Genomic DNA, 57,353 nt, shown 5'->3' on the forward strand with positions numbered 1-57,353 from the left:
CTGTTTAGAGTCAAACTGAGTGAAGTTAAGACTATTGAAGTAAAGTTTTAATGACTTTGATTCAATCAAGTTTGGTGAAGAGGCTGGCAGTGTAATTCTGCCAATAGCAACTTGCGGGATAGCATGAGCGTTTAACCATGAAATTTCAAAAACATGCCACCAATCTTTACCTTGCGTAATACCTTCAATATGCGAGTAGGCTTCACGAGACTGAGCACGAGCAATTGGAAATAAAACATCAGGTTGATAGTTAGTTGGATATTGAGTTTCTTTACCCAATAAAGACTGTTCGACACTCATTCACGCATTCCTGAACCACGAGCAAGTAAATAGTAAGCAATTCCGTAAAGTACAGCACAGCATAATGTTACAATGATTAAAGAGAACGTAACGTTCACGTCACTATGACCTAAAATGCCGAAACGGAAAGCATTAACCATATACACAATAGGATTAATTAAAGAAAGTTTTTGCCAAAAAGGGCCAAGTGCACTAATGGCATAGAACACTCCACCTAAATAGGTTAAAGGTGTAAGGACAAAGGTTGGAATAATAGAAATATCATCAAATGATTTTGCATAAACTGCATTAATAAAACCACCTAATGAGAAAAGAACCGAGGTAATTAAGACTGTATATATAGTCACGAACCAGTTATGTATAAAAAGGTCTGTAAAGAACATACTCATTGTCGTCACAATTGCTCCGACCAATACACCACGGCAAATACCACCAATGACATAGCCCCACAAAATAATATGTAGTGGTACGGGACTCATAATCAGTTCTTCAATGCTCTTTTGGAATTTCACACTAAAGAAACTTGAAGATACGTTAGCATAGCTGTTGGTAATAACAGCCATCATGATAAGGCCAGGCACGATAAACTGCATATAGCTCACGCCACCCATTTGTCCAATGCGCGAACCAACCAAATTACCAAAAATGACAAAGTACAAACTCATCGTAATCGCAGGTGGTAATAGGGTTTGTGGCCAAATACGCAAAAATCGGCGTACTTCTTTACGAACTAGAGTCCAGAGGGCAATTTGCAGTTGGCTAAAATTCATTTTGCCTCTCCTTCAAGATTTTTCTCGACCATTTTGACGAATAGCTCTTCTAGACGGTTCGATTTGTTACGCATACTACGAACACGAATGCCTTGTGACTCTAAAAGTTGGAATAAGTCATTTAATGTATGAGCTTTATCCATTGTTACTTCTAAAGTGCTGCTATCAATTAAGTTGAACTTCACACCAATAATATTTAACTGGAGTGGGGCAATCGGTTCTGCCAAATCGAAAATAAAAGATTCTTCACTCAACTGGTTTAAGAAACTTTTCATGCTGGTATCTTCTTTAATGACACCGCGGTCAATGATGGCAATTTGACGACATAACATTTCTGCTTCTTCGAGATAATGTGTAGTCAAAATAATAGAAGTTCCGCTTTCGTTCATTTCGGTCAGAAAATCCCACATAGAACGGCGTAACTCAATGTCTACACCTGCGGTAGGCTCATCTAAAATAAGAAGTTTAGGCTCATGCATCATGGCACGTGCAATCATGAGGCGGCGTTTCATACCACCAGATAACATGCGTGCTTGTATATTACGCTTTTCCCATAAACCTAGTTTTTCTAAATAATGTTCGGCACGTTTTTCTGCAATCTTTTTATGAATGCCGTAATAGCCAGCTTGGGTGACTAAAATATCGAATGCTTTTTCAAACTGACCAAAGTTAAATTCTTGAGGGACAACACCAAGTTGTTGTTTTGCCAAGGATGGATGAGTGTCGAGATTATGTCCAAAAATCTCAACTGTTCCTTCGGTTTTTTTCGTGAGGGAACTGATAATACCAATGGTTGTCGATTTGCCGGCACCATTTGGGCCTAACAACGCATAAAATTCACCTTCAGGCACAGTGAGGTTAATACCTTTTAACGCCTGAAAACCATTACGATATGTTTTGGACAAATCTCTTAAAACCAAAGCATCAGTCATGAAATTCTCACATTATGAAAGAGGGGTATATTTTGAGCGATAATGATTAATAAACCAAGTAAAATAGTCGGAATTTTATAAAATTGAGATAAGTTTATGAAGTTATTATATATAAACTGGTGCGCCCGGCGGGGATCGAACCCACGACCCCAGGCTTCGGAAACCTGTACTCTATCCAACTGAGCTACGAGCGCACATGTGTGGGCCACATCATAGGAAAAAAACACCAATAGGTAAAGCACGAAATAGGTAACAAGTGAGTTTAATGCTTAATTAAACAGCAGCTTGTTGCTTTTTTAAATGCGTTGTTGAATAAGTTGAATTGAATAATTAATAGAATGAAGCGTATATGCTAGTTCATGAGGCGGAATACGCGACTCCTGTAAGCTGGTAATCCATTGCATTTGGCACATTTTAAGCTCTTGAAGCGTTTTTATTTGTTCTATTTTTTGAATAAGCGGTTTTGCCATAAGCCCACAATATTGACTCAAGCTTTGCTTCATCAAATGTTGTATTTTTTCAAAAGAGAGTGTTTGAACTGGAACTGGTGGCTGGGTAATTTCAGTATGTGAAAGTTGAAAAGATGATGATTGAGTAACCTGAATTTCACTAACTGTATCATCACTTTTATTATCATCTATAGTGCTTTTTTGATGAGCTTCTATTGTAGTTACAGGTGATTGTGGGAAAGATATTTGCTCATTTAATTCTGAAGAATTTTCGCTAGAAGAAGCAATAAGTTTTAAGTCGATGAGCTGTTGAATAAGCTCGGGAGATGCAATACGTTTTTTAAATTCACTATTTAAATTTTGAAAATCTTCATGATCTATTAATAGTAGTAAACGTCTTTGTTTTGCATTTAAACTAATGTTACGTTGTTGAAGCGCGACTCTTCCCAAATTGGTTCGATAAAAACCAGCCATTATTTTTCCCCAAATAAAAAAAATCAGACTGTTCAATTTTCTCAGTTGAACAGTACTGTTTTTAATAAAATATAAATGGGGTTAACCATAAAACTCAAAAATGACAATATGATGAAGAATTGATGAATATCATCTATTTAAGACTTTAAAATGCGCCTTCTAATGCTTTACGTAAATACACATCCAGTTCATCTTGGCGTAGTAACCATTGAATATAGTCTTTAGGAAGTTCAGCAATTGCTGTGCCTTTATGCTTACCAAAATTAATAGTCGTAGGGATGCGTGCTTCTTCAGAAACTCGGTAAAGCTCTTCAATGTCCTGAATATTTAAATGATAGACAATATGCATCAAAATATTAGCGGTCAAAATAATATCCGCATCGGCTCGGTGCGCGCCTTTGAGCAATTCTCGAGCTTTACTGCTGCCTTGAGAAATCATATAGATGAGTGCTGAAATATTATGTGCTTCTGCTTCAGGCCAAGTTTTGCGTGCTAAAGCTAGTGTACAAATCGGTTTGATATTCGATATATCCACACCACAACGAGCAATCGCAGCAATATCGTAATCAATATTGTGACCAATAATATAAGTTGTAGTTTCTGGCAATTTAAAGTTTTTATAGTGGGGTTGGTTTTCTAAATCTGACTCTAATATATGGTGTACTGCCATAGCCGCGTAAGAGATAGGTGCACCAACCTGATAAAGTTGATCAAACAATTTGCTCTTATCTAAAGTCAGCTTACCTTCGTTAATTTCAATTGGTGCATACGCAATTTCAATAGGCAAACCATTTAGCGTATGTGTTTCTGTATCTAAAATAATGGTTTGCATAACTGGCCCTTTAAACAATCACGAGTAATCAAGAATGTTAACAGTTGGCTATCTACTTTAAAATATTTTCTAAGGAAAGAATTAGATTAAAGTAGGCTACTAGATATTTGGTTGGAAAACAGTTTTATTGATATCTAATGCCACTGTCGTAGGCACTAAAATTAATAGTTATGTGACGGGTAACTGGGACCATGGCACGGTGATGAGCAGTAATGTAGATAATATTGTTGGAAATGTTCAGACTTTACTGATGGCTCAATATGGTTATTGATAGTTAAAGGATTTTTAATGTTTTTCTAAGCTAAAATAAACGCTAGAAAAATTTAAAATATAAGCTTTAAAGCAGCTTTTTATTTGATTTATAAACAATGGCTCATTTTTTATAAAACTTGAGCCATTTTTATTTAAAACTGAGCTAACTTCATTCTGTTTAATTATAAAGTTCATGCTACAATATGCCGCAATCTTAGCACGGCTTAAAAGCCCTAATTTATAGGACCCCCGCTAATGTTTGCCAATATTTCCATTTCTGAATTTGATCCAGAATTAGCTCAAGCAATTGCTTCTGAAGGTGAGCGTCAAGAAGCACATATCGAGTTAATTGCATCTGAAAACTATTGCTCTCCTGCTGTGATGGAAGCGCAAGGATCAAAACTTACGAACAAATATGCAGAAGGTTATCCAGGCAAACGCTATTATGGCGGTTGCGAGTATGTGGATATCATCGAGCAAATGGCGATTGATCGTGCTAAAGAACTTTTTGGTGCAGATTACGCAAACGTTCAACCACACGCTGGTTCACAAGCTAACTCTGCTGTTTATTTAGCGCTTCTTAACCCAGGCGATACTGTTTTAGGTATGAGCTTGGCTCACGGTGGTCACTTGACTCACGGTGCTAAAGTAAGCTTCTCTGGTAAAACTTATAATGCAGTTCAATACGGTTTAAACGCTGAAACTGGCGAGATCGATTACGAAGAAGTTGAACGTTTAGCATTAGAGCACAAGCCGCGTATGATCGTTGCTGGTTTCTCTGCTTATAGCCGTGTTGTAGATTGGCAACGTTTCCGTGACATCGCGGACAAAGTTGGCGCTTACCTTTTTGTTGATATGGCTCACGTTGCAGGTCTTGTAGCTGCTGGCGTATATCCAAACCCAGTTCAAATTGCTGACGTAACTACAACTACGACTCACAAAACACTTCGTGGTCCACGTTCTGGTTTAATCCTTGCGAAAGCGAATGAAGAAATCGAGAAAAAACTTCAATCAGCTGTATTCCCTGGTAACCAAGGCGGTCCATTGATGCATGCGATTGCTGCTAAAGCAATCTGCTTCAAAGAAGCTATGTCTGATGACTTTAAAGCTTACCAACAACAAGTTGTGAAAAATGCTCAAGCTATGGCTGAAGTATTCATCGCTCGTGGTTATGATGTTGTTTCTGGTGGTACAGACAACCACTTGTTCTTGTTATCTTTAATCAAACAAGACGTAACTGGTAAAGATGCAGATGCTTGGTTAGGTGCTGCTCACATTACTGTGAACAAAAACTCAGTTCCAAATGATCCACGTTCTCCATTTGTGACTTCTGGTATCCGTATCGGTACTCCAGCAGTAACAACTCGTGGTTTTGGTGAAGCCGAAGTTCGTGAACTTGCTGGTTGGATCGCTGACGTGATTGACAGCAAAGGTGAAGAAAAAGTTATTGCTGAAGTAAAAGCGAAAGTTGAAGCGCTTTGTGCAAAATTCCCTGTATACGCACAATAAGTTGTAAATATAAAAAAAGCGCCATATGGCGCTTTTTTTATGTCACGTTAATTAGTTGAAACAGCCTGCCATCCACCCCCTAATGCGCGGATTAAATCTACACTAGCCATCATTCTACTGCCGTTTAGCTGTGCAGAAAGTTGCTCTTGTTGCAAAATAGTCCGATCTGAGTCAATCACATCAAGATAGCTAATCGCACCTTCTCGATAACGTAAATGAGACAATTGATTTGCATGACGAGAAGAAGAGAGTGCTTGGCTTTGAGCCTGAATTTGCTGATCAAGAATTCTTTGATCTGATAAACCATTTTCAACTTCGCGAAATGCATTCAATACAGTTTGGCGATAGTTTGCAACGCTTTCTTCATAGGCAGCTCGTGCTTGAGCAATTCCAGCCTTACGTTGCCCGCCGTCAAATAATGGCAAAGACAAAATAGTACCTGCCACAGGACCAAGCAAGAATGTACGGCTCGACCATTTACCCAACTCACCTAAACTTGATGATTCATAACCGAGGGCACCAGTTAGGTCCAGTTTTGGGAAGAAAGCAGCACGCGCAATTCCAATACGCGCATTATCTGCTGCCATAGCACGCTCGGCAGCCGCAATGTCAGGTCGTCTTTCAAGTAAAGCCGAAGGTAAACCTGCTGGAAGACGAATGCTGTTTGCAGTTAAAGGTTGAACTGCCAAGCTAAACTCAGCTGGTGTTTTGCCTAACAATACTGCAAGTGCATGCTCTGCATTGGCTCTGTTGCGAGCAATATTTAATGCGCTCGTTTGTGCTGTAGCAAGTTCGGTCTGTGCGCGAGAAACATCTAATTCACTGACTAAACCATTTCTAAAACGTGTTTGAACCAAGTCGCGCGTCTCGCCAAGTAACTTAATGGTGCGATTATAAATTGCTTGTTCAGCATCAAGCTGACGAATGAGAAAGTAGCCTTGGGCAACATCTGCTTGTAAAGCTAGAAGCGCCGATTGATATAGAGCTTCCTGTTGCTGTACATCAGCTGTTGCTGCATTGACACTACTGGCAATACGGCCAAATAAATCGAGCTCATATGAAACATTGGCTTGAGCACGCCATAAGGTCTGTGCAGACGTATGAGCATTGTCATCTAGACCCAATGAAGCGGGAGAAGGTTTTTGCCGAGTTGGGCCAAAGCCAGCACCAATACTTGGCAAGCGTTCAGCTTGTGCTGCTGAACGTAACGCACGTGAAGCCTGAATATTGGCCGCTGCGGCTTTTAGACTTTGGTTGCCAGAAATGGCCTGTTGTTCAAGCTCATTCAATTGAGCATCATTAAAAACACGCCACCATTCACCTCGAAGCTGCTGATCAGCGGGTTGGGCAATTTTCCAGTTATTATCCTCAAGTTTAGCGTCCGACTCTTTAAATTTGACGGGAACTATGACCTTTGCAGGTTGATATTCAGGTGCCAAAGAGCAGCCTGCAAGGAGCAGGCTTCCCATGAGTGAGGACAATAATAAGCTTTGTTTTGCTGTAGCCATCAAATATCCTCCTTAATGATCATGTGGAGTAGATAAAGGTGCTTCATGAACTGCTGCCGAATGCAATTTATGTTTACTGTTCAATGTACGAATCAGGACATAAAAGGCCGGGGTCAGGAACAAACCAAACAGCGTTACACCGATCATGCCGAAGAACACTGCAATGCCCATGGCATGACGCATTTCAGACCCTGCACCAGTTGAGGTAACAAGCGGTACAACACCCATAATGAATGCAATAGAAGTCATTAAAATTGGGCGTAAACGTAGACGACTTGCTTCAACAGCAGCTTTGAATGCAGTCGCACCTTGCATTTCGAGTTCCCGTGCAAACTCGACAATTAAGATGGCATTTTTGCAGGCCAGTCCGACCAGTACCATCAAACCGATTTGGGTAAAGATGTTGTTATCTCCGCCTGTCAGCCAGACACCTGTCAGAGCTGCCAAGATTCCCATTGGTACAATTAAAATTACAGCTAAAGGCAAAGTTAGACTTTCATATTGAGCAGCTAAAACTAAGAACACCAGTAAGACACTAATTGGGAATACCCAGAGTCCTGCATTACCAGCCAAGATTTTTTGATAGGTTAAATCTGTCCATTCAAACTTGATACCACGCGGTAGAGTCTGTGCAGCAATACGTTCAACCGCAGCTTCTGCTTGGCTAGATGAATAACCTGGTGCAGGGCCGCCGTTAATATCTGCTGAGGTATAGCCGTTATAACGAACGACCATTTCAGGACCATAGGTTTGAGTTACATTTACCAATGAAGATAACGGCACCATTTGTCCGGCACTGTTTCGGGTTTTAAGCTGCAAAATATCTTCAGGGTTAGCACGGAAAGGAGCATCTGCTTGTGCTCTAACCTGATAAACACGTCCAAAGCGGTTAAAGTCGTTAACGTACTGAGAGCCTAAATAAATCTGCATGGTGTTGAAAACATCTGTCACGGCAACACCTTGTTGCTTGGCTTTCACACGGTCCAGATCTACATTTAGTTGAGGTACGTTAATTTGATAACTTGAGAACATTGGACCAAGTTCAGGGGCTGATTGTGCTGCTTTCATAAAGTTTTGTGCAGCATCATTCAAGGCTGAATAGCCTAAGGCACCGCGGTCTTCAAGTTGTAGTTTAAAGCCGCCCATGGTCCCTAAACCCATCACTGGTGGTGGTGGGAAAACTGCAATATATGCATCTTGAATAGCTGAATATTTCTGGTTAAGAGCACCAGCAATTGCATTTGCAGATAAGTCTTTAGCCTTACGTTCGTCGAATGGCTTTAAAGTCACAAAGACAATACCTGCGCTAGAGCTATTAGTGAAACCATTAATTGAGAGGCCAGGGAAGGCAACGGCACTTTCTACACCAGGCTGTTTAAGTGCAGTGTCACTCATTTTACGAATCACCGCTTCAGTACGATCTAATGAAGCGCCATTTGGTAGTTGAGCAAAGCTAATCAAGTATTGCTTGTCTTGAGCGGGCACGAAGCCACCTGGAACAATATAAGAAATTCCAACGGTTAAGCCTAACAGTGCTGCATAGACACCCATTGCTGATGCTTTATGGGAAATGACACGACTTACACCTTTACCATAGTTGTCTGACGCACGTGTAAATACACGGTTAAACAGCGCAAAGAAACGTCCAAATAGACGGTTCATAATGCGTGTTAATGCATCAGGTTTAGCATCATGTCCTTTTAGTAACATGGCTGCCAAAGCAGGAGATAGGGTAAGGGAGTTAAATGCCGAAATGACCGTTGAAATGGCAATCGTCATGGCAAATTGTTTATAAAACTGCCCTGTTAAGCCTGTCATAAAGGCAAGAGGTACGAATACTGCAACGAGCGTTAAGGCAATCGCAATAATCGGTCCGCTCACTTCTCGCATGGCGCGATAAGTTGCATCTCTTGGGCTTAAACCTGCTTCAATATTCCTCTCGACATTTTCGACGACCACAATGGCATCATCGACCACAATGCCGATGGCAAGTACCATCCCGAACAGTGATAGCGCATTGATTGAGTAACCAAAAGCGAGCATGAGCGCGAATGTACCAATAATTGAAACCGGTACAGCAAGCAATGGAATGATTGAGGCACGCCATGTTTGTAAGAATAAAATAACAACCACAACAACCAGTGCAATTGCTTCAAGTAAGGTATGAACGACCGCTTTAATACTTGCACGTACGAATTGAGTCGGGTCATAAACAATGTCGTATTTAATCGAAGATGGGAAATCTTTTGAAAGCTCCTTCATCGTGCTACGCACTTGATCGGAAACTTGTAAAGCATTAGCACCCGGAGCTTGGAAAATTGGAATCGCGACTGCTTGTTTATTATCGAGTAATGAACGTAAGCCATATTGTGAAGCTGCGAGTTCAACACGAGCAACATCACCCAATCGGGTAACCGCGCCGTCGGGTGCAGTTTTTAAAATGATATCTGCGAATTCTTGCTCAGTCGTTAAGCGGCCTTGAGCATTGACTGAAAGCTGTAAAGGTGAATTACTTGGTGATGCACCGATTGTACCCGCTGCAACCTGAATGTTTTGTTCACGGATTGCATTCACAATTTCGGTCGCGGTGAGGTTGCGCTGTGCTACTTTTTGCGGGTCGAGCCATACACGCATCGCGTAGTCACCAGAACCAAATAATCCGACTTCACCTACACCTTGTAAGCGAGCCAAACGGTCTTTTACGTTCAATACTGCATAGTTACGTAAGTAGGTCATGTCATAGCGACTATCTGGTGAGGTCAGATGCACTACCATGGTTAAAGTCGGTGAGCTTTTTAAAGTGGTGACACCTAAGCGCTGTACATCTTCAGGTAAACGGGGCATGGCCTGAGACACACGATTTTGAACCAGTTGTTGCGCTTTGTCTGGGTCGATACCGAGCTTAAAGTTCACTGTAATGGTTAAATTACCGTCGCTGTTTGCTTGAGATTGCATATACAGCATGTCTTCGACGCCGTTGATTGATTCTTCAAGCGGAGAGGCAACGGTTTCAGCAATCACTTTAGGGTTTGCACCCGGATATTGAGCACGTACCACCACAGAGGGCGGAACAACTTCTGGGTATTCAGAAATCGGTAATTGGAATACCGAAAGCAGACCGGCGAGTAAAATCAGTACTGATAACACACCAGCAAAGATCGGCCGATCAATAAAAAATTTAGAAATATTCATATGTGATTAACCTTTTGCCGGAGTTGATGTTTTATCTGTTGGCTGAGGTTGAGGAGTAGTACTGCTAGCAGTGATTTGCGCATTTGGCATCGGAACGAGGTGTGGCGTAACAGGGTCACCCGGACGAATTCGCTGTAAACCGTTCACCACAATACGATCACCCGCTTGTAGTCCGCTATTCACGATTTGCAAACCATCTTGTTGTGCACCGAGTTTTACTTCACGGTAGGCCGTCTGATTTTTAGCATCAACTACTACGACAAAGCGTTTATCTTGATCGACCCCAACTGCGGTTGGGCTAATCAGAATTGCTGAACGAGGTTGACCTCCGCCTAAACGGATTCGTGCATATAAGCCCGGTAATAAAACCCCATTTGGATTATCAAAAGTCGCGCGAACACGAATCGTACCCGAGGTTGCATCTAGGTTATTGTCAATTGAGTTGATCGTACCTTCGCGAGAGAAACCAGTTTCATTGGCAAGTCCCATATAAACAGGAACTTGTGCTGAGTTGCGCTGATTACTGATATATTTCAGATAAGTTTGTTCATCAACATCGAAAGATGCATAGAGGCGAGAGACAGATACTAAACTTGTTAAGACTTGTGCACCGTTACCTGCTGAGACTACATTGCCGACTGTTACTTCGGCACGGGAAATTCGACCACTAACTGGTGCTGCAATACGGGTGTACTCAAGATTTAAACGGGCAGATTGAACGGCTGCTCTAGCGGCTTGTAGGTTGGCACTGGCTGAACGTGCATCATTTTGAGCTAAATCCAGTTCTTGACGTGAGACAGCATTACTTTGAATTAAACGTTGAATACGAGAAAGATTAGAACCCGTATAAGTGACCTGTGCTTCAGCTGAAGCGAGTTGAGCTTGGGCACGATTCAGTTCTGCCTCGAAAGGCCGTGGATCAATTGTAAAAAGTAAATCGCCTTTTTTTACGAGACTGCCATCTTTGAAGTGTACGGCAATAAGTTTGCCGGAAACTTGGGGGCGAATATCGACTTGATCAATTGCTTCTAAGCGACCGGAATATTCTTGCCAGTCTGTAATTGTTTTGCTGATAACATTAGAAATATCAACAGTTGCAGCTTGTTGGGCAGAGGTCGGTGCAGCTTTTGCATCGGCATTTTCATGTAAAAACATAAAACTGCCTCCTGTTGCTAAGAGGGCAACAAAGATGGCAGACAGTGCGAACTGTTTGCGGGAAAATGACATGAGGTGCTCCTAGTTATTTGGATACCTGTTTTCAGACTTTTAGTTTTGGTCCGTATGGGAGAAACAGGGTTTATGGGATGGACGGAGAATAAAAGTTTGTCAATCACGAATAAATATATTAAATTCGATAACACTATTCGTATTTTTATAACAATTGGTGCATTTGATTAAAAAATGCATTGATTGATAGGAGTGTGCGTGTGGATCTATTTCATGCCATGAAAGTATTTAACAAAGTTGTCGAAACAAATAGTTTCAGTTTAGCGGCTGACAGTTTAGGCCTACCGCGTGCTTCAGTGACTACAACCATTCAGGCTTTAGAGAAACATTTACAGGTTCGATTGCTTAATCGAACAACCCGTAAACTTAGTTTGACACCGGATGGCGCGGTTTATTATGAGCGTACTTCACGAATTTTAGCTGATGTCGAAGACGTAGAATCAACTTTCCATGATTCGGAGCGCGGACCACGAGGAAGACTGCGTATTGATGTTAAAGCTTCAATCGGGCGGCTGATTCTAATTCCGATGCTTTGTGATTTTCATTCCAAGTATCCTGATATTGATTTGGTGATTGGAATGAGTGATCGTCCGGTCGATTTAGTACAAGATGCGGTGGACTGTGTCATTCGTATTGGTCAATTGAAAGATTCAAGTTTAGTTGCGCGTCGTATCGGAACAATTCAGTGTGTGACGGTTGCTGCACCACGTTATTTGATGGAGCACGGGGAACCCAAAACCATTGAGGATCTACAAAAACATCAGGTCGTGCATTACTTTAACAGCCGTACAGGACGCAATATCGACTGGGATTTCATGGTGAACGGTGAGATTCATAGCGTTGGTGTGAAAGGGCGTGTTTCTGTCAACGATGGTGATTCATATATTGATTTGGCAGTGCAAGGTTTTGGCTTAATTCAATGCCCATATTACATGGTAGCAAAACATTTGGAATCTGGTGCACTTAGGGAAGTATTGACTGAGTGGTTACCTGCACCTATGCCAATATCAGTCGTTTATCTACAAAATCGTCATTTATCGCCTAAAGTTCGAGTCTTCGTAGATTGGGTGGCTGAATTATTTGCAGGTTGTCCATTGTTGAGTGGTTGTTCAATGTCATTGGATCAAAAATGTGAATTTGCCAGTGCCAAAGAACATAACCATGAATATACCATTCGGACATTGGTCGAAAATGAAAATATGGCAGAAGCTTACACACTTAAAAACTAGCTTAAATTTGAGTGATTTTTCAACATTTAATCAGTTAATACAATCCATTGTTTAAACATCTTCATAAATCCTTAATTTACTGGTATAGAAATTGCAATTATTTCGGCAGAAGAGTAATTTAGAAATTGCTCAAGTTTTTATCACCTTATTAGGATTTTAAGGAGAAGCTTCAAGATGGCAAGCTTTATGAAAAAAATGTTCGTTTCAACAACCTTAGTTTTGGCTGCTGTTGCAACGAATGTTCAAGCAAAGGATTGGAAGGTGATTCGTTTTGGTACTGAGTCGTCTTATGCGCCGTTTGAATATAAAACACCAGATGGCAAGTTAACTGGTTTTGATGTGGATTTAGGTAATGCAATTTGTGCAAAACTCAAAGCTAAATGTGTTTGGGTTGAAAACTCTTTCGATGGAATGATTCCAGCACTTAAAGCGAAAAAATTTGATGGCATTCTTTCATCAATGACCGTTACTGATGAGCGTGCAAAACAAATTGCATTTAGTAGCAAAATCTACAATACACCAACCCGTATGGTTGCAAAAAAAGGCTCGCCTTTATTGCCTACCGCTGCCTCTTTGAAAGGCAAACGTGTCGGTGTACAACAGGGCACAATTCAAGAAACTTATGCTAAAACCTATTGGGCGCCAAAAGGTGTAACGGTTGTACCTTATCCAGTCCAAGATTTGATTTATCAAGACATGATGTCAGGTCGTTTGGATGCGACTTTACAAGATGCAATTATGGTTGACGGTGCTTTCTTAAAACAAGCAAAAGGCAAAAACTTCAGTTTTGCTGGTGGCAATGTGGTTGATGCAAAAACACTAGGTGTAGGTGCAGCTATTGGTTTACGCAAAGAAGATGCGGATTTAAAAGCTAATATTAATAAAGCGCTCGCTGCAATCATTGCAGATGGGACATACAAAAAACTCGAGAAAAAATATTTCTCCTTTAGCATTTACTAATGATGTGAAAAATGTCGGCTTAGTGCCGACATTTTTAAATCTATTCTCATCTCATCAATATTAGATATTGTTTTTAAGGAGAAGATGAGTCATGTTTTTTTCTGGCTTTGGGCCACTCCTGCTCAGCGGGACATGGATGACCATACAGCTTGCGTTGTTGTCACTTTTACTTTCTGTGATTATTGGCTTAATTGGTGCGAGCTCAAAACTCTCAAGTATTAAAATTTTACGTTATATAGCAACAGCTTACACTACGCTCATTCGAAGTGTGCCTGATTTGGTCATTATGCTGCTGTTATTTTATAGCTTGCAGTTGGGGCTTAACCAAATTACTGAAGCACTGCAAATGGACCAAATTGATATCAACCCATTTGTGGCGGGTGTGATTACTTTAGCGTTCATTTATGGTGCATATTTTACCGAGACCTTTCGTGGTGCATTTCAATCGGTTCCAAAAGGCCAAATTGAGGCAGCAATGGCTTATGGTATGTCGCCTTGGCAGGTTTTTCACCGAGTGTTATTCCCTCAAATGATGCGTTTTGCGCTGCCTGGTATTGGTAATAACTGGCAAGTTTTAATTAAGGCGACAGCACTAGTTTCTATTATTGGCCTGACTGATATTGTAAAAATTACGCAAGATGCGGGTAGAAGTACCATGCAACTGTTCTTTTTCAGCATCGTAGCTGCTGCGATCTATTTGGCAATTACAACAGTGTCGAATCTGATTTTAATGTGGCTTGAACGTCGTTATTCTGCTGGTGTAAGGAAGGGACAATTATGATTGAAATCCTTCAACAATATTGGCAGGCATACCTTTGGACCGATGGTTTACAAATGACCGGAGTGGCGATGACTGCTTGGTTATTGGTGCTTTCTATTGGCATTGGTTTTGTTCTCGCTGTGCCCTTGTCACTTGCACGAGTATCGGAAAACCTTTGGTTGCGTGGCCCAGTTTGGTTATATACCTATGTTTTCCGTGGCACACCACTTTACATCCAACTGCTGATTATTTATTCAGGTATTTACAGCTTTGATTACATCCATGAACACCAGACTCTTGATGCTTTTTTTCGAGAGGGCATAAATTGCACCATTTTGGCATTCGCGCTCAATACTGGTGCATATACCACTGAAATCTTCGCTGGGGCGATTCGTTCTATTCCACATGGCGAGATTGAGGCTGCACAAGCTTTCGGTATGTCGAGATGGAAACGATACACTCGCATTATCATTCCGTCGATGTTACGCCGTGCTTTACCATTTTATGGCAATGAAGTCATTTTAATGTTGCATGCTACAACCATTGCATTTACAGCAACAGTTCCTGACATTTTAAAAATTGCGCGTGATGTGAATGCGGCAACCTATGACACTTTCAATGCTTTTGGAATTGCCGCGGTGTTGTATGCAATGCTGGCATTTATTTTGATTTGGATATTTCGTAAGTTGGAAAAACGTTGGTTGGCATTTTTAAAGCCATCGAATCATTAGGAGACATAAATGGAACAAGTTGCAAAACTAGTGATTCGCGATTTACACAAGACATTCGGCGATCATGAAGTGCTTAAAGGAATATCACTTGATGCAAATGCCGGTGATGTAATTAGTATCATTGGTTCATCAGGTTCAGGTAAAAGTACCTTGCTGCGTTGTATTAATTTTTTGGAACAACCGAGCAATGGCACCATTAAGCTTAATGGTGAAAAACTGCGTACAGTCTTTGATAAAAAAGGCAATTTAAAAGTAGTTGAACCAAAGCAACTACAAAAAATGCGTACCCAGCTCATGATGGTATTTCAGCATTTTAATTTGTGGTCTCACATGACAGTGCTAGAAAATGTCATTGAAGGGCCGATTCACGTACTTGGGGTAAAACGTGCTGAAGCAGAAGAGCGTGCACGCAAATATCTGCGTAAAGTTGGGCTACCTGAAAGTGTTGAAAGTAAATATCCGGCATTTTTATCTGGCGGCCAGCAGCAACGTGTAGCAATTGCCCGTGCTTTGGCTATGGAACCGGAAGTTATGTTGTTTGATGAACCGACCAGTGCGCTTGATCCTGAGTTAGTGGGTGAAGTACTAAGGGTTATGCAGGGCTTGGCTGAAGAAGGGCGGACCATGATTGTGGTGACACATGAAATGGGATTTGCACGTCATGTGTCTAATCAAGTGATTTTTTTGCATCAAGGAAAAATTGAAGAGCAAGGTCATCCTGATGAAGTGCTCAACAATCCGAAAAGTGAACGTTTAAAGCAATTTTTGACGGGCAGTTTAAAATAAGCTGTTCATACCGAGTATGGTGGAATTTTTTTTAAAAAAAGGATTCGCATCGTACTCGGTTGCTTTTTAATTATATTTTATAGATGAGTATTTTTAGAAAACACATTAATAATCACAATACCTGCAATCATTAAAGTAAGACCAATGCATGCTGCTAAGTCTAAATGCTGTTTGTAAAATATCCAGCCTATTGCAGAAATTAAAATAATACCTGCACCCGACCAAATAGCGTATGCGATCCCGATCGGAATTGTTTTTAGCGTAAGGGATAATAAATAAAAAGCAATTGCATAGCCCACAACAGTAACGATGGACGGAATGGGAACAGTAAAACCTTGAGATGCTTTTAAGGCTGAAGTTGCAACGACTTCACAAGCAATCGCAATTGCTAAATAAAGATAAGACATGGGAAGCTACGCCAGAAAGAGTTTTAATCAATCTATATGAAATGTTGAAATGGTTAGATCAGCTTTAACGATTATTCAATTTTTTGGTACCAAGACACCGTTAAACCAAACTGATCATTTGATTTTATCATTAGCAAAGTGGTCTCAGCTATTTATTCGTTTATTTATTCATTGAGCAGCTTAGTCATTGAAGAGGATCAGTAACTTTAGCCTGATCCTCTATAGACTTTTTAAAGATAGATTAGCCGAGTAAATTTAACCCTTTAAATTTCTCTAGCAGTTGCTCTTTATTTTCAATATGCGCAGGATCTGGTTTTATACAATCGATAGGGCAAACCGCTTTACAGGTTGGAGTATCATAAAAGCCTACACACTCGGTACAACGCAGTGGATCAATCTCATAAACTTTGTTCCCTTCAAAAATGGCGATGTTGGGGCATTCTGGTAAGCACATATCACAATTGATACAGTCATTCGTAATCAAAAGTGCCATTTTCAACTCGCTGAATAAGCTAATGTAGAGGCAGTAATGTTTTCCTTGGCATGAGGCAAATTGCGTATGAGTAGGGCATAACTAACATCAACATCTTGTGAGAGTGGAATCTCAATAAAATGCCCCGAACCTTTAGCATCTGTAATTGGGTTACCTTTTAAATCGCGCATTTCGTTTAAGGTAAAGGTGATATTGCCTTGAGGCGTCATCAGCTCAAGTGAGTCGCCCACTACAAAACGGTTTTTAACTTCAATGAGAATATAATCGCCGTGACGTTCTAAAACCTCTCCACAAAATTGTTGGTAGTCGAAATGTGATGAACCATCGGCATAGTTTTGATATTCACTGTGTACATGACGTCTTAAAAAGCCTTCGGTATAACCACGATTTGCCAAACCTTCGAGCTGAGACATTAAGCTTGGGTCAAATGATTTACCTGCTAAAGCATCATCAATAGCTTTTCGATAAATTTGGGCAGTACGGGCACAGTAAAAATATGATTTAGTACGACCTTCAATTTTGAGTGAGGTGATGCCCATTTTGGTTAAACGATCTACATGCTGTACCGCACGTAAATCTTTAGAGTTCATAAAATAGGTGCCGTGTTCATCTTCTTCAGCCGCAAACATTTCTTCATCATTGCGTTGTACCAGCAGCGTTTGAGCCGAGGTTGTTTCTGATTGTGCTGATGAACAGCAAGACTTTTCTGACGCGTTGAGCTGAGTAACTGGAATTACATCTCCATTTGCATCTTCTTGGGCTTCATGCAACTTATAGTCCCAACGGCAAGCATTGGTACAAGCACCTTGATTGGCATCACGTTTATTCATATAACCAGAAAGTAGGCAACGGCCTGAATAGGCCATGCATAGTGCGCCATGTACAAAAACTTCGAGTTCAATATCTGGTACATGTTGCTGGATTTCTTCTATTTCTTCTAAAGATAACTCACGCGATAAAATCACGCGGCTTAGACCGTAGTCTTTCCAAAATTTAACAGTGGCCCAGTTAATGGCATTGGCTTGAACAGATAGATGAATTTGCACATCAGGAAAATGCTCACGCACCATCATAATTAAGCCCGGATCAGACATAATAAGAGCGTCTGGTTGCATCGCTACAATAGGTTCAAGATCACGAATAAAGTTTTTTAATTTGCTGTTATGTGGTTGAATATTCACTACAACATAAAACTTTTTACCCAAAGCATGCGCTTCATCAATTCCGATTTTTAAGTTGTCATGATCAAAAGCATTATTACGAACACGTAAGCTATAACGTGGTTGGCCGGCATATACAGCATCTGCACCATAGGCAAAAGCATAGCGCATGTTTTTAAGTGAACCTGCGGGAGAGAGAAGCTCAGTTTTCATAAAATAAAAGGCATAAAAAATATATGGTTTTATTTTATTAACTCCACATTTGGGATTCAACCTACTGAATTAGTAGGGATTTGACCCCTATCCTTTTGTACGGGCAGCATATTTTTTGCTAGCTCTCCTAAGCGCATCAAAGCATTTAACATTTTGGGATTTAACTCAAAACAAGCTGCAATACGTAAACAATGACTAAAACGTTTATCAGCCGAACACAAAATTCCGGGCATACATAAGATTTTTTCGTCCATTGCTTGGTGAAACAGTTCTAGGGTATCAATTGATTCGGGTAGTTCTAACCATAAAATAAATCCTGCTTGTGGACGACTCACACGGGTACCGATTGGGAAAAAGCGGCAAATATAAGATTTGATGGTGTCAATTTGCTGTTGATAACGTTTTTTGAGTTGACGTAAATGTAGATCATATCCGCCATTTTCTAAGAAAAGGCCTAACGTTTCTGTGAGTAAAGCTGGCTCGGCAACAGTGGTTGTAAATTTAAGCTGCTGCACAATATTGCGAAAGCGCCCAGCTTCTAGCCAACCAATCCGATAGTCTGGTGCTACAGTCTTTGTATAGCTACCACATACCAAAACCCATCCGTTTTGGTCAAACGCTTTAATGTTGGGCAAGAGTGGCTCGGTGAGTTGCAATTCGGCATACATCGCATCTTCAATAACAGGAATTTGGAACTGATTAGCTAACTCTGCCAAGCGACGACGGTTACTTTCAGGCATGCTAAAACCTAGAGGATTGTGTCCTGTCGGAATGGTTAAAATGGCTTGTACACTTTGAGATTTTAAGAGTTCTTCAAGTGCATCAAGGCACATACCTGTATGTGGCGAGGTCGGTACTTCTACAATTTTTCGACCTAAATTATGAAGGAGTGGGTACAGGTTGTGAAATGTAGGAATCTCAAGCGCTATGCTGTCACCTGCTTGAGTTGTTGCCATAATCGCGAGACTTAAAGCCTCCATCGTGCCATGAGTGAGTACAATATCATCTGCTGAAAGAAACATACCGAGTTGTAAGCTTCGCCTAGCAATTTGAGTGCGTAAACGTATAGAACCGGGCGGTAAAGTATAGTTTTTAAAAATGTCTGGTTGTGTCCGTAAAACTTGAGCAGTTAAGCGTTTTAAACGTTCAATTGGATAGAAATTTTCCCCAGAAGGGCAAGCTAGGGCCAAATTGATATAGTCGGGGTCCATTTGCTTTTTAACAATTTGTGCGAGAAAACAGCTAATTCCTGAAAGAGATACTTTTTCTTCACTGACATACCGCTCTTCGAGTTCTAGTAAGTTTGACGGCGTATGACAAACATAGTAGCCAGACTGTGGGCGAACTGAAATTAAACCTTGATCTTCAAGCTGGCGATAAGCTTCTTTTACGGTGTTAATACTGACCTGATAATGCTGGGCACAATCTCGAATTGATGGCAGCCGAGAACCAATAGGCTGCCTGCCATTCTGAATTTGAAGAGTGAGGTCATCACTTACTTTTTTATATTTGTACATATCAATTCATTAAAAAGACAAAGCGATGGATACACTTTATAGTGATCTCTTATTTATCTCAAATATTGTGATTACTTTTGATCAGTTCATTTAACGCAAATCTAAACTTAAAAACTGTGTCTATTATTTTTTATATTAACTGATACTGTGACCATTAAAAATAAATCAGTAAGATCAAAAAATGGTAAGGACTTAAAAGCCATATTTTTTAATTTTAAAATCAGTAGGAGAGGTCTATGTCTGTTGTTGCATTTAAACAAGTTGATGTTTTTACTTCACACGCATTTAAAGGTAATCCTGTCGCAGTTATTATGGATGCCAGTACCTTTACATCTGAGCAGATGCAGGAAATTGCGAACTGGACCAATCTTTCTGAAACCACATTTGTGCTCCCTGCGACCGATTCACAAGCTGACTATCAGGTTCGAATCTTTACTCCGCAAAATGAATTGCCATTTGCAGGACATCCTACAATTGGTACTGCCTATGCTTTGCTTGAGGCTGGTCTAATTAAAGCGAAAGAAGGTAAGCTGGTACAACAGTGCGGTGCTGGTTTGGTGACTCTGACCGTAAGTGAATCAAGTCATATTTCATTTGAACTACCTAAGCCTAAAATTACTCCACTAGATGCAATGCACACTGAAAAATTAGCAGAAATTTTAAAATGTGAAATTAATACTCAATGGAACGCTGCATTGGTGGATGTAGGGGCGCGCTGGATTGTATTGCAAGCTGTTAATGCTGACGCTGTTTTAGATAGCCAACCAGACTTTGTCGCTTTAAAAGAACATGACTTAGAAATGAAAGTTACGGGTGCGACAATTTTTGGTTTTCATGAAAATAATGATGAACAAAAACACATAGAAGTTCGTTCATTTGCCCCTTCATGTGGAATAAATGAAGATCCGGTTTGTGGTAGTGGTAATGGTAGCGTAGCTTCATTTATTCGTTACTATGGGATTCTTCCTGCACAAAATGATGTCGTACTTTCTTCACAAGGTGGGGCAGTAGGCCGAGATGGACAGCTTCGACTTGAATTGTATCAAGATAAAATTTTAGTGGGTGGAACCGCTGTCACCTGTATCGATGGCACAATTAAGTTGTGAAAACAGATATAAAAAACCGAGGACTTTGCCTCGGTTTTTTTATATCTAGAAAAATTATTTTTCTACAAACGCACGTTCAATGACGTAGTCGCCCATTTCACCCATACGAGGTGATTCAACTAAACCGTGTTGGTCAAGTAATGCAGCAACGTCTTTTAAGAATGCAGGGCTACCGCAAAGCATTGCGCGGTCAGTTTCACGGTTGAAGCGTGGTAAACCGATTTTTTCGAATAAAGCGCCAGTTTCAATTGCAGTTGTTACACGGCCTTGAGTGTGGAAAGGTTCACGAGTAACAGTAGGGTAGTAAACAAGTTTGTCTTTAATACCTAACTCTTCAAAGAATTCATGGTTTGGTAATTCGTTCAAGATAAGGTCTTGATAAGCTAATTCAGAAATATAGCGTGTACCGTGAACAACGATGACTTTTTCAAAGCGTTCGTAAGTTTCTGGATCACGAATAATTGATAAGAATGGAGCAAGACCAGTACCAGAAGATAAAAGGTATAAGTTTTTACCTGGTAAAAGGTCATCATGAACCAAAGTACCTGTTGGTTTTTTAGAAACTAAGATTTCGTCACCAACTTGTACTTTTTGCAAAATCGAAGTTAAAGGACCGTCTTGTACTTTAATTGAGAAGAATTCTAACTCTTCTTCGTAGTTTGCACTTGCAATCGAATACGCACGCATTAACGGTTTGCCATTCACTTCAAGTCCGATCATTACGAACTGACCATTTTTAAAACGTAAGCTAGTGTCGCGTGTAGTTTTAAAACTGAAAAGAGTGTCATTCCAGTGGTGAACATGAGTAATGCGTTCAACGTTAAAAGCAGCCATTAAAGGTCTCGATCACGATTAAAAGAAAACAGATTGCTATTCTAATCTAATTTCATTCCCGATAAACTGAATATATTTAATTGTGTTTATAAGAAAAAGTGATGATCAATTCTGTCACCTTACCCATCATTGGCCATATGTGCTCTCCCTATCGTGAAAAATTTGGTATTCCACGCCAGCCTAATCTGGTCAATATCGAGTCTTATATTGATATGGTAGAACCATATAATGACTTATTAGCCTTTGAGGGAATTGAGCAATTTAGTCATCTCTGGTTAGTTTGGCAGTTTCATGACAATAAAAATCAAGGCAGCGCAGATAAATTCCGGCCACAGGTTCGTCCCCCACGTTTAGGTGGTAATGAAAAAATTGGAGTATTTGCTACACGTAGTATGTATCGACCTTCTCCAATCGGGCTTTCAGTCGTAAAACTTAATAAAGTGGAAAAGGTGGGGAAGTCCGTTCGTGTCTATGTCACAGGAAGTGATTTGTTAAATGGCACCCCAATTTTAGATATCAAACCCTATATTCAATATTCTGATGCAATTGCGGATGCTCAAAGTGGTTATGCGCATGCAGAACCTGAACGAAAGGCAGTCATTTGGAATGAAACTGCGTTAACAGCACAAAAATGTTTTCTGCAAAATAAAGAAATAGATTCGCAGTATATTGATGAGCTTGAGCAAGTGTTAGCTTTAGATCCTCGGCCTGCTTATCAAGAAGACCCTGAACGAATCTATAAAATGAAATTTTCAAACTTTGATATTCATTTTAAGGTCGATCAATTTGTAGTTACCGTCATCGATGTAGTGAAGACTTGTTCGCTTGCACAATAGAAATTTTTAAAACCAATGGACATTGAGCCAAAGTAAAGTAATCAATATTCCCATGTGAATGAGTTGGGCGGGAACGAAAGCAAGGGCATAGTGTAGCCCGCCCGAAATTGCAGAATTCACACTTTTAGCAAGTGCATGAACTGCAAAGCCTCCTAAAAAGGCAATTAATAAGGATGTCATATGTGCGCTATCAGGTTCACCTTGCACAATGACCGCTGCTATAGCTGCATGTATTTCAAATAATGAAGCAACTAACGTTCCCGCGATTAATCCCGCATCGCCTAAAGATATACTTAAACCATAAACACCTGCCTGAATAAGGGTAAGTGTACCTGCAATAATAATGGCCTCTTTTAAGCTGAACATTCTTGAGTCAAGCTCGGGCGAAGCCGTACTAGGCTCGGCTTTACGTAATAAAATAAAGGCCCATACTGCTAAAACTATTAAGGCAATAAGTGTAGGAAATATAATTAGCTTGAACCAAGCAAAGCTAATACCGATCACAATAATTAAGGTCTGAATCAGTGTTGAAACGCAAGACATCAATGCAGCACCTGCATTGGTCTTTGCATTTGCTCGACCAGAACGAACTTCTAAACCTAAACTGGCAATGGTCGCAGTACTTGAAACAAAACCAGAGGCTAAGGAAGAAAGTAATAAAGCATTTTTAGAGGAGAGTAATCGCTTTGCTATATGAGCGAGTGCTTGCACAAATAAAATTAAAGTCAGTAATTTTAAAATCACATGTGGATTTAGAACTGGACCCCAAAAAGGCTTATTGGGAACTAAAGGCAAAGCAATTAAAAGTAAGGCAAGCAGAAAAATACCATCACGCAATTCCGATTCGGTAATCCACTGACTGGCAATGCCATGCATAGACTGCTTGGCTATTAAGATAGTTGTCATGATCACAGCTAGGCCAGCAGCGAGTGAAATATTCCAAATACAAAGTGCGCCAATGAAGTAAGTCATAATAAAGGCGAGTTCGGTAGTTACGCCCGGGTCATTTGGCTGATTTTTAAGAGATACAATACTAATAGCACCAATAATTAAAGCACCGACAATTCCAATTTCAATACCGAATAAAAAACAGATTGCTCCTAATAACGCACTAATTGCAAAAGAACGAAAACCCGCAAAAGTTTTGTATTCATGTTTAAGCTTACTGCGTTCTCGTTCTAAGCCAATTAACAAGCCGCAACCAAGCGCCGCAGCAATGACTGTAATGAATTCTTCAAATGATGCTGTTTGTAATGACATTGTCATTGGAAGTTCCATATTACTTCCTCTTTGGCTTATTGTTATAAGTAGATTTGAATCAATTTAAAAAAATTATGTATTCATATTCAGTTTATGCTTTTTATTGTAGTGAGCATAGTGTCTTTTTTAGACAAAACTAGGTAGAAAATATTTTTATAAATATGACCTGTGACACAAAAAAATATTAAGATGAGAGGTGGTTTAATTAACTGATGTTGAAGGATATTTAAATCTAAAGCATCTCTGCTATATTATAAAAATATATTGGGGACAATGCATGAATGCACAAGTAGAAATAGATACGTATTGGTGTCTAGAACAACTATTACAAGAAGGTCGTATTACAGACCGAGACAAATTATTGGTACAGTCAAGTCACCGCCAAAAAGACCAGTTAAAGTGGCATCCATTACAGTGGATAGCACATTTTAATTTAAAAGATCAGCAACACACACATGCCCATTTGAGCTTAAACCGCTTGTGTTTATGGTTTGCAGATCGGGTTCAGCTACCTTTATTTGTAATAGATCCTTTAAAGGCAGATGTCAGCGCTTTAACGCAGGTCATGTCACAAGAGTTTGCGATTCGCAATCATATTTTAGCTGTTGAAATTCATGCTGACCGAATCGTGATAGGAACAGATCAGCCCTTTCAAACAGATTGGCTCAATAATCTCGAACGAAGTCTAGCACCTAAAAAAATTGAACGGGTACTGCTTAATCCCGAACAGTTACAGCGTTATTTGCGAGAATATTATCAGGTAAGTCGCGCGGTAAACTCGGCTCAAAAAGATGCGGCTCATGACCGCGACACTAAAAATGTTGAAGCACTTTTGCAGCTTGGCGATAGTCAAAACCCAGATGCGAATGATCAGCATATTGTGAAATTGGTCGACTGGATTTTACAGTTTGCATTTGAGCAGAGTGCCAGTGACATTCACATGGAGCCGCGCAAAGATAACGGTAAAGTCAGGTTCCGTATTGATGGCGTTTTACACACCATTTATAACATGCCTTCAAATACACTGACCGCCGTGATTTCTCGAATTAAAATTTTAGGGCGTTTGAATGTAGCGGAAAAGCGTAAACCACAAGATGGTCGCTTAAAAACACGTACACCAAAAGGGCAAGAAACCGAATTACGTTTATCAACCTTACCAACAGCATTTGGTGAAAAACTGGTTATGCGTATTTTCGATCCTGATGTGTTGGTGCGTTCTTTTCAGCAGTTGGGTTTTGATCAGTCATTGCTGCAACAATGGCAGCGTATTACACAAAATAGTCACGGTATTATTTTAGTCACGGGTCCCACAGGCTCCGGTAAAACGACCACGCTATATTCTTCTTTAAAGCAACTTGCAACTGATCAAGTCAATGTCTGTACTATTGAAGACCCGATTGAAATGCTAGAGCCTAGTTTTAACCAAATGCAGGTCAATAACGCAATTGAATTAGGCTTCGCAGACGGTGTGCGTGCGCTCATGCGTCAAGACCCCGACATTATTATGATTGGGGAAATTCGTGATCAAGATACAGCGAATATGGCCATTCAGGCAGCATTAACAGGTCATTTGGTACTATCAACTCTACATACCAATGATGCACCATCGAGTTTGACTCGGTTACATGATCTAGGGGTACAGCCATTTCTGACAGCTGCAACCATTTTAGGTGTGCTCGCACAGCGTTTAGTACGGCAGCTTTGCCCCCACTGTAAGCAAAAAACTCACATTAATGAGGATGAGTGGGAACACTTAACCTTTGACTACATTATGGAAATGCCTGAAACGGTTTATCAAGCGGTAGGCTGTGAAGACTGTCGTCATACAGGCTATAAAGGGCGAGTCGGTATTTACGAGTTTATGCCGGTCAGTCTTGAGCTTAAACACCTTATTAGTAGTCATGTGACATTAAATGATTTAAGAACTCAAACAAAAAAAGAAGGTATAGAACCTTTAAGAATTGCGGGAGCCCGTAAAGTGATTGAAGGACTTACGACATTAGAAGAGGTCTTGAGGGTTGTGCCATTAAATTAAGTTTTTCTTAAGATTCACCTCATTTATGGTTGATTTAATTGCTTTATCCCAAGAGGGAACCATAAACAGAGGGTAATAATATGAATATGCTTAAAGTAATGTTGATGACTGCTGGTATGACTGCTGCTGGCGTAGTTGTGGCGAATACACCAGTGAATCAAGCTGCAATTGCTCCGGCAACTGTCACCACAGTAAAACAGGCATTAACCTCAAAAGATAATACACCGATCAAATTACATGGTCAGGTTGTAAAATCTTTAGGTGATGAAAAATATCAATTTCGTGACAAGACAGGTAGCATTACAATTGATGTAGATGATGAACTTTGGCAAGGTCGCCCTATTTCAGCCAATACAAATGTGACTTTAATTGGTGAAGTAGACATTGACTATAAACCTTTAAAACGCGTAGAGATTGACGTAGATCACGTTCAGTTCTAATGAATGAATCTCTAGATTTACTACTTTTAGCCGCATTTAAAACATGCGGCTTTGCTTTTTTTATAAAGGCTTGGCAAGATCAAAACAGGATATAACAGGAAAAATAGATGAGAATTTTGCTTGCAGAAGATGATCGCTCTCAAGCTGAAAGCATTCAATCATGGTTAGAGTTAGACGGTTATCAGGTAGATTGGGTAGAAAGAGGTGATTATGCACTGACGGCAATCGAACAGCATGATTATGACTGTATTTTACTTGATCGGGGGCTGCCTCAACTGGCTGGTGAAAAGGTTTTAACAACGATCCGCCATAAACAAAAAAATGTTCCTGTTATTTTTATCACTGCACGTGACAGCATTCATGATCGGGTAGAGGGGCTAGATTTAGGCGCAAATGATTATTTGGTTAAGCCTTTTAGTTTAGAAGAATTATCGGCTCGCATCCGCGCTCAATTACGCAAACAAACTTTGAGTCAGCAATCGGTTTTAACATGGGGTGACCTACAACTTGATACACAAGCGAAAGTTGTATTAAGCGCAGGCAAGTCTATCGATTTAACGGCAAAAGAATTCCAAATATTGCGTAAGCTTATGGTGCATCCCGAGCATATTATTACCCGTGATCAATTAGAAGAAGCACTCTATGCATGGGGCGAGGAAATTGAAAGTAACGCAATCGAAGTATTTATTTATCAACTTCGAAAAAAAATTGGAAGCAGCAGTATTAAAACCATACGGGGGCTCGGCTACCGTATGGGAGATGTAAAATGAAATCGAATCGCTCATCTTTGCAGTCTCAACTGGTTAAAACTACGATGTGGAGTAGTATCGTGGTGGGATTACTGGCTTTAAGCTTACTCACCATATTTTCTATCTATCACAACATGTCAGTGCAAGATGAAATTATGGATGAAATTTCAGATACTTTGCTGGTTTCAGATCTTTCTGAACACTCCATGAAACAGTTTGATGAGTTGAGTGATGAATTTGATATTCAATATGAGTTATTAAACACAGGCCAAGTACTTACTCATTCTCATAGCTATCAGCATGAACTTTTTGAACAAGGTAACTTATCAGAAGGTTTTTCGTATTTTTGGTTTGATGGCCAATTATGGCGTAGTTTGGCTGCACAACAAGAAGACTCTCAGCTACAAGTTGAAGTTTTTCAACCAATGAGTACACGTGTTGAAGAGGTACTTAAAGCACTTGCTGGATATAGCGGTCTTATGGTGTTGTTTTGGTTACTGCAATGGGTCATTGTAAGTTGGCGTACCGAGCATCAATTGGCTGCACTCAATTTACTTTCTAGACGAATTGCTCAAAAAACTGCATCAAATTTAGAGCCAATTCAAGAACCTGATGTCATTACAGAAATTCAACCTGTTATAGATGCATTAAACCAATTACTTGCAAGATTGCAAAGGGCTCTCGTTGCTGAACAGCGTTTTACCGCGGATGCCTCGCATGAGTTACGTTCTCCATTATCTGCCATACAAATGCGTCTTCAGGTCTTGCAGCGTAAATATCAACATCTTCCAGAACTTCATCAAGATTTTGAACGCATACAAGAAGACGTTTCTAGAAGTACAAAAATACTTGAAAATTTGTTACTTCTTGCTCGTTTGGAACCTAATGAAGCTGAGCAGCCCGATCTGCCTAAGACAGTTATCGATTTAAATTATTTGTTGGCAAGAGTGATTGAAACTGTAGATTTAGATGCGAAAGCTAAACAGATGTTGATAGAGACAAATACTTTATCGACAGAAACTAAAACATATGCGAATGAAGAATTGCTGTTTATTGCTTTTAGAAATTTATTTGATAACGCCATTCGTTATAGCCCGAATTTAGGCTCTATTCATGTTGAGATTAGTCAGTATGAACAGCAAATTAAGGTGTCTATTGAAGACACGGGAAATGGGGTAGATGATGAAGTGCTATTACGGTTAGGGCAGCGTTTTTTCCGGGTGCTTGGTACTCAGCAGCAAGGTTCTGGGTTAGGAATTTCAATTACTCGAAAAATTATTGAATTGCATAATGGCAAGTTACATTTTATGCATGCTGAACAAGGTGGTCTGAGGGCAGAGATTATTCTTCCTTCATAAAAAATAGCATGGTTACCCATGCTATCCATTTTTTGTTTTCCCACGAATATTATTGAAACGCGAGTATGTTTTTTATTTGGTTAAAATTAGGCGATTGTTGCGAGTGAGGCGTAAACGATATTCCTCGCCAGCATGCATAATGCGAATTTCACGGCCTAATGCAAAGAGATTATTAGAATGTAACATTGGTAAGGCGTGAGCTGTGTCATTGTTACGGGTAAATAAGCTAAAAGGTGCGTTCATTTGTTGTGCTCCGTGGTATGTTCTTGAACGATTTAAATGATAATCATTATCGAATAGATCTGTCAATGAGATTTTTAAGATTTTATAAAATGATAAAATTTGCTTACACTTGAGAAAAGTTTTAGAGAGTAAAAAGATGCCCAAACCAATAGTCGATGTCGCTATAGCAATCTTGATCCATCGTGGAAAAATATTAGTTGGATGGCGCGAAGAGCAGCAATATCAAGGTGGAAAGCATGAGTTCCCTGGTGGAAAGGTTGAGCAGGGTGAAACACCAGAAGAAGCCTGCCGCCGTGAAATCTATGAAGAAGTGGGTATTGGTTTAAAAGATTGGCACCAATTTGATTATATTCACCATGAATATGATGACATCATTGTTAATTTACATTTATTCCATAGTTATGTGCCTGATCAACTATTAAATCTTATTCACCAGCCATGGGCATGGTACACACGTGATCAGCTACTTCATTTAAACTTCCCTAAAGCCAATAAAGACATCATAAAGAGGCTATACTGGCCTCATCTCATCAAAATTAGCAATACGCTTTCAACGGTAGAAAGTAGTGATGCTTTATTGTACTGGCGTATCGAAGAATTTGAGCCGCAGTATATAGAGCAATTAACTGCTTTAGATGAAGGACAACGATCAAATTTAATTATAAATGTTGATATTTGGCAGCAATTAAGCCCTGAATTACAAAAACAGATTAAGACCGTTCATTTAAAACAATCTCAACTCATGAATTTGCATAAAGGCGATTTAATAGTCGGCGTACGTTATATTGCTGCTTGTCATGATGCGGTTTCTTTAAAACAGGCTCAGCAGATTGGTTGCGATGCCGTTTTTATTAGTCCTGTAAAACCAACAACGACTCATCCAGAAGCTGTGGCATTAGGTTGGGAACGTTTTAGTGATCTAGCCCAAAATAGCCAGATTCCGGTTTTTGCATTAGGAGGAATACATCCTGACGATTTAGCCACTGCACAGCGGCATGGTGCATATGGCTTAGCAGGTATTCGTAATTTCTAATGAGAAAAAAGCATTAAAAGCTAGAGAGCTTTTAATGCTTGCTGTGCTTCTTGAACAGTTTTTTGATTATTACGTTGTTGCCCAGCTTTTAAGATGACTAACCATAGCTGTTTTTTCATTGGCTGACTTTGGGCAAAACTCAAACCACGTCTTGCTAAAGACTCAGCATTAGAATATTGCTGTTTATGATTTGCCGTAAGCGCAAGAAATAAATAAGTCTCAGCTGCTTGTGGTGCTAAACGCTGTGCTTGAAGCGCATAGCGCTCAGCCTCTGACCATTGCTGATTTTTATAAGCCTGCTGTGTTTTTTGCATTAAAACTTTAAATGCAGGTAACTGGCTACCATCATCACTAAAATGTTGAGGCTTTTTCTGTTGAGGAACAATCACCTGTAAATTTTTACGTTGAATTTCTGGGTGATCATAAGGCGTAATTTTTACACCTGATGGAGTTTCCGTCTTTTTGACTGGAGGAGTAGGTGTTTTCTCTTTGGAGTCAGAATGATCGGGTAGAGTTGTACAGCCGACCATAAGAACAGCACCAATATAAAAAACACCTTTCTTCAACATATCCTAATTTCCTGTTAACGCTTAGTTGTTATAACTACCACTTGAAATTACACGTGAGTTGTTTGACAGATCTTGTTCCATCTGGTTTTCACTTTCACGAATATAACTGTCGGTATTATCATCCTGAGAATCAGGAATTGTGTTATCACTTTGTGGCGTATATGTTGGATCAACTTGATAATAAGGTGCTCCACATGGCGTAGCACGGTGTGGAACCGTATGGGTTAGCATCGGAATATACATAGCACCATCACATGCCTGAGCAGATAAATCCCCCGTTGCACGGTCAATCCACTGCCACTGTACTGTGTCTGGTTGACGTAGATTTACAGGCGTTTGACGTAATTGTTTCATCACATTAATCCATACTGGCAATGCACCAGATGAACCTGTTAATCCTGTTACTTTGTTGTCATCTAAACCTAACCACACTACAGCAACGTGGTTACCTGAGTAGCCCGCAAACCATGAGTCACGTGTATCGTTAGTCGTACCTGATTTACCCGCCAATTTCAAAGCTGGAGACAAGCTATTATAAGCTGCGCGACCAGTACCCGAAGACATGACCTGTTGTAGACCATAGTTCATAATATAGCCAACAGATGGATCAATCGTTTGTTGAACATTAAGGCCATAACGGTCAAGCAGGCGGCCATTCGCATCTACGACAGATCGAATTGCACGAGTTGGATATTTAAAGCCACCTGTAGCAAAGTTCTCATAAATTCCAAGAACCTCCATTGGTGACATATTGACTGCCCCAAGGAAAATAGAAGGGTAGGCAGGAATGGTCGACTCAACACCAAACTTTCTTAAATTGTTGGTAAATGTTGATAAACCAAACTCTTGACCCAAGCGTACCGCCGATAGGTTATATGAGTTAGCTAACGCTTCACTCAAGCTGACTACACCATGTCCGCCACCACTGTAGTTTTTAGGTGTCCAGCTTTTGCCACCATCTACAGGGATACTAATCGGTGCATCTTCAATTTGGGTTGCCCAGTTATAACGCCCAGATTCAATAGCACTTAAATAAATCACAGGTTTTAATAAAGAACCGACTTGGCGTTTTGCATCTACAGCACGGTTAAAACCAGTAAAGTCTTGTGTAGAACCAACAGCAGCAACAAGCTCGCCGTTTTCTGGATGTGCAATCAGTACAGCACCTTGTAAATTTTTCAAACGTGATGGGTTGCTGTTTGCTAAGCGCTCTACAGAAGCTTTAAACGCATTTTGAACTTGAGTTTGAGTAATAGGATCTAACGTCGTAAAAATACGTAAGCCTTGATTAGTTAAATCACTTTCTTGATATTCTGTACGTAATTGACGACGCACAATATCTAAAAAGTCAGGGAATTTTGCAGGCCCTAAACTTGGCTTACTTAATACATTTAAAGGACGTGCAATTTCATCTTCATATTCTGCTTGAGTTAAATAACCCATTACACGCATGTTATTTAACACGGTATCGCGGCGTTTTTTTGCACCTTCAGGATTTTTCCAAGGGTTATACAAAGAAGGGCCTTGCACTAAACCAACTAAATAAGCTTGCTGTGCAACGCTAAGCTCACGTAAAGGTAAACCAAAATAAAATTGAGAAGCCAAACCATAGCCATTAATTGAGTAGTTACCATTTTGGCCTAGATTTACTTCATTTAAGTAGGCTTCTAAAATCTCATCTTTGCTGTAATGCAGTTCAATGAGTAAAGCCATTAATGCTTCATTAACTTTACGTTTGAGTGTACGTTCAGGTGTGAGGTAGAAGTTTTTAACTAATTGCTGAGTCAGGGTTGAACCACCTTGACGTTTACCACCTGTGATATTACTCACTAATGCACGGGCAGTACCACGAATTGAAATACCGTGATGATGATAGAAATTACGGTCTTCTGTTGAAATTAAAGCTTCAATAAGTGGTTTAGGGACATTATTCAGTTTAATGAGAACACGGTCTTCATTATGTTGAGGGTAGATCCCGCCAATCAGAAGTGGCTCTAGTCGTGCAACACCAGTTGAAGAAGGTTTTGTACTTCGAACTTCAGCAACCTGATCATTTGCAAAACTTAACTCTAGTACTTGTTCGGGTTCAACACTGTCACCGTAATCAAAACCACGTGTATGGATATACATGTTGCTACCCTGAGTAACATAGGTTCCAGACTTGTCATAATTACTTGAAGTTTTGTAACCCAAGAGTTTTAATTCTTGAGTGAAATTTGCTTGGGTAATAGGCGCGTTATTATAAATTTCCAAAGGTCGTGCAAACACTTTGGCGGGAATATCCCACCGTTGTCCTTCAAATTTTTCACGGATAATATTATCTAAACGAATCAGATAGATACTAAGAGCAATAAAAGCACCAATGACCAAAATGGAAAAAATTAGTGCAAAGAAACCGATACCACGTTCAAACTTCATAAAAATGAGATAAAACCCTAACAATGCCTGTAATGATGCGATAGCTTGTCATCAATTTGCAATGATAAAACTGTGAATAATTGGAAAACTTAGATTGAATTTTACAGCATCTTGTTGTTATGTTTTTTTAAATTAATCAGGTTAATGTTATTATAGCCAAGTATCGCAGCGGAGCTTACTCATTCGTGCAAATTTCACATAAGTCCTTCAGAAACGTCGGGTTAATCGGTCGACCAGATAAATCATCAGTAGTAGAAACACTATGTTTAATTCATGATCATTTGTTGAACCTAGGCTTAAACCCCATTTTTGATCAGGAAACTGCTGAATTAGTGCCTTATGATCATGCACAAATAGTAAGTCGTCATTTATTGGGTGAAGTTGCTGATTTAGTCATAGTTGTTGGAGGTGACGGTTCTTTACTTCACGCTGCTAGAGCTTTAGTTCGCTACAATACGCCTGTTATTGGCATCAACCGTGGGCGGTTAGGTTTTTTAACTGATATCAAACCTTCAGAAGCCATTTTCAAACTTGACCAAGTACTTCAAGGGCATTTCCAGCTTGACCGTCGTTTCTTGCTTGAAATGGAAGTACGAACAAATGGTGAAGTCATTTATGACGCTATTGCCTTAAATGATGTGGTTTTGCACTCGGGTAAATCGGTACACATGATTGACTTCGAGCTTAATATTGATGGTCAATATGTTTACCGCCAACATAGTGATGGTTTAATTGTTTCGACTCCAACCGGATCAACGGCTTATGCATTGTCAGGTGGTGGCCCAATTTTACATCCAAGTATGGATGCTATTGCATTAGTTCCAATGCATCCCCATACATTGTCATCACGTCCCATCGTAGTCGGTGGTCAAAGCGAAATTAAAATTGTTATTCGCGAAAATCGGGTGTTACCAATGGTGAGTGCAGATGGACAACATAGTGTCTCGCTCAATGTTGGAGACAGTTTACACATCCGTAAACACCCATTTAAACTAAGTTTATTGCATCCACCAGGTTATGATTTCTATATGGCCTGCCGTACCAAACTTGGTTGGAACCAAGATTTTGAATCTTTTCAAAGAGATGAATCATGAATATTGAACAAATGCTATCTGTTTTAAACCCTGAAATTGTGGAGCGGTTAAAAACAGCAGTAGAAATTGGTAAATGGCCAAACGGCGTTGTTTTAACTAAAGAGCAACGTGAGACTTGTATGCAAGCTGTAATCGCTTGGGAGTTAAAGAACTTACCAGAAGATCAGCGTAGCGGTTATATTGACCGTGGTACAAAAGAAGAAGGTGAAGAGTGTGATGATGATCATCACAAGCATGAACCAGAGTTTAAACCGATTCGTTTTGTTTAAAACTTAATAAGACAGAAAATTATTTTTGGTTATTCCATACAGCCTTATATAGCATGTTTTTCATAAGTTATAGCATATAGGCTTTTATTACTTTTGAAGGATCAAAAGTAACCAAAAATCCTCTGTATCACTGACGATACTTCCTGTATCGCAGTGATACGGTCGACATCCATGTCGACCTTCACGATAGCATTTGTTAACTACGAATTAAGATTGCTTAAATTTCGTGTATCCCATAACACTTTTGCTTTTTGCATCGCTTCTTCAAAATTAGCAACAACGCCCATCGTATATAGCGCAATTCCGATGGTTTCTGTTACGGCCATTTCGCCATATTCATGATGCTGCTGACCAAGCCATACTGCTTTAAATGTTGCTAAATCTAATTCTTCTTCAATTGGGCTTCGCTCAGGTGTGAGCTTTGGTAACTCATGTTCATAAAGCTCACCATTTTTAATACCACAAATGAGTGTCTTAGCATCTGGATTTCGTTCAAATTCACCACCTTCACCTTTAATGACGGCACTATTTTGATAGCCTAAGCGTAACGCACTATGTTGATGTGAAGTTCTATAAGCAGGGTGGAATATTGCTTGTAAGGTAGCCTTAGCGTTAAAAGGATTAATTAAACGGGCCAAAGTATGAATAGGCGAACGCAATCCCATGACATTTCTTAGAGATATCAAGTCACTTAAAACTGGTGAAATCACGTCTAGTGGTAAGTAAGCAAAATTTTGCTCTGCTAATTGTGTACGAACTTCTTGTTCAGAATGGCAAATTTGATAACCAAGATATTCTAAGACTTGCTCAGTATAAACACGGTTAAGCGTGTGACCTGATGCACCATGCATAACAATTTTATGGCCATGCTGGGCAAGTGTAAGAGCGGCTAACAAAAACCATGGATAGTGTTTTCGCTTACCTGCATAAGATGACCAATCTAAATCAACATCTAAAGGTTCAAAATGAAGCTGATCTTTGGTCGCTTGCACAAACCCTGCAAGTTCATCAATCGATTCTTCTTTAACCCGAAGTAGCATTAAAAATGCACCTAGCTGCACATCTAGCACTTCACCTTTTAAAATCATGGTAAAAGCTTGATAGGCTTCTTCATAGCTTAAAGAGCGAGATCCGGTTTTCCCCTTACCTAAAATACGGACATATTGAGCAAAGGGATGTTCAGCATCTTTATAGATATTACGTTTAGTATTCATCGTAGTTCAAAACAATAAAAATGATGGGATGTAGGCAGCTCAAAATGAAATGTCCACAAGTATTTAATCAATATGACATAAAAAACTGCTGAAAAAATATCAAAAGTGTTTCTTATACTAAAGTCTTAAGGCTACCTGAGTGTTTTTTATGCGTATTAGCTAAAAAATTAACCGAATCGTTATTTAATTCGAGTACACTTTCTCGTGCTTTTTTGAGCACTCATATCATAATTTTATGTGATTCTCCTATATCTTCAGCTTTTTATTGAAAAAGTAAGAGGTTATTTCTAGCTACTCATAGTGGTTAGAAACTTCAGGTATTCTCCTGTTTTAGAAAACATCTATTTTGTTTTCATTGAGGTAGTAGGAAGGTTTTTTGTTCACAAAAAACCATTTCCCTTTTGCGGTGTTAATGTGAAAGGTTAGGGCTGTGTATTCGTAAAGAATAGACGTTTCATTTTGGTATTTCCAACGGACTTGGAAATATAGATTGAAGTAAAGTTATGGCTAAAAAACCGATTTATAAATCACTTTATTTTCAGGTGATTATTGCGATTATTGCGGGTATCTTGGTAGGGCATTTTTCTCCAAGCTCAACGCAAATTGTCAATGGTGTCGAACAGCATATTCCGGGGTTAGGTGAAAAACTCAAGCCATTAGGTGATGCCTTTATTCGTTTGATCAAGATGATCATTGCTCCAGTTATTTTCTGTACCGTGGTAAGCGGTATTGCTGGCATGGAAAGCATGAAGTCAGTCGGAAAAACTGGCGGCGTTGCGTTGTTATACTTTGAAATCGTTTCAACAATTGCACTTCTAATTGGCCTTGTTGTAATTAACATTGCTAAACCGGGTGTAGGGATGAATGTTGACCCTACCACTCTCGATACTTCGGGCATTCAAAAATACGTCAGTTCTGGTGAGTCACAATCTACCATTGATTTCTTAATGCACATCATTCCTGATACGGTGGTTGGCGCGTTTGCAAATGGTGAAATCTTACAAGTCCTTCTTTTTGCAATTCTCTTTGGTTTTGCTTTACATAAGTTAGGGGATGCAGGACGTCCAGTTTTAAAATTTATTGATCAAGTTGCACATGTGTTCTTTAACATTGTGAATATGGTCATGAAATTGGCTCCGATTGGTGCATTCGGTGCAATGGCATTCACTATCGGTAAATATGGCGTTGGTTCACTCGTACAATTAGGGCAGCTCATTATCTGCTTCTATATTACGTGCTTACTCTTTATCTTCTTAATTTTGGGTACAATCAGCCGTATTAGTGGATTCAGTATCCTTAAGATGATTCGCCTGATTCGTGAAGAGTTATTAATTGTACTTGGTACATCTTCTTCTGAATCTGTGTTGCCTCGCATGTTACGTAAACTTGAAATTGCAGGTTGTGAAAAATCTGTAGTTGGTTTAGTTATCCCAACAGGTTATTCATTTAACCTAGATGGTACGTCAATTTATTTGACTATGGCTGCAATCTTTATTGCTCAGGCAACAAATACACAGCTTGATATTCAACATCAGATTACTTTGTTGTTGGTACTCTTAATTTCATCTAAGGGTGCTGCGGGTGTAACAGGATCTGGCTTTATTGTTATGGCTGCAACTTTATCTGCTGTAGGGCATATTCCAGTGGCAGGTCTGGCATTGATTTTAGGTATTGACCGTTTCATGTCAGAAGCCCGTGCATTAACTAACCTTGTTGGTAACTCATTAGCAACGATTGTTGTTGCTAAATGGGTCGGTGCTTTAGATAAAGATAAGCTAAATGATGCTTTAAACAATCCAGATGAAGTCGACAGAAAAATGATGGAGCAAAAAACTCCTCAAGTCGCTGAAGGTTTAGATTAATTCAAATAAACCTATATAAAAAAGGAAGCTTTGGCTTCCTTTTTTATTGGCTGACTGAAAAGTACAGTTTTAATGAGCAGCTATGCCATGACAGTTGCTAAAAAAATGATTAGCATGCAGAGCAATGAGATTCGATAAAACAATAAAGCTGAAGGAAAATATTATGTTGGCATACGATGCAGATTTAGAATTATTCCGTGATAATTTTAAACGTTTTATGAATGAGCATATTGCTCCACATTATGACCAATGGGAACGCGAAGGAATCATGCCACGTTCTGTCTGGAATCAACTGGGCGAAAATGGCTTTTTATGTGTGGATGTTCCAGAAGAATACGGTGGTTACGGCGTACCAACCTATTATTCATTAATGTTGGTTGAAGAATCGGCACGTGCTGGTTTTTGTGCATTATCAACAGCGATTTCTTGCCACTCTGAAATTGCTGCACCATATATTTTACATATTGGCACAGAAGAGCAAAAACAATATTGGTTGCCGAAAATGGTAACAGGTGAAGTGGTTGGTGCAATTGGTATGACTGAACCTGGAGCGGGTTCGGATTTACAATCAATGCGTACTAGCGCCATTTTGCAAGATGACCATTATTTATTAAATGGCTCAAAAACTTTTATTTCAAATGGACAGCATGCTGATCTTGTTGTGCTTGCAGTAAAAACTGATCCTCAAGCGCGTGCAAAAGGTGTTTCATTATTATTAGCTGATACTCATCTAGAAGGCTTCAAAAAAGGCACAAATCTAGACAAAATCGGCCTGCATTCTCAAGACACATCTGAGCTGTTTTTTGACAATGTTAAGGTTCCTAAAAACCAGTTACTCGGTCAAGCTGGACAAGGCTTTGCTTATTTAATGCAAGAGTTACCGCGAGAACGTACAGCTATTGCATCTACCGCAATTGGGGCAATCCGCGGTGCAATTGATTTAGCAACTGCTTATGTAAAAGAGCGTCATGCATTTGGTCAACCCATTTCACAGTTCCAAAATACGCGTTTTGTTTTAGCACAAGCAAAAATTGATGAGCTTGCTACAGCTGCTTTTTATGAGAGAAACGTTGCTCTATATCAAGAAGGTAAGCTTGATGTGGAAACAGCAGCGGCGCTTAAAAGTTTCAGCACTGACATGCAAATGAAAGTCGCAGATAACTTGCTGCAACTCTTTGGTGGTTATGGTTATATGACTGAATATCCAATTTCACGTTTCTTTGTAGATGCACGTATTCAACGTATTTACGGTGGTACAAATGAAATTATGAAAGAAATCGTAGCGCGTGGATTAATTGGCAAAGCTTAATTAAGCAGAGAAAAACAGCCTGTCCTAGAATGGGCTGTTTTGTTTTTAACTATTTGGTCTTCTGTTGAATGACAGGATAGTCTTGTTGTTTCGGTAATTGCTGTAATGCATGATTCATCTTTCTTAAAAACTCATCTGCTTCATCTTGATGGAATGAATCTTCGGTGTATTTACTCCGTTCTTGAAAGACGACACCACAACCCGTTATTTTCATATTTTCAGGATTAAATGACCAATCATTTGGATTCTTTAAGTTAATGTTTAAATCACTTTCACAGCTTTTCCATAAACGTAAAAACTCATTTGATAATTCTGCTTTAAATCCTCGTGCTGGATAGACTGAAAATCCTTTCATTTCGGGATTAGAAAACTGTATAAACTTGTCTGCTGGCATACCGCCCCAAATGATTGCTGTATCCGGTGGTAAATAGATGCCTGATAAATTTTTCTCTTTTAAAACATGTGTTTGCTCAAATTTCTGTCTGAAATTTTGCGACTTATAGGTCAGCTTGGTTTGAGGTGGGATTGGAATGCCACGAACTTGATTACCGACAGTCGTCATGTAGTACGGAGAATTATCCCTACCATTGCATCCTGCGATTAAGGGGCAACCGCCACAAGCCGTTAAACTAAAACTTGTAATACCCAGTAAGCCTAAAACAATAATTTTATTCATTCTATTTTACTGTTGTTATGACATATTGGGTCAGTATAACCAATCTATATATTAAGAGGACTATCTTTAAGAACAACGAAATAATCATCTTTAAATGTAATTATGTTTTTACTTGGCTGGCTGCTGCAATGGCCCATCAAATAAAGATTTACAGCTTTCTAAATTTTGACATGAAGCAAACATAAGTGCTTTAGGTAAGCTCGCATACAAATTTGTAATGTGTTGTTCAGCAGGATTATAAAAATGCCAATAACTAAACTGGTTTGAACGTTTATTTTCTAAGGCTTTAAAGAAATCTGCTTCATTAAATTTATTGTTAAGTTGAGTGTGAGGGCCACCTTGCTCATGTGTACCGACTGTGGTCATGAGTAAAGGAGAATGATTTGGTTTTTGACTTTGCCAATGATTTAACTGCTGAAATAACATGCCTTGGTCAAACCAGAGAGAAGGGCTTGCAGCAAAGTAACGCTGAAATGCATCTGGTTTTTGAAAAAAGTGATAAAGCACAAACAAACCTCCAAAAGAATGTCCATAAAGACTTTGCTGTTGGCTATTAATCGGAAATTGTTTTGCAATTGTAGGCTTGAGTTCGCTATTTAAAAAAGCAATAAACTGATCAGCACCCCCATATTTATATTTACCTTGTGCTTGAAATTCAGCAGAAGGTTTTGGAGTGTAATCATAAGCACGCTTTTGCACATCAAAGGTTTTTTGCTGAGGGTAACCAACTGCTACGATCATGAGTGGATCTAGTCCTAATTTAGTAGAACCAGCGCCAATCGACTGAGCAATATTGGTAGCACTTGGAAACGTAGCATTTCCATCTAATATATAAAGTACTGGATAACCATGTTGGGGTGGGGCGACAGGCGGTTTATAAATTTGAACAAGATAATCATGGGCTGTATTTTTAGATTTGATTTGAAATTGTGCCTGATTATTTTGAAAAACGATTTTTGATTGATTTTGTATAGGCGTTTCAGCCAAAACAGGACAGCTTATTAAAGTACTTAATAGAAAACTATTAGATAAAAGGAAAAATGATTTTTGCATAATGGACGATAATAAAATTTATTATGCAAATGATAAATGAAAATCATTATCAAATAAAGTGATCAAGAAATGTGAGCAAAAAGGTTAATGAAAAAAGCTCTTACAGCTATATTGCCTAACAAATCAAAGCAGACTATTGTTATACTCTCGTTTAAAAGATGATTTTACTGAGGCTGCATTCTAATGATCAACGATGATCAAAACAAAACGACTTCTCTTAGTTTAGAACAAATTCGCGAAGATATTGATAGTGTAGATCAACAGATTCAAGAATTATTAAATCGACGCGCAAGCCTTGCTGAAGCTGTTGCAAAAGCTAAATTTGCTTCCGAAGAGAATCCTTTGTTTTATCGTCCTGAACGTGAAGCACAAGTTTTACGCAAAGTCATGGAGCGCAACCAAGGTCCTTTGTCTGATGTAACCATGGCGCGTTTGTTCCGTGAAATTATGTCTGCTTGCCTTGCTTTGGAAGCTCCGCAAAGTATTGCTTTCTTAGGACCAGAAGGGACTTTTACTCAATCTGCTGTTCTTAAACACTTTGGTAAAGATGCAGTAGTTCGTCCATTACCAACTATTGATGAAGTGTTCCGTGAAGTAGAAGCGGGTAGTGCACATTATGGTGTAGTCCCAGTTGAAAACTCATCTGAAGGTATTGTGAACCATACTTTAGATTGTTTTAAAACATCGAATTTAAATGTGATTGGTGAAGTTGAATTACGTATTCATCATCAATTCCTAGTGTCTGAAAATACGCGTAAAGACAGTATTAAACAGATTTATGCGCACCAACAAACTTTGGCTCAATGCCGCCAGTGGTTAGACGCTCATTATCCGGGGGTTGAACGTGTTGCCTTAAACTCAAATGCGGAAGCTGCACGTCGTATTCGCAACGAATGGCACTCAGCAGCGATTGCATCTGATATTGCAGCAGGTATGTATAACCTTGAAATCTTGCATAGTAATATTGAAGATAATCCGGAAAATACCACTCGTTTCTTAGTCATTGGCCGTGAAAAAATTCCACAAAGTGGCAATGACAAAACTTCATTATTAATTTCAGCACATGACCGTGCTGGTGCTTTATTAGAAATTTTAGCGCCGTTTGCAAAACATAATATTAGCTTAACAAGTATTGAAACCCGTCCAGCATTACCTGAAAAGTGGGCATATGTATTCTTTATCGATTTGGAAGGCCATATCGATCAAGAGAATGTTGCTGCGGCAATCAATGATATTCGTCCAATGGTAAAAGAGCTTCGTATTTTAGGTTCTTATCCTGCTGCCGTTCTCTAATTACTCATGTTGGAATAATGACATGCATCAAGATGGGCATGTCATTATGCTTAAAAACAAATTGCTCAAAGGTTTAAATAACTTTGAGCAAAAGCAAAGTTGAAGTTATGTCACAACCCCTATTTAAAAAAGTTGCATTTATTGGTTTAGGACTCATCGGGTCGAGTTTGGCACGGGTTATTGTTGCCGAAAAGTTAGCGACAACTATTGTGGCTTCTACACGCTCACAGAAAACTTTAGAAGATGCAAAATCACTTGGCTTAATACAAGAAGGATTTTCTGATCCTGTAGAGGCTGTGAAAGGGGCAGATTTAGTTGTTTTAGCCTTGCCAGTACGTGCGACACAAAAAGTGCTTGAGCAAATTAAGCCTTATTTGTCAGAAAGCACGGTTTTAACAGATGTGGGAAGTACAAAAGGTAATGTTGTTGATGCAGCAAAAGCTATATTTGGTGAAGATTTACCAGCAGGTTTTGTACCAGGACATCCTATTGCTGGTAGTGAGCATACGGGCGTTCATGCAGGTAAGGTCGATTTATTTGCAAATCACAAAGTTATTTTAACGCCATTACCAACAAGCGCAGAATGGGCAGTTGAGAAACTGATTCAACTTTGGTCAGCTGCTAAGGCTGAAGTTATTTGTATGGATGTTGCCAAGCATGATGAGGTTTTGGCGCATACGAGTCACTTACCGCACTTGATGGCATTTAATTTGGTCGAGCAACTTGCAAACCGTGAAGATAATCTTGATATTTTCCGCTATGCAGCAGGTGGCTTTCGCGATTTTTCACGGATTGCAGCTAGTGATCCACAAATGTGGCATGACATTTTCTTTGCCAATAAAACAGCCATATTAAATGCTGTAGATGGCTTTGAAAAGCAACTTACCGTACTTAGAAAACTGATTGAAAACGAAGATTCTCATGCATTAATGGGTTTACTCGGCCATGCTCAGGCAGCACGTCAACATTTCAATCATATGTTAGCCAAAAAACCTTTAATGGAGAAAAATAAGGTGACACAGCAATTCAGTATCTTACCGGGAAATAAGGCATTTAAAGGTAAATTTACCGTACCGGGTGACAAATCTGTGTCACATCGTTCCATTATGTTTGGTGCTATTGCAGAAGGCACGACTCATGTCACTGGTTTCCTTGAAGGTGAAGATGCTTTGGCGACTTTGCAAGCTTTCCGTGATATGGGTGTAAGCATTCAAGGCCCGAAGAATGGTGAAGTGACCATTCATGGTGTAGGCATGCATGGTTTAAAAGCACCAGCGAGTGCCTTGTATATGGGTAACTCTGGAACCAGCATGCGTTTGCTTTCAGGTATGTTATCTGCACAAAAATTTGATTCAGTAATGACAGGTGATGCATCACTTTCTAAACGTCCAATGGAGCGTATTGCTAAGCCATTGCGTTTAATGGGCGCACAAATCCAGACAACAGGTGAGAAAGGTACACCACCTGTAAGCATTACGGGTGGTCAGCAATTAAAAGGTATTCAATACGACTTGCCAATGGCATCTGCTCAGGTGAAGTCGGGTATTTTACTTGCGGGCCTATGGGCTGAAGGTGAAACTTCGGTAACTGAACCAGAACCAACTCGTGACCACACGGAGCGCATGCTGCGTGCTTTTGGTTATGATGTTAAAACTGAAGGCAACAAGATTTCTCTTGTTGGTGGCGGAAAATTAGTAGGTACTAATATTCAAGTTCCATCTGATATTTCATCTGCTGCTTTCTTTATGGTGGGTGCTGCAATTACAGAAGGTTCCGATGTTGTTCTTGAAGCTGTAGGTATTAATCCAACACGTACAGGCGTAATTGAAATTTTAAAACAGATGGGTGCTGACCTGACCGTTGAAAATGAACGTATTGCCGGTGGTGAACCTATTGCTGATATTCATATTAAAGGTTCACGCACGCTTAAAGGCATCCATATGCCTGAAGACCAAGTACCTTTAGCAATTGATGAATTCCCAGCTTTGTTTATTGCAGCAGCGTGTGCCGAAGGGCAAACAGTATTAACTGGTGCGGCGGAACTTCGTGTGAAAGAGTCTGACCGTATTCAGGTCATGGCAGATGGTTTAAAAATCATGGGCATTGACTGCACACCAACTGATGATGGCATTATTATCGAAGGTAAAGGCAAATCTGGCGATTGGTCACCAATCTTTGCTGGCGGTGAAATTGAATCACACCATGACCACCGTATTGCGATGAGTTTTAGTATGGCAGGTCTTCGTAATTCTGGTCCGATTACAATTCATGGTACTGAAACTGTGGCGACAAGCTTCCCAACTTTCACTGAGTTGGCGAATCGTGCAGGTTTAACAATCGAAGTTAGCCAATAACTTTTGACCTGACACATTTTATAATTGCTAACACAATAGCAACGGCAGCAGCGGGCTAAAGGCTTGGCTGCTGTTTGTTTATTGCTTATGCTAAGTGCAGATAATGATAAAAGTGTTAGGATAAAGGATGAAAAAATTACAATTTATTGCCAGTTGCCCACAACATGGGGTGCTTGATCATCCACCAAATGAATGCCATATCACTCAAGAATATGTAGCGGCTTTACTGTTTAAACAATTGGGGCATTATGGCTTCGATGCACAGCACATTGTGCATGAACATGAAAAAGTAGAAGTGAGTATTGATAATCATCTTTTGCCATTATCTATTACTTGCCAGAAAACAGATCATGAAGGGCATCTCATGTGTGAAATCTCTGCCAATCCAGATGAAGAACAAGATTGGTTTGAGAAAATTGAAACACAAAGCATTATTCGTCAGCTTGCACAGGCCGTTGAAAATAGCTTGAAAGCCGATCATAGCTTTTCAGCATTTGAGTGGAAAAGCTAAAACATAATATTTTAAGAGTTTTTTATGAAGTGCGGCTTTTTAGAAAAGTCGTACGACCTCTTGAGATTAAAGATAAAAATACAAAATCTTTCCCGAAATCCCTACCTATCTTTAATGCATTGTGTATATTGAAATTATTAAGATATTTACATAATTAGAGTGTGGTTTTCATGACACAAGTTAATATTGCAGCATTATCTCCTCAAGTCGTTTGGCAGCATTTTCAAACACTTTGTACTATTCCTCGTCCTTCAAAACATGAACAAAAGCTTCGCGAGTTTTTACAGAACTGGGCTGAAAGCCGCAATTTAGAAACTTATGTGGATGAAGTCGGTAATTTGATTATTCGTAAAGATGCGACTGCAGGTAAAGAACATGTGTCTGGAGTGATTCTTCAGGGACATTTAGATATGGTTACACAAGCCAATACTGGCACGGTACATGACTTCTTTAAAGACCCGATCCGTCCAGTTCTTGAAGACGGCTGGTTAGTTGCCAAAGACACTACTTTAGGTGCTGATAATGGCATTGGGGTAGCCTTAGCTTTAGCAGTTTTAGACTCAAATGATATTGCTCATGGGCCAATTGAAGTTCTTCTAACCGTTGATGAAGAAGCAGGGATGAGTGGTGCACGGCTTTTAGAGTCTGGGATCCTAAAAGGGAAATGGTTATTTAATATTGATACAGAAGAGTGGGGGCAGTTATATCTTGGCTGTGCTGGAAGTATTGATGTTGAAGTAGAACAACCACTTACTTATGAACCAATCCCTGAAAATCTGAACATTGTGAATATTCAGGTTGCGGGTCTTAAAGGAGGTCATTCTGGCGTAGATATTCATTTAGGACGTGGCAATGCCAACGTTATTTTAGTCCGCTTTTTAAATCACCATTTAGCAAAGCTTGGTGGACACCTTGTTGAATTTACAGGTGGTACGGCCCGTAATGCTTTACCTCGAGAAGCAGTGGCAACCATTGCAATTTCGTCTAACCAATTACCCGAATTAGAAAAATTACTTGCTGAATATCAAACGGCATGGAAAGAACAGCTACAGGGTATTGATGACAACTTGCAATTAAGTATTCAACCCACTGGTGCTGAAGTGACCGAAGTGATTGCTCAACAACAGCAAAATGAATGGTTGCAAGCTTTGGCAACAAGCCCTTATGGCGTTGCAAGTATGAGTCAAGTTCTACCAGATGTGGTTGAAACCTCAAACAATATCGGGGTTGTAAAATTAAATCGAGAGGTCGGAAAAGCTGTCTTAATGGTTCGTTCAATGGTGAACCAAGAAGCTCAAGACTTTGCAGAAAAAATTCAGGTACATTTTAGTCAATTTAATATTACTTCTTCACTCACACCGTTAGTGTCAGGTTGGACACCAAACCCTGACTCGGCGGCTCTAAAGTGCTTACAACAAGCCTATCAAAATGCTTTTAATATTGAACCAAATCTTAAAGTAATCCATGCGGGTTTAGAGTGTGGGATTATTGCTGAACATTACCCATATTTGCAGATGGTTTCATTTGGACCAGATATTCAAGGTGCGCATGCACCGGGTGAACGAGTAAAAGTTGATACTGTAGATAAATGCTGGAAGTTACTAGTAACTGCTTTGGCATCTGTAGAGTAATTTTTTTAAGAAATAAGAAGCTCAGTTATGAGCTTCTTAAACTTTGACCTTTACATGAAAATGATCTGGACTCAATTCGGTGAATTCGATTTCACAACAAATATGATTTTTAGTCGATTTTTAAAAGTTGTCCTGTTTCACTTAAAGTAAATTCGTCAAAATCATTCGCTAAATAAAAATGACCTTTATAAAATTGGCGAACTTCTTCGGCAATAGCTTGCTGCCCAGTTTTATCCTGATGTCTAGGGCTAAAGTGTGTCAGAATTAAATTATCTAGAGATTGCTGCTCTGCAAATTCAGCTACCATTTTTGCTGAGCTGTGCATTGGACCTTTTCCTACTTTATCTAAAACTGTCTGCAAATAAGTCGATTCATGAATAAGGAGTTGAGCATCCTTACAAGCATCGGCTAATAATTCTGGCCGATCATTATCACCACCTATAATTGCATGAATTTGCTGATTCTGAACTTTGATAAAATCTTTCGATTTTAAAATTCGTCCTTCAAACTCAACATCATAGCCGCGTTTTAAATGCCCCCAGATATCACCTTTGGGAACGCCAAGCTGAGTTAGAGCCTGAGTATCTAACTTCTTCTGAATAGATTTGATATAAATACTAAAAGCAAAACTTGGAACACGATGGCTCAGTGGATGTGCTTGAACGATGAATTCATCGGTGATTTGCTGTGACTGTGTTGCCTCATTAACATCAATGAAATTGATTGGATAGGGCAAATATAAATCTGTAAGTTGAGTAGTGGTTTCAAACCACTGTTGTATTTCTTTCGGTGCAATGACTATTAATGGTTTTGTACGGGCATTCATGCCCGCACTTGCCAGTAAACCAACTAGGCCATAACAATGGTCGCCGTGAACGTGTGTAATACAAATGGCAACTAGGTTTTGTAGAGAAAGTCTAGCTTGCTGAATACGATGCTGTGTACCTTCACCAGCATCAATTAAAATCCAGTCCTTATTTTTACTATTACGAACAGCTAATCCTGAAACATTGCGTGAAAGGGTGGGCACACCTGAAGAAGTACCTAAAAAAGTAAAATGAAGCATATTTTTGGGATTTTTTAATCAAATGCGTACCGTATATTATAGACACTTATTAAATTTTTATAAGAATTATAGTGGAAAAATGATAATCACCAACTAAAAACCAGATTCGTTTTGGATTAAGTTGGAATAATTTTCAATAATGACATGGTATATAACTTGATGGGCGTAGACTCAATCTATACCCATCAAGTTACCGTTTATTTCATGATAATAAAACGTGTAATGATTTGGCGAAGCTGTTTTAAATAACCTGTAAAGAAGTGGTTAGCACCCGGTAAAATCGTGATTGGATGCTTTTGTGGTTTTGCCCATTCAATCGCATCTGAAAGCAAAGTAATGTCATCTTGCTCACCATGAATGAGTAAAATATCACCTTGAATTTCAGGAGTTTTATAGTGACGTAAACCTACTACAGTAGCTGTTGGTAAACCACATAAAATTAACTGTATAGGTCGTAATTCAGGATTAAGCTGTGCAAAGCATTTTGCCAGAACATGTGAACCGAAGCTGAAACCGCCTGCATAGAATGGCAAGCCTTCATGAAGATTACGAACATGTTCAATGACAGCTAAGATATCTTCAGTTTCACCATGGCCTTCATCATGAATGCCTTCACTACCACCTAGGCCACGGAAGCTCGGGCGGTAAACAATGCAACCATATTCATTAAAGATTTGGGTTAAAAGGGCAGGGACTTTATGTTGAGGGGTTCCACCTTGCAATGGGTGTGGATGACAAACAACCGCAAAGCCTTTGATTTCACCTTCAGGGCGGTCAACAAAAAGTTCAATTTTACCTACTGGACCCTGGATGAAAGTTTGCTCAGACATATAAGAACCGCTAAATAACAATACGTAGTGTTATTTTACCGATAGTCGTCATTGAAAACACGAGTTAGCATTAAAAAATATCTACTGTTATAGTTGGTATTAAGAATAATTTTTTCAGGTTGTCTATGCTTGCTTTAATTTCTCCTGCAAAAACTTTGGATTATGAAACAGCGTTACCTACAGATGAGTTTACTCTGCCGCGCTTGTTAGAAAACTCAGCACAATTAATTGATGTGTGTCGCAAACTTTCTGCTTCGGAAATTGCGAGTTTAATGAGTGTGAGTGAAAAAATTGCCACATTAAATGCAGATCGATTTAGAGACTGGAATCCAGAATTTAATTTCTCGAATGCTCGCCAAGCAATTTATGCATTTAAAGGTGATGTTTACACCGGTTTAGATGCTTATCAATTAAAAGACAAAGATATTGATTTTGCACAGCAGCATTTACGTATGCTTTCTGGTCTTTATGGCTTACTGCGTCCTTTAGATTTAATGATGCCTTATCGTTTAGAAATGGGTACGAAATTAAAAAATACTCGCGGTCATAATTTGTATGAATTCTGGGGTGATATTATTACTAACCAAATTAATGAAGACTTGGCAGCAATTAAATCTGAATTACTGGTAAATCTAGCTTCAGATGAATATTACAAATCGGTCAATGAGAAGAAAATTAAGGCTGAAATTGTTAAGCCTGTTTTTCTTGATCAGAAAAATGGCAAATATAAAGTCATCAGTTTCTATGCGAAAAAAGCACGTGGTTTAATGGCTCGTTTTATGATTGAAAACCAATTAAATAAAGCTGAAGATATCAAAGCGTTTAATACCGATGGATACTATTTTGATGCTGAGAATTCATCAGCAAAAGAGTTGGTATTTAAACGTGATGAGCAAGTGGCTTAATTAAATTAATAATTTCACATACCATGCGGCCTTTGGCCTCATGTTTAATTTATTAAACTCTATATTGGCTATGCCTTACTTTTGAATGGTCAAAAGTAACAAAAACCTTTGTTGAACAGAGGGCACATCCATGTGGCCCCTGTTCAACAGTGGCATGAATGCCACTCAGCACGATAGCTTTTGTTATCGTGCTTTAAAATTTAGTCAAAATTAATGATTACTTAAAGAAATAACCTGTTTCAGGTGAGCTTGCATTTGCCATACGTTTGCGTGGCATACGACCAGCTAAAAATGCTTCACGACCAGCTTCAACAGCTTTTTTCATTGCGGAAGCCATCAAAATAGGATTTTGCGCAGCTGCAATTGCTGTATTCATCAATACACCATCACAACCGAGTTCCATTGCAATAGCAGCATCACTTGCTGTGCCAACGCCTGCATCGACTAAAACCGGAACTTTCGCATTTTCTTTAATAATTGAAATGGTGTGTGGGTTTAAAATACCTAAACCTGAACCAATGAGGCTACCTAAAGGCATAATCGCAACACAGCCCATACTTTCAAGTTCTTGCGCAATGATTGGATCATCAGAGGTATAGACCATAATCTCAAAACCATCATCAATCAAAGTACGAGCCGCTTTTAGGGTCTCGGTTACATTTGGATATAAGGTTTTTTCATCACCCAATACTTCAAGTTTTACTAGGTTATGACCATCAAGTAGCTCGCGCGCTAGCATACACGTGCGTACTGCGCTGTCAGCATCAAAACAACCTGCGGTATTTGGCAAAATTGTATATTTTTCTGGTGGAATGACCGAAAGTAAATTCGGTTGATCTGGATTTTGTCCAATATTCACACGGCGGATTGCGACGGTTACGATTTCTGCACCACTGGCTTGAATAGCTAAATCCGTTTCATTTAAGTCTTTATATTTTCCAGTTCCGACCAATAAACGAGATTGAAAAGAACGTGAACCAATAATGAGAGGGGTGTCTTGCATGGATAACTCCGACTTAGCCGCCGCCAACAGCGTGAATAATTTCGATACGGTCATGTTGAGCAATCGTAATTTGCTCTAATTTGCTTTTAGAAACGATTTGCTGATTGTGCTCCACAGCAAAGCGTTTTCCTTCAAGTGCCAGCTCCTGAATGAGTTGCAACAGGTTTTGGCTAGGCGTGTCCGTTAATTCGCCATTTAAATAAATTTGCATGATCACATTCCGATTATTTTGCGTATTTGAAAGCATTCCAAGCCAAAACCAGCCATCCCGCAATCATCAAAGCTCCACCGATTGGAGTAATTGCGCCTAATATTCGTGGTAAACCTAGCGCCATGATATAAAGCGAACCACAAAAAAATAGAATACCAATCTGGATAAGCAAGAAAGATAACTTGATTGGGAAATCAGGAATAACCTTACTTAAAATACCAAGAGCTAATAAGCCAAGCGCATGATAAAAAAAGTAGTCGGTAGCAGTCTGCCACCAAGCAAGTTGCTCAGGACTCGCGTGAGCTTTAAGACCATGTGCTCCAAAAGCACCCAATATGACTGCAAAAGCAAGATTAAGGGCTGAAATGGCGATCCACATAACAAAAAACGCAACTGAATAATGAAAGGCAACGTTACCATAGAATAGGTTGGCTAAACATAGCCAGATAAAACAAAAGGGCGAATCGCCCTTTTATTTTTTACATTTATTTTTAGCTAGCTGACATGGCAGTTTTAATTTTTTCCATCGCATTTTTTTCAAGCTGACGAATACGTTCTGCCGAAACATTATATTCAGCAGCAAGCTCATGTAGGGTAGATTTATCATCATCTAACCAACGGCGCTGCAAAATATTACGCGAACGGTCATCTAACTGGTCCATGGCATCATGCAATGCTGAAGTACTTTGCTCTTCCCAATCTTCGTTTTCGACTAAGCGAGCAGGGTCGTAGCGATTATCTTCAAGATACAATGCAGGGGCCGTATGTGGCGTGTCGTCATCGTCATCACCTTGTGCTTCAAAAGCAGCATCATAAGCTGTTAAACGACCTTCCATTTCCAGAACTTGTTCTGGAGTTACATTTAAGTCATTAGCAATCGATTGAGCTTCTTCGAGCGTTAATTTTTTACTCGATTTTTTTAAACTACGTAAATTGAAAAATAATTTACGCTGAGCTTTTGTTGTTGCAATTTTAACGATACGCCAGTTGCGAATAACGTATTCATGAATTTCTGCCTTAATCCAATGGACGGCAAAAGATACTAGACGCACGCCCATATTTGGGTCGAAACGTTTTACGGCTTTCATTAAGCCTAAATTACCTTCTTGAATAAGGTCGCCTTGTGGTAGGCCATAACCTGCATAGCTGCGCGCAATGTGAACGACAAAGCGTAAATGCGACATTACCAGCATTTTTGCGGCATCAAGATCTTGGTCATAATAATAACGTTCAGCAAGTTCTTTTTCTTGCTCTGCCGTTAAAATAGGAATCTGATTGACAGTACTGATATATGCACCAAGGTTTACACCGGGCGCAGACAATGACAGGGGCATCAATTGATTGCTGCTGTCACTCATGAGTTCTCCTTATAGGATCGAATGGGATAACCAATAAATTCATCTTAATTTGAATCAGCTTCATAATTAAGGAAAATTGGGTAGAGAAATGTAAAATTTTATGCAATTTCTAATCTTTTAGTTTAGCAAAGAATTATTGAGTTTCAATTAAATAGTGAAATTCTCTGTCTGATATGTGAGTTGTTTGACACATAAAATGATGTAAACCACAGTAACGAGTTACATCAATTTCACTATGAGGATCTGACGATTTTAATAAAAATTGTTGTTTGCCCGACGCTTTTTTAAGTTCACGTTTTAGCATTAACAATGGCATTGGGCAGGGTTGTCCAAGGGCATTAATTTCAATGGGTGCTGTATTAGAAGAAGTATTGCTCATTCATCATCAAAACAACTAAAAAAAATATTCTAACAAATTTTTAGTAATTGCAGCATATTTTATGGAAGAAGATCTGGCTAATTTCTATAAAAAATATTGTAATAAGCTGTTTAAAAAAAGAACTAAAAATAGGGGAAATAATTGAAAAAAATTCTATTAATTGTCATAAACCCATGTTAAGCTCGAACCGTTTTAGGATTTACCACACAATCAAATTGATTTAATAACCCTATAACAAATGGATGTAACCGGAAATTGTTGATAGTTTTACAGAATGATTACAAGCTTTAAGATTATAAATATTTTAAAACCTTGTTTGCTCTGCTGTTTGCAACACCGGAAGGTCCTTTTTTCAACATCTGAGGATTGACTTATGACAGCTCGTGAACAAGGCGTAGTAAAGTGGTTTAATGACACTAAAGGCTTTGGTTTTATTCAACGTAACGGCGGTGACGACGTATTCGTTCATTTCCGTGCAATCGTAGGTGACGGTCACCGTTCTCTACGTGATGGTCAACGCGTAGAATTTAGCGTTGTACAAGGTCAAAAAGGTTTTCAAGCTGAAAACGTTCAGCCTTTAGACTAAGACTAATTCATCTTTTGATGAATCATGGACGCTCCAATTTTTGAATTGGGGCGTTTTTGTTTATAATGATCTTCTCATTCGAGAGATTGTTTGTTAGAGCACGTATTTATGACATCTGGTTTTGAAACCTTGAATTTACATCCGCAACTTAAAAAGGCGATTGATGCTTTAGGGTTTACTCAAATGACCCCAATTCAGCAAAAGGTTTTAAAATATACATTAGCCGGGCATGATGCAATTGGGCGAGCACAGACAGGAACTGGTAAGACAGCAGCCTTTCTGATTAGTGTAATTAATGATTTACTCAATAATCCGGTTCAAGAGCAGCGTTTCCGTGGTGAGCCACGTGCCTTAATTTTGGCCCCTACTCGTGAATTGGCATTGCAGATTGAAAGTGATGCAAAGCTACTCACAAAATTTTCAGATTTGCACCTTGTAACATTATTAGGGGGTGTGGATTTTGATAAGCAAAAGAAACAGCTAGATGCTAATTTTGTCGATATCATGGTGGCTACACCTGGGCGTCTAATTGATTTTGTAGAACAGAAAGAAGTTTGGCTAGATCAAATTGAATTTTTAGTTATTGATGAAGCCGACCGTTTATTGGACATGGGGTTTATTCCTTCGGTAAAACGTATTGTCCGTTATTCTCCTCGTAAGGAACAGCGTCAAACACTCATGTTCTCAGCGACATTTAGTTATGATGTTCTTAATTTGGCAAGACAATGGTTGTTTGAACCAATCACTGTTGAAATTGAGCCTGAGCAAAAAACGAATAATGATGTTGAGCAACGTGTTTATGTTGTGGCAAAACAAGATAAATATCGTTTATTACAAGATATTTTGCGTGAAGAACCGATCGATAAAGTGATGATTTTTGCTAATCGACGTGATCAGGTGCGCCGTCTTTATGATCATTTAAAGAAAGATGGATACAGAGTAGGTATGCTTTCAGGTGAAATTGCTCAAGATAAACGTTTAAAAATGTTAGAGCAATTTAAGCAAGGTAAACATAATATTATGATTGCGACAGATGTTGCTGGTCGTGGTATTCATGTGGATGGCGTGTCGCATGTCATCAACTTTACATTGCCTGAACAGTCTGATGATTATGTGCACCGTATTGGTCGTACAGGTCGTGCTGGCTCACAGGGGGTAAGTATTAGTTTCTTATCTGAAGATGATGCCTTTTATTTACCTGAAATTGAAAAAGCAATTGGTAAAAAATTACCACTGACCAGATTAGATGGTTATTGCTAATAAAAAGAATCCCAATCATTTGATTGGGATTTTTTTTGATTAATTAATTTTACAATAAAAGGTAAGCGTGGTTTGGTAATCATCATCTTTTGCTAGAGATGCATTTTTACCAGTTAATGTACCAATAACACCTGCTGCTGCTTCAACCATTTGACCTGTTTTTTCGCTTACAACATCTTTTAATACACCGTTATATGTTGTTTTTTCATCTACAACGACTGGCGTAGTGTTTTTTGAGCAAGTTTTTTGAGCTGCAGTAATCGCATTATTTTTCGCGATTAAATTGGTTTTACCAATACCTGTAACTTCAAACTGATTATTTTCTTTTTGAACTGCTAAAGTATTTTTAGGAGTAGTTGCGCAAGCACCAAGTAATAAAACAACACCGCTCATTGCGCTCGCTAAAATTATTTTTTTCATAATGCACCTAAAGTTAATCGCTAAAAGATATTGCTATTTGAACACAAGTTTTCTATTTGATTTTGAAGACGTTGTATGAGTTTTGATGTTTTGTATTAAAAAATGTCAAAGTGAGAGTTCGCTAATTTTATAAGCTAGATTCAATGGTGGATTAACGGTAGATTATGCTAATCTATTTTGAATTTTTGAGTTAGATCAATATTAATGACGGATTCAGCAATACAAATAATTCACCAAAATATTCATCAGCGTCAGTCTATTGGCCAATTAGTTGAGCCAGCTCCAAGTACAGAGCAATTAGAGTTAGCTTTCCAAGCAGCTTTGACTGCTCCAGATCATCATCGACTTAAGCCAACGCGTTTTGTGGTTATTTCAGGCGGACAACGTGGTGCTTTTGGTGAAGTTTTAGCAAAAGCTTTGGCAGATTTAGGTGAAACTGATCCCGCTCAACTCGAACGTGTTAAACAACATCCTTTTCGTGCTCCGCTACTCATTTTAGCGCTTACACAACTACAAGATCATCCGAAAGTACCGCATTTCGAACAAATCTTAAGTACGGGTGCCGCAGTACAAAATCTTTTATTATCTCTACAGGCTCAAGGTTTTTCGACCATGTGGCGTAGTGGTGCAGTTGTCGAATCAAATTGGTTAAAACAGCATTTAGGTCTGCAACCTCGTGATTTAATTTCAGGTATTATTTACGTCGGCACAGCAGCTAAAGTAATTGCACCGCGTGCAAATATTGAAAGTAAAGAATTCGTAAAAGTTTGGCAGGCTTAAACGTCTGTAGAAGTAAGAAATAGGATAATAAAAGATGGCTGAATTTAAGTTTACAGATTTGGTAGAACCAGTTGCGGTTGATAAAAAAACCGCTTTACGTATTACCGTTCTAGGGGGAGGAAGCTTTGGAACGGCTATGGCAAATTTAGCTGCACGTAATGGTTGCGATACCATGATCTGGATTCGTGATGCCGAAACAGCTGCGGAAATTAATAAAACCCACATTAATAAACGTTATTTGCCAGATTTTATTTTAGAGTCATCATTACGCGCTGTGTCTGATCTTGAGCAAGCCGTGTGTGATCGAGATATTATTTTGGTCGCAATTCCGAGTCACTCATTCCGTGATGTCTTAAAACAAATCGCTCCTTATATTACTGCACAAGCGGTTGTGTCTTTGACCAAAGGTGTTGAAGCTAAAACTTTCAGCTTCATGAGCGATATTATTCGTGAAGAATTACCTGAAGTTCCTTATGGTGTACTTTCAGGTCCAAACCTTGCAAAAGAAATTATGGCGGGTATGCCGTCTGGCACCGTTATTGCCAGTGATTCTGAGTTAGTTCGTTATGCTGTGCAACATGCTCTGCATAGTGCTTTATTCCGTGTTTTTGGTAGTGATGATGTACACGGAGTGGAATTAGGTGGAGCACTTAAAAATATTTATGCGGTTGCAATGGGCATTGGTGCCGCTTACAAAATTGGTGAAAACACCAAGAGTATGATTTTAACCCGTGCTTTGGCCGAGATGAGCCGCTTTGCAGTAAAACAAGGCGCAAATCCGCTTACATTCTTGGGATTGTCAGGTGTTGGTGATTTATTCGCGACTTGTAACAGCCCTTTAAGCCGTAATTATCAAATTGGTTATGCTTTGGGTTCAGGTAAAACACTTGATCAGGCAAGTAAAGAGTTAGGGCAGACAGCAGAAGGCATCAATACAATTGTTCAGGTGCGTGGTAAAGCAGAAGAACTAGACGTATATATGCCAATTACCAATGCTTTATATGAAGTTATCTTTGAGGGAGCACCTCCTTTAAATATTGCATTATCTCTTATGAAAAACGGACACCGTAGTGATGTTGAATTTGTTTTGCCTCATCATGAAGTCTGAAGAAGAAATGTCATAAATTGTGGTTATAATGCAACAATTATTAACAAGGAAAATTTATGCAACTGACATTGGTTCGCCATGGGGAAGCCGCTCCACCTGTAAATGGTAACGACACTAAACGTCCTCTTACTGCTCGTGGACATGCTCAAGCAGAACAGACAGCAACATTTTTAAAGGATATTGTTAAGCCTGATATTTTTGTAGTTAGTCCTTTGTTACGTGCTCAAGAGACATTGGCACATATTCAAGCGTATTTTAAAGATGTGCCTGTGTTGTTATGCGATAAAATTAAACCGGATGATAACGCCAAAGAGGCAGTCGAGTGGTTGTCTCAGATTCCTTATGAGTCAATTGTGGTCGTGTGTCATATGAATGTAGTAGGGCATATTGCTGAACTGCTGACCCATGAAAACTTTAATCCATTTGCGTTGGCTGAAGCTCGAATTTATGATCAGGCTGTGATAGCAACTGGTTTATCAACACAAAAAAATAGTTTTATACCCACAATATAAATAAAAAGGTTATTTAGCCCATTATGCTGTATTTATGGATGCCTGAAACCAATGGAATATGGCATTGGTCTAACGGAGAAAACTGGTTGCAGGCTGAAAGCCTTGATCAATTAATACAAGACCTACAATTGCACCAAGGAAAAGAGGCTGTCGTCTTTTTTCCTAGTCGTCATGCTCAGGTATTCCAGCAACAAATAGCAAAGTCTCATTACAAGCAACTTGGAGCAGATGGTGTTAAATATTTGCTTGAAGAGTTTGTAACTTTGCCTATTGATCACATGAAAGTAGTTCATCATTTTCATGCTGATCAATTAACAATATTGGGCGTTGCAAAAACCACTGTGGAAACATGGCAACATGCAATGAATTTGTTGCCAATCAAGCTTGTTGCTTTGTTGCCAGACTTTTTGATTTTGCCGGAGCCACAAGAGCACCAAGTTATCCTGTGTAATATTGACCAAAAATTACTGGCGCGTGAAAGTAAATGGGTAGGTAATTCACTAGATGATTTGGGATTATTTTTGGAATTCCAGCCAGTTGAAACAAACTATCAATATAGTGGATTAACGACAGAACAATTAGAAAGCTTAGAAGCAGCTTCTAGTGTTGAGCAACGTTCAGAGTTTTTTTATCAATTTCAGGGTTTAGATAAACCTAAACAGCATCCTTTTAATGTTTTACCGAAAGCCAAAGGACAAGAGCAAACTGTCTCAGGTTACTGGAAAGCATGTGCTGTTATTCTTTTAGCAATCATTGTGGTTCAGTTTAGCTATGATTTATTGCGTTGGGTAAAATTAAGAAATGTAGCGAATCAAACAGCTGAACAGACGATTGAACAATATAAATATTGGTTTGGTCCTTCTAGTCGCGTAAATGAACAAAATATAAAAAGCCAATTTGAAAGTCATTTAAGAATGAGTAAACAAGGCGATACACAAGCACTTTCTTTATTGAGCCGTGTTGGACCTATTTTGATGCAAAGACAAATTTTAGCTCAGCAATTAAATTATGATGCTTCTACACTAACCATGGCCTTGAAAGCAAAATCGGGAGATGATTTGCAAGCTTTAACACAGCAGCTTAATCA

General features: G+C 39.2%; 57 protein-coding genes, 1 tRNA gene and 1 pseudogene (2 of these 59 cut by a window edge). 29 read left to right on the forward strand and 30 right to left on the reverse strand.

Going from position 1 to position 57,353, the window contains the following annotated elements:
* From queF to KTJ10_RS05595, 6 genes are all read right to left on the reverse strand, one after another.
* A protein-coding gene (gene queF, locus KTJ10_RS05570; protein ID WP_170248668.1) for an NADPH-dependent 7-cyano-7-deazaguanine reductase QueF crosses the window boundary here: on the reverse strand, positions 1 to 300 show its start. 513 nt of this gene lie to the left of the window's left edge; the window shows 300 of its 813 coding nt (coding positions 1–300); the start codon lies at positions 298 to 300; its stop codon lies off the left edge, out of view.
* Positions 297 to 1,070, reverse strand: a complete 774-nt coding sequence (locus tag KTJ10_RS05575; RefSeq protein WP_002118099.1) for an ABC transporter permease — start codon at positions 1,068 to 1,070, stop codon at positions 297 to 299. The genes queF and KTJ10_RS05575 overlap by 4 nt, the downstream gene beginning before the upstream one ends.
* Entirely contained in the window at positions 1,067 to 2,002 is a 936-nt protein-coding gene (locus KTJ10_RS05580; protein WP_002118101.1) for an ABC transporter ATP-binding protein, read from the reverse strand. The genes KTJ10_RS05575 and KTJ10_RS05580 overlap by 4 nt, the downstream gene beginning before the upstream one ends.
* Positions 2,003 to 2,119: 117 nt before the next feature.
* Positions 2,120 to 2,196 (reverse strand) — tRNA-Arg (locus tag KTJ10_RS05585).
* A 102-nt stretch (positions 2,197 to 2,298) separates the two neighbouring features.
* Entirely contained in the window at positions 2,299 to 2,928 is a 630-nt protein-coding gene (locus KTJ10_RS05590; RefSeq protein WP_262441571.1) for a hypothetical protein, read from the reverse strand.
* 142 nt (positions 2,929 to 3,070) lie between these two features.
* Positions 3,071 to 3,757 carry a putative quorum-sensing-regulated virulence factor gene (locus KTJ10_RS05595; RefSeq protein ID WP_262441540.1) on the reverse strand — a complete coding sequence of 229 codons (687 nt, stop codon included), beginning with the start codon at positions 3,755 to 3,757 and terminating at the stop codon, positions 3,071 to 3,073.
* A 118-nt stretch (positions 3,758 to 3,875) separates the two neighbouring features.
* Here KTJ10_RS05595 and KTJ10_RS05600 point away from each other — a divergent pair.
* Positions 3,876 to 4,028, forward strand: a pseudogene (locus KTJ10_RS05600) (alpha/beta hydrolase); the annotation flags it as partial.
* 14 nt (positions 4,029 to 4,042) lie between these two features.
* Here KTJ10_RS05600 and KTJ10_RS05605 read toward each other — a convergent pair.
* The gene (locus KTJ10_RS05605) at positions 4,043 to 4,204 is read right to left on the reverse strand and encodes a hypothetical protein (protein WP_080612826.1); all 162 of its coding nucleotides are present in this window, start codon (positions 4,202 to 4,204) and stop codon (positions 4,043 to 4,045) included.
* A gap of 60 nt (positions 4,205 to 4,264) precedes the next feature.
* Between KTJ10_RS05605 and glyA the strand changes: the two genes are divergently transcribed.
* Positions 4,265 to 5,518, forward strand: a complete 1,254-nt coding sequence (gene glyA / locus KTJ10_RS05610; RefSeq protein ID WP_262441541.1) for a serine hydroxymethyltransferase — start codon at positions 4,265 to 4,267, stop codon at positions 5,516 to 5,518.
* A 47-nt stretch (positions 5,519 to 5,565) separates the two neighbouring features.
* Here glyA and KTJ10_RS05615 read toward each other — a convergent pair whose 3' ends face one another.
* From KTJ10_RS05615 to adeF, 3 genes are read right to left on the reverse strand one after another with little or no spacing between them, the layout of a single operon-like run.
* Positions 5,566 to 7,026, reverse strand: a complete 1,461-nt coding sequence (locus tag KTJ10_RS05615) for an efflux transporter outer membrane subunit (RefSeq protein WP_017480756.1) — start codon at positions 7,024 to 7,026, stop codon at positions 5,566 to 5,568.
* A gap of 12 nt (positions 7,027 to 7,038) precedes the next feature.
* The gene (gene adeG, locus KTJ10_RS05620) at positions 7,039 to 10,218 is read right to left on the reverse strand and encodes a multidrug efflux RND transporter permease subunit AdeG (RefSeq protein WP_032062826.1); all 3,180 of its coding nucleotides are present in this window, start codon (positions 10,216 to 10,218) and stop codon (positions 7,039 to 7,041) included.
* Between the two features lie 6 nt (positions 10,219 to 10,224).
* On the reverse strand, positions 10,225 to 11,445 hold the full coding sequence (gene adeF, locus KTJ10_RS05625; protein WP_262441542.1) for a multidrug efflux RND transporter periplasmic adaptor subunit AdeF: 1,221 nt from the start codon (positions 11,443 to 11,445) through the stop codon (positions 10,225 to 10,227).
* Positions 11,446 to 11,645: 200 nt separating this feature from the next.
* Here adeF and KTJ10_RS05630 point away from each other — a divergent pair, with 200 nt between their 5' ends.
* The 5 genes from KTJ10_RS05630 to KTJ10_RS05650 all read left to right on the forward strand — a co-directional run bounded on the left by KTJ10_RS05630 (position 11,646) and on the right by KTJ10_RS05650 (position 15,911).
* Entirely contained in the window at positions 11,646 to 12,674 is a 1,029-nt protein-coding gene (locus tag KTJ10_RS05630; protein WP_005068243.1) for a LysR family transcriptional regulator, read from the forward strand.
* Positions 12,675 to 12,848: 174 nt separating this feature from the next.
* Positions 12,849 to 13,634, forward strand: coding sequence for an ABC transporter substrate-binding protein (locus KTJ10_RS05635; RefSeq protein ID WP_005068246.1), 786 nt, complete (start codon positions 12,849 to 12,851; stop codon positions 13,632 to 13,634).
* A 91-nt stretch (positions 13,635 to 13,725) separates the two neighbouring features.
* A complete protein-coding gene (locus KTJ10_RS05640) occupies positions 13,726 to 14,415 on the forward strand; it encodes an ABC transporter permease (protein WP_005068247.1) in 690 nt (229 codons plus the stop codon).
* Positions 14,412 to 15,125 (forward strand): ABC transporter permease, encoded by a 714-nt coding sequence (locus KTJ10_RS05645; RefSeq protein WP_262441543.1) that lies wholly within the window; start codon positions 14,412 to 14,414, stop codon positions 15,123 to 15,125. The genes KTJ10_RS05640 and KTJ10_RS05645 overlap by 4 nt, the downstream gene beginning before the upstream one ends.
* Before the next feature lie 9 nt (positions 15,126 to 15,134).
* Positions 15,135 to 15,911, forward strand: coding sequence for an ABC transporter ATP-binding protein (locus KTJ10_RS05650; protein WP_262441544.1), 777 nt, complete (start codon positions 15,135 to 15,137; stop codon positions 15,909 to 15,911).
* 77 nt (positions 15,912 to 15,988) lie between these two features.
* Here the strand turns inward: KTJ10_RS05650 and abeS are convergent, their stop codons facing one another.
* From abeS to KTJ10_RS05670, 4 genes are all read right to left on the reverse strand, one after another.
* A complete protein-coding gene (gene abeS, locus KTJ10_RS05655) occupies positions 15,989 to 16,318 on the reverse strand; it encodes a multidrug efflux SMR transporter AbeS (protein ID WP_017402972.1) in 330 nt (109 codons plus the stop codon).
* Positions 16,319 to 16,559: 241 nt separating this feature from the next.
* On the reverse strand, positions 16,560 to 16,811 hold the full coding sequence (locus KTJ10_RS05660; RefSeq protein ID WP_068563361.1) for a YfhL family 4Fe-4S dicluster ferredoxin: 252 nt from the start codon (positions 16,809 to 16,811) through the stop codon (positions 16,560 to 16,562).
* Between the two features lie 2 nt (positions 16,812 to 16,813).
* Complete coding sequence (gene yegQ / locus KTJ10_RS05665; protein ID WP_262441545.1) at positions 16,814 to 18,184, reverse strand: tRNA 5-hydroxyuridine modification protein YegQ; 1,371 nt, start codon at positions 18,182 to 18,184, stop codon at positions 16,814 to 16,816.
* Positions 18,185 to 18,240: 56 nt separating this feature from the next.
* Entirely contained in the window at positions 18,241 to 19,707 is a 1,467-nt protein-coding gene (locus KTJ10_RS05670; RefSeq protein ID WP_262441572.1) for a PLP-dependent aminotransferase family protein, read from the reverse strand.
* A gap of 230 nt (positions 19,708 to 19,937) precedes the next feature.
* Between KTJ10_RS05670 and KTJ10_RS05675 the strand changes: the two genes are divergently transcribed.
* Positions 19,938 to 20,807: a PhzF family phenazine biosynthesis protein gene (locus KTJ10_RS05675; RefSeq protein WP_262441546.1), complete on the forward strand. Its 870-nt coding sequence runs from the start codon at positions 19,938 to 19,940 to the stop codon at positions 20,805 to 20,807.
* Positions 20,808 to 20,861: 54 nt separating this feature from the next.
* Here the strand turns inward: KTJ10_RS05675 and KTJ10_RS05680 are convergent, their stop codons facing one another.
* Positions 20,862 to 21,641: a ferredoxin--NADP reductase gene (locus KTJ10_RS05680; RefSeq protein WP_002118187.1), complete on the reverse strand. Its 780-nt coding sequence runs from the start codon at positions 21,639 to 21,641 to the stop codon at positions 20,862 to 20,864.
* 101 nt (positions 21,642 to 21,742) lie between these two features.
* Here KTJ10_RS05680 and tsaA point away from each other — a divergent pair, with 101 nt between their 5' ends.
* A complete protein-coding gene (gene tsaA / locus KTJ10_RS05685) occupies positions 21,743 to 22,477 on the forward strand; it encodes a tRNA (N6-threonylcarbamoyladenosine(37)-N6)-methyltransferase TrmO (protein ID WP_262441547.1) in 735 nt (244 codons plus the stop codon).
* 6 nt (positions 22,478 to 22,483) lie between these two features.
* Here tsaA and KTJ10_RS05690 read toward each other — a convergent pair whose 3' ends face one another.
* A complete protein-coding gene (locus KTJ10_RS05690; RefSeq protein WP_262441548.1) occupies positions 22,484 to 23,755 on the reverse strand; it encodes an MgtC/SapB family protein in 1,272 nt (423 codons plus the stop codon).
* Between the two features lie 259 nt (positions 23,756 to 24,014).
* On the opposite strand from KTJ10_RS05690, the gene KTJ10_RS05695 reads away from it, so the two are divergent.
* The 4 genes from KTJ10_RS05695 to KTJ10_RS05710 all read left to right on the forward strand — a co-directional run bounded on the left by KTJ10_RS05695 (position 24,015) and on the right by KTJ10_RS05710 (position 28,319).
* Positions 24,015 to 25,772 (forward strand): GspE/PulE family protein, encoded by a 1,758-nt coding sequence (locus KTJ10_RS05695; RefSeq protein ID WP_262441549.1) that lies wholly within the window; start codon positions 24,015 to 24,017, stop codon positions 25,770 to 25,772.
* 80 nt (positions 25,773 to 25,852) lie between these two features.
* The gene (locus tag KTJ10_RS05700) at positions 25,853 to 26,212 is read left to right on the forward strand and encodes a NirD/YgiW/YdeI family stress tolerance protein (RefSeq protein ID WP_262441550.1); all 360 of its coding nucleotides are present in this window, start codon (positions 25,853 to 25,855) and stop codon (positions 26,210 to 26,212) included.
* 107 nt (positions 26,213 to 26,319) lie between these two features.
* On the forward strand, positions 26,320 to 26,982 hold the full coding sequence (locus KTJ10_RS05705) for a response regulator transcription factor (protein WP_014207221.1): 663 nt from the start codon (positions 26,320 to 26,322) through the stop codon (positions 26,980 to 26,982).
* Complete coding sequence (locus tag KTJ10_RS05710; protein ID WP_262441551.1) at positions 26,979 to 28,319, forward strand: sensor histidine kinase; 1,341 nt, start codon at positions 26,979 to 26,981, stop codon at positions 28,317 to 28,319. Before KTJ10_RS05705 ends, KTJ10_RS05710 begins: the two co-directional genes overlap by 4 nt.
* Positions 28,320 to 28,391: 72 nt before the next feature.
* Here the strand turns inward: KTJ10_RS05710 and hemP are convergent, their stop codons facing one another.
* Complete coding sequence (hemP, locus tag KTJ10_RS05715; RefSeq protein WP_002118129.1) at positions 28,392 to 28,562, reverse strand: hemin uptake protein HemP; 171 nt, start codon at positions 28,560 to 28,562, stop codon at positions 28,392 to 28,394.
* Positions 28,563 to 28,698: 136 nt separating this feature from the next.
* On the opposite strand from hemP, the gene KTJ10_RS05720 reads away from it, so the two are divergent.
* Positions 28,699 to 29,595 (forward strand): thiamine phosphate synthase, encoded by an 897-nt coding sequence (locus KTJ10_RS05720; RefSeq protein ID WP_262441552.1) that lies wholly within the window; start codon positions 28,699 to 28,701, stop codon positions 29,593 to 29,595.
* A gap of 20 nt (positions 29,596 to 29,615) precedes the next feature.
* On the opposite strand, the gene KTJ10_RS05725 is transcribed toward KTJ10_RS05720, so the two are convergent.
* Entirely contained in the window at positions 29,616 to 30,164 is a 549-nt protein-coding gene (locus tag KTJ10_RS05725) for a tetratricopeptide repeat protein (RefSeq protein WP_002118198.1), read from the reverse strand.
* Between the two features lie 21 nt (positions 30,165 to 30,185).
* The gene (gene mrcB / locus KTJ10_RS05730; RefSeq protein WP_262441553.1) at positions 30,186 to 32,582 is read right to left on the reverse strand and encodes a penicillin-binding protein 1B; all 2,397 of its coding nucleotides are present in this window, start codon (positions 32,580 to 32,582) and stop codon (positions 30,186 to 30,188) included.
* A gap of 185 nt (positions 32,583 to 32,767) precedes the next feature.
* On the opposite strand from mrcB, the gene KTJ10_RS05735 reads away from it, so the two are divergent.
* Complete coding sequence (locus tag KTJ10_RS05735) at positions 32,768 to 33,676, forward strand: NAD(+) kinase (protein ID WP_005073476.1); 909 nt, start codon at positions 32,768 to 32,770, stop codon at positions 33,674 to 33,676.
* Complete coding sequence (locus tag KTJ10_RS05740) at positions 33,673 to 33,945, forward strand: YeaC family protein (protein WP_002118245.1); 273 nt, start codon at positions 33,673 to 33,675, stop codon at positions 33,943 to 33,945. Before KTJ10_RS05735 ends, KTJ10_RS05740 begins: the two co-directional genes overlap by 4 nt.
* A gap of 200 nt (positions 33,946 to 34,145) precedes the next feature.
* Here KTJ10_RS05740 and KTJ10_RS05745 read toward each other — a convergent pair whose 3' ends face one another.
* The gene (locus tag KTJ10_RS05745; protein WP_262441554.1) at positions 34,146 to 35,159 is read right to left on the reverse strand and encodes a glycosyl transferase family protein; all 1,014 of its coding nucleotides are present in this window, start codon (positions 35,157 to 35,159) and stop codon (positions 34,146 to 34,148) included.
* Positions 35,160 to 35,662: 503 nt separating this feature from the next.
* On the opposite strand from KTJ10_RS05745, the gene KTJ10_RS05750 reads away from it, so the two are divergent.
* The gene (locus tag KTJ10_RS05750; protein ID WP_002118145.1) at positions 35,663 to 37,021 is read left to right on the forward strand and encodes a dicarboxylate/amino acid:cation symporter; all 1,359 of its coding nucleotides are present in this window, start codon (positions 35,663 to 35,665) and stop codon (positions 37,019 to 37,021) included.
* 163 nt (positions 37,022 to 37,184) lie between these two features.
* Positions 37,185 to 38,330, forward strand: a complete 1,146-nt coding sequence (locus tag KTJ10_RS05755; protein ID WP_017386519.1) for an acyl-CoA dehydrogenase family protein — start codon at positions 37,185 to 37,187, stop codon at positions 38,328 to 38,330.
* A 49-nt stretch (positions 38,331 to 38,379) separates the two neighbouring features.
* Here KTJ10_RS05755 and KTJ10_RS05760 read toward each other — a convergent pair whose 3' ends face one another.
* Positions 38,380 to 39,006, reverse strand: coding sequence for a hypothetical protein (locus tag KTJ10_RS05760; RefSeq protein WP_262441555.1), 627 nt, complete (start codon positions 39,004 to 39,006; stop codon positions 38,380 to 38,382).
* A 108-nt stretch (positions 39,007 to 39,114) separates the two neighbouring features.
* A complete protein-coding gene (locus KTJ10_RS05765) occupies positions 39,115 to 40,059 on the reverse strand; it encodes an alpha/beta hydrolase (RefSeq protein ID WP_262441556.1) in 945 nt (314 codons plus the stop codon).
* A 183-nt stretch (positions 40,060 to 40,242) separates the two neighbouring features.
* Between KTJ10_RS05765 and pheA the strand changes: the two genes are divergently transcribed.
* The 4 genes from pheA (at position 40,243) to KTJ10_RS05785 (ending at position 45,848) form a co-directional block, all read left to right on the forward strand.
* Complete coding sequence (gene pheA / locus KTJ10_RS05770; RefSeq protein WP_002049199.1) at positions 40,243 to 41,352, forward strand: prephenate dehydratase; 1,110 nt, start codon at positions 40,243 to 40,245, stop codon at positions 41,350 to 41,352.
* Between the two features lie 107 nt (positions 41,353 to 41,459).
* Positions 41,460 to 43,706 (forward strand): bifunctional prephenate dehydrogenase/3-phosphoshikimate 1-carboxyvinyltransferase, encoded by a 2,247-nt coding sequence (locus KTJ10_RS05775; protein WP_262441557.1) that lies wholly within the window; start codon positions 41,460 to 41,462, stop codon positions 43,704 to 43,706.
* A gap of 127 nt (positions 43,707 to 43,833) precedes the next feature.
* Positions 43,834 to 44,217 (forward strand): hypothetical protein, encoded by a 384-nt coding sequence (locus KTJ10_RS05780; protein ID WP_014207212.1) that lies wholly within the window; start codon positions 43,834 to 43,836, stop codon positions 44,215 to 44,217.
* Positions 44,218 to 44,387: 170 nt separating this feature from the next.
* On the forward strand, positions 44,388 to 45,848 hold the full coding sequence (locus tag KTJ10_RS05785; RefSeq protein WP_262441558.1) for an aminoacyl-histidine dipeptidase: 1,461 nt from the start codon (positions 44,388 to 44,390) through the stop codon (positions 45,846 to 45,848).
* A 109-nt stretch (positions 45,849 to 45,957) separates the two neighbouring features.
* On the opposite strand, the gene KTJ10_RS05790 is transcribed toward KTJ10_RS05785, so the two are convergent.
* Both KTJ10_RS05790 and KTJ10_RS05795 read right to left on the reverse strand, forming a co-directional pair.
* A complete protein-coding gene (locus tag KTJ10_RS05790; protein ID WP_262441559.1) occupies positions 45,958 to 46,914 on the reverse strand; it encodes a ribonuclease Z in 957 nt (318 codons plus the stop codon).
* Between the two features lie 197 nt (positions 46,915 to 47,111).
* Positions 47,112 to 47,744: an alpha/beta hydrolase gene (locus KTJ10_RS05795; RefSeq protein WP_202724273.1), complete on the reverse strand. Its 633-nt coding sequence runs from the start codon at positions 47,742 to 47,744 to the stop codon at positions 47,112 to 47,114.
* 125 nt (positions 47,745 to 47,869) lie between these two features.
* On the opposite strand from KTJ10_RS05795, the gene yaaA reads away from it, so the two are divergent.
* A complete protein-coding gene (gene yaaA, locus KTJ10_RS05800) occupies positions 47,870 to 48,649 on the forward strand; it encodes a peroxide stress protein YaaA (protein WP_262441560.1) in 780 nt (259 codons plus the stop codon).
* Positions 48,650 to 48,866: 217 nt separating this feature from the next.
* Here yaaA and KTJ10_RS05805 read toward each other — a convergent pair whose 3' ends face one another.
* The 5 genes from KTJ10_RS05805 to KTJ10_RS05825 form a co-directional block, all read right to left on the reverse strand.
* On the reverse strand, positions 48,867 to 49,652 hold the full coding sequence (locus KTJ10_RS05805; RefSeq protein ID WP_001154366.1) for a thiazole synthase: 786 nt from the start codon (positions 49,650 to 49,652) through the stop codon (positions 48,867 to 48,869).
* A 13-nt stretch (positions 49,653 to 49,665) separates the two neighbouring features.
* Entirely contained in the window at positions 49,666 to 49,863 is a 198-nt protein-coding gene (gene thiS, locus KTJ10_RS05810; protein WP_004700562.1) for a sulfur carrier protein ThiS, read from the reverse strand.
* Between the two features lie 13 nt (positions 49,864 to 49,876).
* Positions 49,877 to 50,242 carry a DUF423 domain-containing protein gene (locus tag KTJ10_RS05815; protein WP_086265858.1) on the reverse strand — a complete coding sequence of 122 codons (366 nt, stop codon included), beginning with the start codon at positions 50,240 to 50,242 and terminating at the stop codon, positions 49,877 to 49,879.
* 112 nt (positions 50,243 to 50,354) lie between these two features.
* Positions 50,355 to 51,221 (reverse strand): RNA polymerase sigma factor RpoH, encoded by an 867-nt coding sequence (gene rpoH, locus KTJ10_RS05820; RefSeq protein ID WP_002115267.1) that lies wholly within the window; start codon positions 51,219 to 51,221, stop codon positions 50,355 to 50,357.
* Between the two features lie 133 nt (positions 51,222 to 51,354).
* A complete protein-coding gene (locus tag KTJ10_RS05825; RefSeq protein WP_086265859.1) occupies positions 51,355 to 51,600 on the reverse strand; it encodes a sulfurtransferase TusA family protein in 246 nt (81 codons plus the stop codon).
* Between the two features lie 373 nt (positions 51,601 to 51,973).
* Between KTJ10_RS05825 and KTJ10_RS05835 the strand changes: the two genes are divergently transcribed.
* Both KTJ10_RS05835 and rhlB read left to right on the forward strand, forming a co-directional pair.
* Positions 51,974 to 52,186, forward strand: a complete 213-nt coding sequence (locus KTJ10_RS05835) for a cold-shock protein (RefSeq protein ID WP_000126912.1) — start codon at positions 51,974 to 51,976, stop codon at positions 52,184 to 52,186.
* Positions 52,187 to 52,294: 108 nt separating this feature from the next.
* On the forward strand, positions 52,295 to 53,446 hold the full coding sequence (gene rhlB / locus KTJ10_RS05840) for an ATP-dependent RNA helicase RhlB (RefSeq protein WP_016140502.1): 1,152 nt from the start codon (positions 52,295 to 52,297) through the stop codon (positions 53,444 to 53,446).
* A gap of 39 nt (positions 53,447 to 53,485) precedes the next feature.
* Here the strand turns inward: rhlB and KTJ10_RS05845 are convergent, their stop codons facing one another.
* Complete coding sequence (locus KTJ10_RS05845) at positions 53,486 to 53,866, reverse strand: hypothetical protein (RefSeq protein ID WP_005073503.1); 381 nt, start codon at positions 53,864 to 53,866, stop codon at positions 53,486 to 53,488.
* Between the two features lie 204 nt (positions 53,867 to 54,070).
* Between KTJ10_RS05845 and KTJ10_RS05850 the strand changes: the two genes are divergently transcribed.
* The 4 genes in view from KTJ10_RS05850 to gspL are tightly spaced (at most 56 nt apart) and all read left to right on the forward strand, a layout consistent with a single transcriptional unit that may run on beyond the window.
* Complete coding sequence (locus KTJ10_RS05850; RefSeq protein WP_199976013.1) at positions 54,071 to 54,646, forward strand: nitroreductase; 576 nt, start codon at positions 54,071 to 54,073, stop codon at positions 54,644 to 54,646.
* A 34-nt stretch (positions 54,647 to 54,680) separates the two neighbouring features.
* The gene (locus KTJ10_RS05855) at positions 54,681 to 55,754 is read left to right on the forward strand and encodes an NAD(P)H-dependent glycerol-3-phosphate dehydrogenase (protein WP_086265861.1); all 1,074 of its coding nucleotides are present in this window, start codon (positions 54,681 to 54,683) and stop codon (positions 55,752 to 55,754) included.
* A gap of 56 nt (positions 55,755 to 55,810) precedes the next feature.
* Entirely contained in the window at positions 55,811 to 56,266 is a 456-nt protein-coding gene (locus KTJ10_RS05860; RefSeq protein WP_005068324.1) for a SixA phosphatase family protein, read from the forward strand.
* 23 nt (positions 56,267 to 56,289) lie between these two features.
* Positions 56,290 to 57,353 carry the 5' portion of a type II secretion system protein GspL gene (gene gspL, locus KTJ10_RS05865; protein WP_151302424.1) on the forward strand. The gene runs 76 nt beyond the window's last position, so the window shows 1,064 of its 1,140 coding nt (coding positions 1–1,064); the start codon lies at positions 56,290 to 56,292; the stop codon falls past the right edge of the window.

This window comes from Acinetobacter sp. WU_MDCI_Abxc222 (assembly GCF_025514755.1).
Classification (GTDB): Bacteria; Pseudomonadota; Gammaproteobacteria; order Pseudomonadales; family Moraxellaceae; genus Acinetobacter; species Acinetobacter geminorum.

Bases quoted from the DNA above. Each gene is read 5' to 3' on its own strand.
- rpoH (WP_002115267.1), bottom strand. From the start codon at position 51,221: ATGAGTGACAGCAGCAATCAATTGATGCCCCTGTCATTGTCTGCGCCC.
- KTJ10_RS05740 (WP_002118245.1), top strand. From the start codon at position 33,673: ATGAATATTGAACAAATGCTATCTGTTTTAAACCCTGAAATTGTGGAG.
- KTJ10_RS05710 (WP_262441551.1), top strand. From the start codon at position 26,979: ATGAAATCGAATCGCTCATCTTTGCAGTCTCAACTGGTTAAAACTACG.
- KTJ10_RS05775 (WP_262441557.1), top strand. From the start codon at position 41,460: ATGTCACAACCCCTATTTAAAAAAGTTGCATTTATTGGTTTAGGACTC.
- KTJ10_RS05795 (WP_202724273.1), bottom strand. From the start codon at position 47,744: ATGTCTGAGCAAACTTTCATCCAGGGTCCAGTAGGTAAAATTGAACTT.
- KTJ10_RS05855 (WP_086265861.1), top strand. From the start codon at position 54,681: ATGGCTGAATTTAAGTTTACAGATTTGGTAGAACCAGTTGCGGTTGAT.
- KTJ10_RS05690 (WP_262441548.1), bottom strand. From the start codon at position 23,755: ATGGAACTTCCAATGACAATGTCATTACAAACAGCATCATTTGAAGAA.
- KTJ10_RS05700 (WP_262441550.1), top strand. From the start codon at position 25,853: ATGAATATGCTTAAAGTAATGTTGATGACTGCTGGTATGACTGCTGCT.
- tsaA (WP_262441547.1), top strand. From the start codon at position 21,743: ATGATCAATTCTGTCACCTTACCCATCATTGGCCATATGTGCTCTCCC.
- KTJ10_RS05790 (WP_262441559.1), bottom strand. From the start codon at position 46,914: ATGCTTCATTTTACTTTTTTAGGTACTTCTTCAGGTGTGCCCACCCTT.
- glyA (WP_262441541.1), top strand. From the start codon at position 4,265: ATGTTTGCCAATATTTCCATTTCTGAATTTGATCCAGAATTAGCTCAA.
- KTJ10_RS05645 (WP_262441543.1), top strand. From the start codon at position 14,412: ATGATTGAAATCCTTCAACAATATTGGCAGGCATACCTTTGGACCGAT.
- yaaA (WP_262441560.1), top strand. From the start codon at position 47,870: ATGCTTGCTTTAATTTCTCCTGCAAAAACTTTGGATTATGAAACAGCG.
- abeS (WP_017402972.1), bottom strand. From the start codon at position 16,318: ATGTCTTATCTTTATTTAGCAATTGCGATTGCTTGTGAAGTCGTTGCA.
- mrcB (WP_262441553.1), bottom strand. From the start codon at position 32,582: ATGAAGTTTGAACGTGGTATCGGTTTCTTTGCACTAATTTTTTCCATT.
- KTJ10_RS05805 (WP_001154366.1), bottom strand. From the start codon at position 49,652: ATGCAAGACACCCCTCTCATTATTGGTTCACGTTCTTTTCAATCTCGT.
- KTJ10_RS05755 (WP_017386519.1), top strand. From the start codon at position 37,185: ATGTTGGCATACGATGCAGATTTAGAATTATTCCGTGATAATTTTAAA.
- KTJ10_RS05720 (WP_262441552.1), top strand. From the start codon at position 28,699: ATGCCCAAACCAATAGTCGATGTCGCTATAGCAATCTTGATCCATCGT.
- KTJ10_RS05725 (WP_002118198.1), bottom strand. From the start codon at position 30,164: ATGTTGAAGAAAGGTGTTTTTTATATTGGTGCTGTTCTTATGGTCGGC.
- KTJ10_RS05595 (WP_262441540.1), bottom strand. From the start codon at position 3,757: ATGCAAACCATTATTTTAGATACAGAAACACATACGCTAAATGGTTTG.
- KTJ10_RS05675 (WP_262441546.1), top strand. From the start codon at position 19,938: ATGTCTGTTGTTGCATTTAAACAAGTTGATGTTTTTACTTCACACGCA.
- KTJ10_RS05785 (WP_262441558.1), top strand. From the start codon at position 44,388: ATGACACAAGTTAATATTGCAGCATTATCTCCTCAAGTCGTTTGGCAG.
- KTJ10_RS05860 (WP_005068324.1), top strand. From the start codon at position 55,811: ATGCAACTGACATTGGTTCGCCATGGGGAAGCCGCTCCACCTGTAAAT.
- hemP (WP_002118129.1), bottom strand. From the start codon at position 28,562: ATGAACGCACCTTTTAGCTTATTTACCCGTAACAATGACACAGCTCAC.
- KTJ10_RS05845 (WP_005073503.1), bottom strand. From the start codon at position 53,866: ATGAAAAAAATAATTTTAGCGAGCGCAATGAGCGGTGTTGTTTTATTA.
- KTJ10_RS05760 (WP_262441555.1), bottom strand. From the start codon at position 39,006: ATGAATAAAATTATTGTTTTAGGCTTACTGGGTATTACAAGTTTTAGT.
- KTJ10_RS05815 (WP_086265858.1), bottom strand. From the start codon at position 50,242: ATGTGGATCGCCATTTCAGCCCTTAATCTTGCTTTTGCAGTCATATTG.
- KTJ10_RS05660 (WP_068563361.1), bottom strand. From the start codon at position 16,811: ATGGCACTTTTGATTACGAATGACTGTATCAATTGTGATATGTGCTTA.
- KTJ10_RS05680 (WP_002118187.1), bottom strand. From the start codon at position 21,641: ATGGCTGCTTTTAACGTTGAACGCATTACTCATGTTCACCACTGGAAT.
- pheA (WP_002049199.1), top strand. From the start codon at position 40,243: ATGATCAACGATGATCAAAACAAAACGACTTCTCTTAGTTTAGAACAA.
- KTJ10_RS05650 (WP_262441544.1), top strand. From the start codon at position 15,135: ATGGAACAAGTTGCAAAACTAGTGATTCGCGATTTACACAAGACATTC.
- KTJ10_RS05640 (WP_005068247.1), top strand. From the start codon at position 13,726: ATGTTTTTTTCTGGCTTTGGGCCACTCCTGCTCAGCGGGACATGGATG.
- KTJ10_RS05575 (WP_002118099.1), bottom strand. From the start codon at position 1,070: ATGAATTTTAGCCAACTGCAAATTGCCCTCTGGACTCTAGTTCGTAAA.
- KTJ10_RS05695 (WP_262441549.1), top strand. From the start codon at position 24,015: ATGAATGCACAAGTAGAAATAGATACGTATTGGTGTCTAGAACAACTA.
- KTJ10_RS05615 (WP_017480756.1), bottom strand. From the start codon at position 7,026: ATGGCTACAGCAAAACAAAGCTTATTATTGTCCTCACTCATGGGAAGC.
- KTJ10_RS05580 (WP_002118101.1), bottom strand. From the start codon at position 2,002: ATGACTGATGCTTTGGTTTTAAGAGATTTGTCCAAAACATATCGTAAT.
- KTJ10_RS05825 (WP_086265859.1), bottom strand. From the start codon at position 51,600: ATGAGCAATACTTCTTCTAATACAGCACCCATTGAAATTAATGCCCTT.
- KTJ10_RS05835 (WP_000126912.1), top strand. From the start codon at position 51,974: ATGACAGCTCGTGAACAAGGCGTAGTAAAGTGGTTTAATGACACTAAA.
- yegQ (WP_262441545.1), bottom strand. From the start codon at position 18,184: ATGAAAACTGAGCTTCTCTCTCCCGCAGGTTCACTTAAAAACATGCGC.
- KTJ10_RS05780 (WP_014207212.1), top strand. From the start codon at position 43,834: ATGAAAAAATTACAATTTATTGCCAGTTGCCCACAACATGGGGTGCTT.
- rhlB (WP_016140502.1), top strand. From the start codon at position 52,295: ATGACATCTGGTTTTGAAACCTTGAATTTACATCCGCAACTTAAAAAG.
- KTJ10_RS05750 (WP_002118145.1), top strand. From the start codon at position 35,663: ATGGCTAAAAAACCGATTTATAAATCACTTTATTTTCAGGTGATTATT.
- KTJ10_RS05705 (WP_014207221.1), top strand. From the start codon at position 26,320: ATGAGAATTTTGCTTGCAGAAGATGATCGCTCTCAAGCTGAAAGCATT.
- KTJ10_RS05635 (WP_005068246.1), top strand. From the start codon at position 12,849: ATGGCAAGCTTTATGAAAAAAATGTTCGTTTCAACAACCTTAGTTTTG.
- KTJ10_RS05765 (WP_262441556.1), bottom strand. From the start codon at position 40,059: ATGCAAAAATCATTTTTCCTTTTATCTAATAGTTTTCTATTAAGTACT.
- KTJ10_RS05745 (WP_262441554.1), bottom strand. From the start codon at position 35,159: ATGAATACTAAACGTAATATCTATAAAGATGCTGAACATCCCTTTGCT.
- thiS (WP_004700562.1), bottom strand. From the start codon at position 49,863: ATGCAAATTTATTTAAATGGCGAATTAACGGACACGCCTAGCCAAAAC.
- KTJ10_RS05850 (WP_199976013.1), top strand. From the start codon at position 54,071: ATGACGGATTCAGCAATACAAATAATTCACCAAAATATTCATCAGCGT.
- adeG (WP_032062826.1), bottom strand. From the start codon at position 10,218: ATGAATATTTCTAAATTTTTTATTGATCGGCCGATCTTTGCTGGTGTG.
- adeF (WP_262441542.1), bottom strand. From the start codon at position 11,445: ATGTCATTTTCCCGCAAACAGTTCGCACTGTCTGCCATCTTTGTTGCC.
- KTJ10_RS05605 (WP_080612826.1), bottom strand. From the start codon at position 4,204: ATGAACTTTATAATTAAACAGAATGAAGTTAGCTCAGTTTTAAATAAA.